Here is a 57,671-nt window from a genome sequence, read left to right as displayed (position 1 = left end):
AATATGTGATGCCATTACGATTTTACGTGATGGGGAATACGTAGGAAAGAGACTCATTCCGGAAACATCATTTGATGAAGTAGTGAGTATGATGGTGGGGCGCAGCATTGGTGAACGTTACCCAGAGCGAAATAGTCAAATTGGCGATGTCATTTTTGAGATGCGTAACGGAACGAAAAAAGGGAAGTTTGAAAATGTTTCGTTTCAAGTAAGAAAAGGTGAAATCCTTGGTGTTGCTGGTTTGATGGGAGCTGGCCGTACAGATATTATGAAAGCGATATTTGGATACGAACCTTTAGATTCTGGCCAAATTTTTATAAATGGACAAGAAGTAAAGATTGATAGTCCGATAGATGCGATTAGACAAAGAATAGCTTTTATTACAGAGGATAGAAAATCTGAAGGGTTAGTTTTAGATTTCTCAATTCGAGAAAATTTAGCTTTACCGAATTTAGAAAGTCTTTCAAAGGGAAGTGTCTTAAGTAACGAACTAGAACAACAGTTTACAGCGGATATGATGAAACTTCTTAATGTGAAAGCAGCTAGTGGAGAGCAAGCGGTGAAATCTCTTTCTGGTGGAAATCAGCAAAAGGTTGTTATTGCAAAATGGCTAGGTATCCACCCGCAGTTACTCATTTTAGATGAGCCAACACGAGGTGTAGATGTTGGAGCGAAAAAAGAAATTTACTCTATTATGAATAAGCTTACTGAGCAAGGCGATGCCGTTATTATGGTATCATCTGAGCTTCCAGAAGTTTTAGGAATGAGTGATCGTGTTCTTGTTATTCATGAAGGAAAAGTCGGCGGCATTTTAGAGAAAGATGAGGCATCACAAGAGTCTATTATGGCACTAGCTACAGGGGGAGAGTAAGGATGGCTAAGAAGGGGAATGTATTACAACAACTCGGTTCTTTAATCGGTTTAGTATTAATTATCGTCGTAATTACAGCTTTAAATCCGGCATTTATTGAGATTCCAAATTTATTTAATATACTGCGTCAAGTATCGATTAATGCGCTTATTGCATTCGGAATGACCTTTGTAATTTTAACAGGGGGTATTGACTTATCGGTAGGTTCTATTTTAGCATTATCAAGTGCACTTGTTGCTGGAATGATGGCAAGTGGCATGGACCCGTTCCTTGCGATGGCAGTTGGATTATTAGCTGGTCTTGTAATGGGAATTGTAAACGGTATCATCATAGCGAAGGGAAAAGTAGCTCCATTTATTGCAACTTTAGCAACAATGACTATTTTTCGTGGGTTGACGCTTGTTTATATGGACGGACGTCCGATCACTGGTCTTGGTGATCATTTAATGTTCCAAATGTTTGGTCGCGGTTATTTTCTAGGTATTCCGGTACCAGCTGTTACAATGATGATCGCTTTCGCAGTACTGTACTTCATTTTGAAGAAAACGACATTTGGTCGCCGTACATTTGCAATTGGTGGAAATGAAGAAGCAGCAGCACTATCAGGTATAAATGTTACGAGAATTAAAGTAATGATTTACGGTCTTTCCGGAATTTTGGCAGCGCTTGCAGGTATTGTCTTAACATCACGACTAGATTCTGCACAGCCAACTGCAGGTACTTCTTATGAATTAGATGCAATTGCAGCAGTTGTATTAGGTGGAACAAGTCTTTCTGGGGGAAGAGGATGGATTATTGGTACATTCATCGGTGTACTTATTATCGGTGTACTAAATAACGGTTTAAATTTATTAGGTGTATCTTCTTTCTTCCAACAAGTTGTAAAAGGACTTGTAATCTTACTAGCTGTATTAATTGATCGCCGAAAAGAAGCGTAATGGAGGGATAGTTCATGAAGAAATGGTTACTTATACTCGTTGCATGTATTATGGTCATTACTGCTGGTTGTTCAATGGAACCACCAGAATGGGCAAAGGATTCTAGCGATAAAGGTCGAAATAAAACTATTAAAGTTGGATTCTCTGTTTCAACTTTAAACAATCCATTTTTTGTGACTTTGAAAAAAGGAGCAGAAAAGCAAGCGAAAGCAAGCGGCATTGAATTGATTGCTGTTGATGCACAAAATGATGCAGCAAAGCAAACGAACGATGTTGAGGATTTAATTCAAAAAGGTGTCGATGTAGTTGTTATTAATCCGACCGATTCAGATGCTGTTGCTTCAGCAGTAAGTGCGGCAAATGCTGCAAATGTTCCTGTTATTACAGTAGACCGCGTTGCAAATTCGGGTAAGGTTGTTTCTCACATTGCATCTAATAATATCGAAGGTGGTCAAATGGCTAGTGATTACATTCGTGAATTAGTTGGCGGGGGAGCAAACGTTGCTGAGTTAGAAGGAATCCCTGGATCTTCTGCTGCTCGTGAGCGTGGGAAAGGATTCCATAACGTAGCTGATAAGTCTTTAAAAGTAGTTGCAAAACAAGCGGCTGATTTTGATAGAGCTAAAGGATTATCTGTTATGGAAAACATTTTACAAGCGAATGGTGATATTAAAGCCGTGTTTGCGCATAACGATGAAATGGCATTAGGGGCACTTGAAGCATTGAAGTCTTCTGGAAAAACAGATGTAGTCGTTGTTGGTTTTGATGCAACAGAAGATGCTGTAAAAGCGGTTAACGATGGGCGTATGGCTGCAACAGTTGCTCAAAAACCGGAATTAATCGGGGAGAAGGCGATGCAAACAGCAAAAGAGATAACACAAGGTAAAAAAGTGGACAAATCTATTCCGATTGAATTAGAGCTTATTAAGAAAAACAAATAAATATAAAATGAAAATCAGGAAGGAAGAATAACAAATGAAATTTTTTATTGATACAGCAAACATTAACGAAATTAAAGAGGCAAATGCATTAGGAGTATTAGCTGGAGTAACGACAAATCCATCACTTGTAGCAAAAGAAGGCGTAGATTTCCACGAGCGTATTCGTGAAATTTGCAACGTTGTAGAAGGACCTGTAAGTGCAGAAGTAATTAGCTTAGAAGCTGATAAAATGATCGAAGAAGGAAAAGAGTTAGCGAAAATTGCTCCAAACGTTGTTGTAAAAGTTCCAATGACAACAGAAGGTTTAAAAGCAGTAAAAGCATTCTCTGACTTAGGAATTCGTACAAACGTTACATTAGTATTCTCAGCAGTTCAAGCATTACTTGCAGCTCGTGCTGGTGCAACATACGTTTCACCATTCTTAGGTCGCTTAGACGATATCGGTCATAACGGTATGGACCTAATCCGTCAAATCGCAGAAATCTTTGCAATTCACGGTATTGAAACAGAAATCATTGCAGCATCTGTACGTCACAGTGTTCACGTAACAGAAGCAGCATTAAACGGTTCACATATTGCAACAATCCCAGCAAACGTAATTGCTTCATTAGTGAAGCACCCATTAACAGATCAAGGAATTGAGAAGTTCTTAGCTGATTGGGAAAAAACACAAGAGAAATAATAGAAAATCGAGAATCCTAGTTTAATTGACTAGGGTTCTTTTTTTATTTAAAAGAATTTTCATGCAATTTTGCATATTGTCTTTTAAATTTGTTATATAAGCTATTTAATATATATCAAATCACTTTTTATTTTTCATATTTCGACATAAAAAGGTAGAGGTTCTGACCAGAAAACTGGAGGGGCATGATTCTATAACAGAAAGCTTAACGTTTATAGAATTATGCCTTTTTATATAGGGAGGGCAGAAAATAGGGATTTCGATTTAAATGCACTCATTTATCTGAATTTTAAGTTTTATAAAAGGAGAGAAATAGAATGAGAAGAAAAACGCCATTTAAAGTGTTGTCATCATTAGCAATTGCGGCAATTATCGGATGCACATCTGTAATGAGTACTCCGCTAGCATACGCAGAAACGCCAGCAAAAGAGAAAGAAAATGTATCTACAACACCAATTGATTACAATTTAATTCAAGAGGATCGTTTAGCGGAAGCGTTGAAAGAAAGAGGAACAATTAATCCAGCATCTTCTAAAGAAGAAACGAAAAAAGCTGTAGAAAAGTATATTGAAAAGAAACAAGGCGATCAGGCAAATAAAGAAATTCTTCCAGCGGATACTGCTAAAGAGGCATCTGATTTCGTGAAAAAAGTAAAAGAGAAGAAAATGGAAGAAAAGGAGAAAGTAAAGAAACCTGAAAAAAATGTTAGTCCTGAGCAAAAACCAGAACCAAATAAAAAACAATTGAATGGACAAGTCCCAACTTCTAAAGCAAAGCAAGCGCCATATAAAGGGTCAGTTCGAAATGATAAAGTATTAGTATTACTCGTTGAATTTAGTGATTATAAACATAATAATATTGATCAAACACCAGGGTATATGTATTCGAATGACTTTAGTAGAGAGCATTATCAAAAAATGTTATTTGGTAATGAACCGTACACATTATTTGATGGTTCAAAAGTAAAAACGTTTAAACAATATTATGAAGAGCAGTCTGGTGGAAGTTATACGACAGATGGATATGTAACGGAATGGCTAACTGTTCCAGGAAAAGCGTCTGACTACGGTGCTGATGGTAGTAGTGGTCACGATAATAAAGGACCAAAAGGCGCACGTGATTTAGTGAAAGAAGCTTTACATGCAGCTGCTGAGAAAGGGCTAGATTTATCTCAATTTGATCAATTTGATAGATATGATACAAATGGTGATGGAAATCAAAATGAACCTGATGGTGTAATTGATCATTTAATGGTAATCCATGCTGGCGTTGGTCAAGAAGCTGGTGGCGGTAAATTAGGTGATGATGCAATTTGGTCACATCGTTCAAAATTAGCAATAGATCCAGTAGCGGTTGAAGGTACAAAATCAAAGGTAGATTACTTTGGTGGAAAAGTAGCGGCGCATGATTATACAATTGAACCAGAAGATGGAGCAGTAGGTGTATTTGCGCATGAATTTGGACATGATCTTGGTTTACCAGATGAATATGACACGAAATATACTGGAACTGGTTCACCTGTCGAAGCGTGGTCATTAATGAGTGGAGGTAGTTGGACAGGGAAAATTGCAGGAACAGAGCCAACTAGTTTCTCACCACAAAATAAAGACTTCTTACAAAAGAATATGGGTGGCAACTGGGCAAAAATTTTAGAAGTAGATTACGATAAAATTAAGCGTGGAGTAGGAGTTCCTACATATATTGATCAAAGTGTTACAAAATCCAATCGTCCAGGCGTTGTACGTGTTAACTTACCAGGTAAAAGTGTTGAAACGATTAAACCGGAGTTTGGAAAGCATGCATATTATAGTACAAGAGGAGATGATATGCATACAACACTAGAGACACCATTCTTTGATTTAACAAAAGGAACAAATGCAAAATTCGATTATAAAGCAAATTATGAGTTAGAAGCAGAGTGCGATTTTGTCGAAGTGCATGCAGTAACAGAAGATGGAACGAAAACGTTAATTGATAGACTTGGAGAAAAAGTAGTCCAAGAAGATAAAGATACAACAGATGGAAAATGGATGGATAAATCATATGATTTAAGTCAATTTAAAGGGAAAAAAGTGAAACTGCAATTCGATTATATTACAGATCCGGCTGTAACATATAAAGGTTTCGCGATGGATAATGTAAATGTAACTGTTGATGGACAAGTTGTATTTTCTGATGATACAGAAGGACAGGCTAAAATGAATTTAAATGGTTTTGTTGTTTCTGATGGGACAGAAAAGAAAGCTCATTATTACTACTTAGAGTGGAGAAACTATGCGGGATCAGATAATGGATTAAAAGCAGGAAAAGGTCCAGTGTATAATACAGGTCTTGTCGTTTGGTATGCAGATGATAGCTTCAAAGATAACTGGGTTGGGGTGCATCCAGGTGAAGGATTCCTTGGTGTTGTGGATTCGCATCCAGAGGCATTTGTTGGGAATTTAAACGGAAGGCCAACTTACGGTAATACAGGTATGCAAATTGCAGATGCTGCATTTTCATTTGATCAAACACCAGCATGGAGTGCAAATTCATTAACACGTGGACAGTTTAACTATTCTGGATTACAAGGTGTTACAACATTTGATGATTCAAAAGTATATAGTAACAAACAAATTGCAGATGCAGGAAGAAAAGTTCCAAATCTTGGACTTAAATTCCAAGTTGTTGGACAGGCAGAGGATAAATCGGCAGGCGCTGTTTGGATTAAACGTTAATAACATAAAAGCACATTCTTCATATGAAGAGTGTGCTTTTCAATTTGTACAGTAAGTTATTATTTTAGCTTGTGTAATACAAGTGTCTGTTCATATGTAGTGTATCAAATTATGTGGGGAAAGGAAATATTTCCGAGGAAATTGTCGAAGTATCGTTGGTATTTATACACTTTTTTTGTCAAAGAAGAAACGTAGTGTTGCCTTTACAGTTTAATTTATTTACATTGTTACTTGGCTATACACAAAAGTAATATATTCGGCAAAAAAAAGACAATGATGGAATTAACCCATCATTGTCTTTTTTATTTTGCTGTTTGCTTTACTTTTTATTTTGCTTCTTACATAAATCATTCCAGCGAATGTTAATAAGAATGCAGTTCCGATAACGAAGCTGACGCTAGGGGATGCCCCGATTGCACCAACTGTAAAGGATCCAGCAACAACTCCTAATGAGAAGAAAGCATAAAACAATCCGAATGCTTTTCCGCGCTTATCATCTGTCGTATTTTCAACAAGTAATGCATTTATCGATGGGAAAAGGATAGCGAATCCAATGCCATAAATCATCATAACGATAAAGAGCATACCTTTTGTTGCGAATAATCCGAGTAAAGATAACGCAAATGCCATTACTGCAATACCAATTAGCATGAGTTTTGAACGATTAAATCGATCATAAATACGGTTTGTTGGCAGCAAGAAGAAGAGGATAGCGGTAATGCCGAATACACTTAACATCATGCCTGTTGTAGATGCTTTAAGTGCTAATGCCTCAACTTTCACTGGTAGCATATAAGTGACAATGCCTTGTGAAAACATTAGCGTAAAAGCACCAATATATGCTTGCAATAACGGTTCTGATTTCAATAGTTCAATCATATCTTCTTTGTTCATCATTTGTGTTCTTGAAGTATCTTTTCTTGATACGTTATTTGGTAAGAAGAATAGAGATACGATTGTACCAAGGACCATTAAAATAGAAATGGTAATGAACACCCACTCTATACCAGCAGTTGCTTTCATAATTCCACTGAAAGCCGGTCCTACAATTGCCGCTGTTCCAACAGCAGCACCAGATAGGGCCATTGCCTTACCTTGTCTTGCTGAATTTGTTTGTTTTGATAAAAACGTAAAGGCAGCAGGAATTAAAAATCCGTCACTAAAGCCGTGCATAAAGCGCACAACTAATAGTTGTTCACCACTTTGAACAACGGTGTATAACAAGACTATGAAACTCGTAAGTCCCATGCTTATATAAAGTATTTTTTTTGCACCAAATTTATCGACAGCAGCGCCAGCAATAATATTACCGATCATATTAGCGAATGAGTACATACCGACAACTAGCCCAATAATAAGAGGAGATCCTCCAAGACTTTGAGCGAACGTACTCATAATAGGTAATTGTGAAAATGTATCTAGAAACGCTACGATAACAATAAAGTAAATAAAATATTTCAAGCGATATTCACCTCTCCTATGCTATTATGGCATAATGCTAATTTCAACCGCAATGAAATTAGCATTAACAGATGTGGAAAAAAGTACAAAGTGACAAAATATTGAACGTTATTTGTTAAAATTTAGTGGGAATGAGATTGTTTTTTTGAAATATATGGATAGAAGTATTATAATAGATTTGTAAACTTCACCAGGTTAAGTATATACGTAGAGAGGGATGTATAAAATGAAAGCATTACTTTGGCATAATCAACGTGATGTACGAGTAGAAGAAGTACCAGAACCAACTGTAAGACCAGGAGCAGTTAAGATTAAAGTGAAATGGTGTGGTATCTGCGGAACAGACTTGCATGAATATTTAGCAGGACCTATTTTTATTCCAACAGAAGAGCACCCATTAACACACGTAAAAGCACCGGTTATTTTAGGTCATGAGTTTAGTGGTGAGGTAGTTGAAATCGGTGAAGGCGTTACTTCTCATAAAGTGGGAGATCGCGTCGTTGTAGAACCAATTTATTCTTGTGGTAAATGTGAAGCTTGTAAACATGGACATTACAATGTTTGTGAACAACTTGTTTTCCACGGTCTTGGCGGAGACGGCGGCGGTTTCTCTGAATATACAGTAGTACCAGAAGATATGGTCCACCATATTCCTGATGAAATGACGTATGAACAAGGTGCACTTGTAGAACCAGCAGCGGTAGCAGTTCATGCAGTACGTCAAAGTAAATTAAAAGAAGGGGAAGCTGTAGCAGTATTTGGTTGTGGTCCAATTGGACTTCTTGTCATTCAAGCAGCTAAAGCAGCAGGAGCAACTCCTGTTATTGCAGTAGAACTTTCTAAAGAACGTCAAGAGTTAGCAAAATTAGCAGGTGCGGATTATGTATTAAATCCAGCTACTCAAGATGTACTAGCAGAAATTCGTAACTTAACAAATGGTTTAGGTGTAAATGTGAGCTTTGAAGTAACAGGTGTCGAAGTAGTACTTCGTCAAGCGATTGAAAGTACAAGCTTTGAAGGACAAACTGTAATTGTTAGTGTGTGGGAAAAAGATGCGACAATTACGCCAAACAACCTTGTACTAAAAGAAAAAGAAGTTATCGGTATTCTTGGATACCGTCATATCTTCCCAGCTGTTATTAAATTAATTAGCTCTGGCCAAATTCAAGCAGAGAAATTAATTACGAAAAAAATCACAGTGGATCAAGTTGTTGAAGAAGGATTTGAAGCACTTGTAAAAGATAAAACACAAGTGAAAATTCTTGTTTCACCTAAATAATAGAGAATAGTAAAAAGTAGCTCTTTTCTAGAAATAGAAGAGGGCTACTTTTTTTCTATACAGAAAGGTGATAGACTTTCCTTTAACTACAGGTATTTTGTTTGGAAGGGAAAGTCTAATGCTTTCATTTATGTTGACATTGAAACGAATGCTAAAAGCTTGTTTACGAGCGTGGAAAGATAAAGAATTTCAAGTGTTATTCGTATTAACATTTTTAACATTAACATCTGGTACGATTTTTTATAGTACAGTTGAAGGATTACGTCCTCTTGACGCTTTATATTTTAGTGTGGTCACGTTGACGACTGTCGGTGATGGGAATTTTAGTCCGCAAACTGATTTCGGAAAGATATTTACAATCTTATACATATTTATTGGGATTGGATTAGTGTTTGGATTTATTCATAAGTTGGCAGTTAATGTACAACTACCAAGTATATTATCGAATAGAAAAAAAGAGTAAAGCATGTGGATGCTTTACTCTTTTTTTACATTAGTTTAGACAATCATTCGTAGTAGCTTAACAATACTTTACTACAATATAAGTGCATTCATTCATTATATTCACTATGTATAAAGTTATAATGATATGAACATTTGCATATTTTAATTTATTGATAGAAATTTCATGAAAGGTGGGATATTCTAGTCATAGGTTAACCGGACGATATCATAGGATCCTAACAAAAAGTTTACAATAATTCAATTATAAAATGGAGGATTTCAGATGAAAAAGAAAGTACTTGCTTTAGCAGCAGCTATTACATTAGTAGCGCCGTTACAAAGTGTTGCATTTGCTCATGAAAACGATGGGGGAAGTAAAATAAAAATAGTTCATCGCTGGTCTGCTGAAGATAAACATAAAGAAGGCGTAAACTCTCATTTATGGATTGTAAACCGCGCTATTGATATTATGTCTCGCAATACAACACTTGTAAAACAAGATCGAGTTGCACAATTAAATGAATGGCGTACGGAATTAGAAAATGGTATTTATGCTGCTGACTATGAAAATCCTTATTATGATAATAGCACATTTGCTTCACATTTCTATGATCCAGACAATGGAAAAACATATATTCCATTTGCAAAGCAGGCAAAAGAAACTGGCGCTAAATATTTTAAATTAGCTGGTGAATCATATAAAAATAAAGATATGAAACAAGCATTCTTCTATTTAGGATTATCTCTTCATTATTTAGGAGATGTAAACCAACCGATGCATGCGGCAAACTTTACAAATCTTTCGTACCCACAAGGATTCCATTCTAAATATGAAAACTTTGTAGATACGATAAAAGATAATTATAAAGTAACGGATGGAAATGGATATTGGAACTGGAAAGGTACAAATCCAGAAGAGTGGATTCACGGAGCGGCAGTAGCAGCGAAACAAGATTACGCTGGCATTGTAAATGATAATACGAAAGATTGGTTCGTAAAAGCAGCTGTATCACAAGAATATGCAGATAAATGGCGCGCTGAAGTTACACCAATGACAGGTAAGCGATTAATGGATGCACAACGTGTTACTGCCGGATACATTCAGCTTTGGTTTGATACGTACGGAGATCGTTAAGTATTAAAAAAAAGGTCAAATCTCACAATAGAGTATTTGGCCTTTTTATAACTAATACATGGAGGTATGAAGCGTGAAAGGAAAATTACTAAAAGGTGTACTTAGCTTTGGGATTGGTTTAGGAGTTTTATACGGAGGATCTTCAGCTCAAGCAGAAACGTCTACAAATCAAAATAATACTTTGAAAGTGATGACGCATAACGTGTATATGCTATCAACAAATTTATATCCGAACTGGGGACAAAGTGAGCGTGCTGATTTAATTGGGGCGGCAGATTATATAAAGAATCAAGACGTTGTTATATTAAATGAAGTGTTTGATAATAGCGCATCAGATCGTTTGTTAGGGAATTTGAAGAAAGAATATCCAAATCAAACAGCGGTATTAGGTCGTAGTAACGGAAATGAATGGGATAAAACGTTAGGTAGCTATTCATCTTCAACTCCTGAAGATGGGGGCGTTGCAATCGTGAGTAAATGGCCGATTGTTGAAAAGATTCAATATGTATTTGCAAAAGGATGCGGGCCAGATAATTTATCGAATAAAGGATTTGTATACACAAAAATTAAGAAGAATGATCGTTTCGTTCATGTAATCGGGACGCATTTGCAGGCTGAAGATAGTATGTGCGGAAAAACTTCACCTGCATCTGTACGTACAAATCAGTTAAAAGAAATTCAAGACTTTATTAAAAATAAGAATATACCAAATGACGAGTACGTCCTATTTGGTGGTGATATGAACGTGAATAAAATAAATGCAGAGAACAATAGTGACTCAGAGTACGCATCCATGTTTAAAACATTACACGCTTCTATTCCATCTTATACGGGACATACAGCAACTTGGGATGCGACGACAAACAGTATAGCAAAATATAATTTCCCTGATAGTCCTGCCGAGTATTTAGATTATATTATTGCAAGTAAGGACCATGCGAATCCGTCATTTATAGAGAATAAAGTATTACAACCGAAATCTCCACAGTGGACTGTTACATCATGGCTTAAAAAATATACATATAATGATTACTCTGATCATTATCCAGTAGAGGCAACTATTTCTATGAAATAGTCCTAAAAAAGTTTCTTCTTAATAGGAAGAAACTTTTTTATTTTGTAGAGGAAATTTCAACTTTCTTTCCAATATGTATAAGACATATTGAAAAGAGGAGAGAAAAATGTGGATCGAGGAATTTTTAAAGAAGTTCCATTACCGTGTGCATTTTTGGATGAAGTAGCTTTAGATAAAAATATTCAATCGGTTATGGAATTAAGTGGAAACAAGAAGATTCGTATAGCGAGTAAATCGCTACGTTCTGTTCCGGTTATGCAAAAGATTTTAGCTACAAATGATCGATTTCAAGGTATTATGTGTTTTTCACCTAGAGAGGCTTTGTTTTTAATTGAACAAGGATTCAATGATTTATTGCTCGGATATCCTGCTTATGATAAAAGGGCTTTACATGAAATAAGTTTGCTAACAAAGCAAGGCCTCATTATAACTTGTATGGTGGATTGTGAAGACCACATTGTTTATTTAGAAAAAATTGCTGAGGAGTCTAAAGGGTGTTTTCGTGTTTGTTTGGATATTGATATGAGTAGTCGTTTTTTTCAATTTCATTTTGGGGTAAACAGATCACCGGTAAAAGATGTGCAAGGTGCTTTGAAAATAATAAAAAGGGTAAAAGAATCATCATTTTTAATACTAGATGGTGTAATGGGATATGAAGCTCAAATTGCTGGGGTAGGAGATCACATACCGAATCAAAGAGTGAAAAGTAAAGTAATTTCGTATTTAAAGAAGAAGTCAGTGTTAGAAGTTAAAGAAAGAAGAGGACATATCGTAAAAGAAATACAAAACCTAGGTATTGAACTAAGGTTTGTAAATGGGGGAGGCACAGGAAGTATAAAAACAACTGAGCAAGATAATTCAATTTCAGAGATTACAATAGGTTCTGCTTTTTATGCCCCGAAGCTGTTCGATTATTATAAAGAGGTGCAATTTCATCCAGCTGTCGGATTTGCTTTACCAGTTGTGCGTAAACCAGCCCCGTTTATTTACACTTGTTTAGGTGGTGGATATATTGCCTCAGGTGCAATCGGGAAAGATAAAGAACCTGAGATTTGGAGACCAAATGGTGCCAAACTATTAGCTTTAGAAGGCGCTGGCGAAGTGCAAACACCGATTTTTTATAACGGTAAGGAACGAGTAGAGATAGGAGATTCTATCTTGTTTCGCCATAGTAAAGCTGGAGAGTTATGTGAGCGTTTTCCTTTTTTATATCGTGTGAAAGAAGGAGAGATTGTTGGGGAGTATTCAACATATCGGGGGGATGGCCAATGCTTTCTATAAAGGGACAAAAATGGAGAAATTGGACAGGGAATGTAGAAGGAACGCCGCATTATACGATGTATCCAGAAAGTATACAAGATGTAGTAGAAGTTGTAGGGCTTGCTCGAAAAAAAGGGAAGAAAATTCGTGTTGTCGGTTCAGGACACTCGTTTACACCTCTTGTGCAAACGGAAGAAATTTTAGTTTCTTTAGATGAATTGAAAGGTATTTTGGATATGGATGCAGAGAAGATGGTTGCCGAAGTATGGGCAGGAACAAAGCTACATGATTTAGGGAAGTTACTTGAAGAAAAAGGTTATGCACAAGAAAATTTAGGGGATATTGATTCGCAATCGATTGCAGGAGCGATTAGTACAGGGACTCATGGAACGGGTATTACCTTTGGAAGTTTATCAACACAAGTTATAGAGATTACCGCAGTTTTATCTACAGGCGAGAGTATAGTTTGTTCGGAAACTGAGAATGTGGAATATTGGAGAGCCTTTCAGTTGTCGCTAGGAATGTTAGGTATCATTGTAAAAATAAAATTGAAGGTTATTCCAGCCTATTCACTCGTTTATAAAAGTGAAAAACAGTCATTATCTACTGTAATGAACAAGCTAGAAGAATATAAGAAGAATCGCCATTTTGAATTTTTTGTTTTTCCTTATTCAGATGAAGTACAAGTGAAATTTACAAATGAAACAACGGGTAAAAAAAGTGACTTGAAATGGCATAAACTAAAGGTAGAGTTGCTTGAAAATAAGATGTTCTCTTTGTTATCTAAAGGATGTAAATGGTTTCCTTCTATAAGTAAAGGTGTAAGTCGATTATCGGCTAAAGCTGTACCGAATACAAAAATAATTGGTCCGAGTTATGAAGTATTTGCTACATCGCGTGCGGTTCCATTTTATGAAATGGAGTATAGTGTTCCTTCAAAGTATATGCGGGCTGTTGTAGAAGATATTTCAAACCTTATTGAAAAGAAAAAGTATAAAGTGCACTTCCCAATTGAATGCCGTTATGTGAAAAGGGATGATATATGGCTCAGTCCAGCGTACGGAAGGGATTCAGCGTATATTGCCGTTCATATGTATAAAGGTATGAAGTATGCTGCTTATTTTGGTGAGGTGGAGAAAATTTTTCTAAAGTATGAAGGGCGCCCGCATTGGGGGAAAATGCATACGTTAACGTACGAAAAATTACAAAATATATATCCAGAAATGCATTCGTTTCTAAAGGCGAGAAAGTTACTAGATGAAGCAGAAATGTTTTCAAACCCTTACACAGAAAAATTATTTACGATTATGAAAAAAAGCTGACAAAGTATTACTTGTCAGCTTTTTTTAGTATAATCGCATTTCTTGTTTGACTAATGCGCTCGTAAAATAGTGACTTATCACGACTAAATACATGTAATAAAACATGAATAATAAATAGACCGTTAATTACAAATTGGAATAATAGTATAACTAGTAATACTAAAGGCTCTGTATGATTTAAGATAGAGCTACTCGAAAGAATATAATTGATTCCGCCTAAAATGAAATAGAATATCCCGTAACGAATGAATAATTCTTTTAGTGTAATACGCTCAGCTTGTCCTTTAATGTAAATCCGAAGCAACGCTTTTCCTATTGTTCTTCCATTCGTAAAGTATGGAATGATAATAAAGTAAATTAAGATTGAACATGTAATGAAAAGGAGTTCGTATACATTTGTATAAGATTGGATGTTAGCGATAAATAGTGAATTTCCTTTATTTTTAATGAAAGGTACAACGATAGATAAGAAAATCCAATCAATTTGCATAGCGATGAGACGACGAATGAATCCGACTGGTTTCGTTTCTAAATCAATATGAATATCTAATTCGCTTGTTTTCGGAAGGAAGTACGTAAAGATTGGTGCAATGATAAAACCAATTACGCCGCCTAGCGTGTTTAAAAACAGATCGTCAATATCAAATAAGCGGTATGCACAATTATAAATACCATATAATCCAGTTACTTGTGTTAATTCAAAGAATAGTGAAAGACAAAAAGAAATACACACTGTTTGTAAGAAGCTACGTCGGAAATAATAACGTAAGTACATACCGAACGGAACGGTTAGTAAAACGTTAAAAGCGACTTGTAAAAACGCAGATTCCTTTAATAAATAGAAGTACGTAGCTGGCTTCGTTAAAATCGCCGAGGTATGATTACTAATCTCTTGTATGAAATAAAATGGCGAGAGTTGCAAATGTTGCGTATTAGCCGGTTGTAGGCTACAAGTATCATACGTTTGTGGTAATGGCAAAATCACAAGAAAATAGGCATTTAATAAGTAAAGTAATAATGAATATAAAATAAATGAACGCCATTTATTTAAATAACCGTATTTACGATAATTAAATATTAAAAAAGGGATTAATAGAAACATTGCTAAAATAGGAAATAAAATAAATGCTGTTTTTATTGGAAATAAATATGCAGTCAAAATGAAGCTCCTTTCAATGAAAATTCGTTTATCATTATAACGTTAAAAGAACCTGAAAACAAAATTAAAATATTTCGAAATAGAAAAAATTTCAAATTTAAACGGGATTAAGTTATAATAAATTTAATATAAGGATATAGTGATTATTATAAGTTGAGAGAGGGTACAAGATATGCGATATGAGCTTTTTTCTGTAAGTGGGGATCATATTACAACTTTTGAAAGTGCATGGCGTTTTCAGGAGGGAGAACAGATTTTTGTTCATGATGATCAAACAAAACGAAATTTTATTATTATCCGCCTAACGCATGATGTATTTCAACAAAATAAACATGTTATTCGTTTGTATTGTCAAGAAAAGAAAGTATACGCATAAAAGGGACCCCTCTTACTGTACAGAAAGAGGGGCTTTATCATTATAAAGATATAAAAAAGCGAGTCATCCTAGTTTAATAGAATGACTCGTTTTTCGCTTTGTAAGTTTCACTTTATAAGAAAATAAGAGTAAGTACACCTACGATAATACAATAGAAAGAGAAATATTTTAAATTTCCTTTTGCCATAATGTTCATAAACCATTTTAATGAAATGTACGTCATGATAAATGTTGCGATAAACGCAACGATATATGGCACGAATAATGTGTCTAGATTTGGATCTTTTGCAATGTCTGTAATACTTAGTAATAAACCACCTAAGCTAACAGGGATATATAGTAAGAATGAGAAACGAAGTGCTGTTTCTTGCTTCATACCAAGTAACATCGCTGCGACGATTGTTGCACCTGATCGGCTTATTCCAGGAATTAATGCGCAAGCTTGTGCTAATCCGACAATAATTGCATCTTTCATAGAAAGATCGCCATCATTTTTACGTCCACGTAAGTTTCTAATAATCCAAAGGCCGACAGCAGTAATAAGAAGGGAAATCCCAACCATTTTCACACCTTTTAAGTACTGGTCGATGTAATCTTTAAATAAAACACCGATAACACCTGCTGGAATGGTCGCAATAACAAGGTAAATTATAAAGAAGAAATCTGATTTTGCGTCCTCTGCTCTTGTAAAGATATAAGATAGACCATTCTTCGTTAGACGAATTAAATCATTTCTATAAATAAGTAATACAGCTAATAATGAAGCTGAATTAACAAGTAGTTCGAAGCTGAACCCTTCTATTTTTAGTCCTAGCAAATGTTGTGCTAAAACGAGGTGACCACTTGAAGAAATCGGAATTGGTTCTGTTAGCCCTTGGAACAGACCGAGAATTAAATATTTTAAAATGTAGTGAAATTGTTCCATAATAACCTCCTTGTTTATTAGTCGAAAGAAACAACTTGTCCATTATAACAAAGATACGGATGAATATTGAGAAGAAATAAATATTCGAAATATAATAAAAATCCCTTATAAAAGTATAAGGGATTTTTATTATTAATGAGAAACTACTGTTTCTTCAAGACTTTTCGTTAATTGAACATCGACTTTCTCAGCATCATGAATGTGATTCATAATAGTAGTATTTAACTTTTGGAACATTTGTTGTGTATTAGCGAATTCACGTAATATATCATCATTACAAGATTTTTGGTTTTCGATAGCTTTAATAACATTGGTAGCACCGTTTTGTAACGTTTGAATCATAATTAAAATATTTTCGATTCTAGCGTTTGTATCGGCACTCATTTCTACACCTTCATCGACTAAATGTAAATTATCTTTTGTGTTATCGTATGCTTTTTCAATTTCTTCTTGAATTTTTTTCGTTAAGTTGCCTATGTTTTTTGTACTTTCCGCTGTACTTTCTGCTAGTTTTCTTACTTCATTAGCAACGACAGCGAATCCTTTACCGTGCTCTCCAGCACGAGCAGCTTCAATACTCGCATTTAAAGCAAGTAAATTTGTTTGTGCTGCAATGTTTTGAATGACTTCTACAATTTGCTCGATTTCTTTTGAACGTTCACTTAAATGATTCATACTGTTAGACGTACGCTGAGATTGTTCACCTAATTTGTTAATTACAATAAGTAAACGGTGAACAGATTCTTTACCTTCATTAGAACAGTCAATAATTTCTTCAATAGATTGAATTAAGCTTTGTTCTTTTTGTAACATTTCGTTATTCAATTCATTGGAATGTGTCGTGCGCGTTGAAACATTTTCGAAACATAAGTTTAATTGTTGAACTAAATTTTGAAGTGTATGGTGCTGGCTATTTACAAGTTTATGTTCTTGAACAACGCTTTGTACACGATCGTGGATAGAAGAAATAGTCTCTTGTTGTTCGATATCCTTTTGTTTTAATTCTGCTTCTAGTTCTTGTATACGACTTTCTAATTGATCAATTTTATGTTGGAGTGATTTCTTTTGAGTAAACATATATTTATTTCAACCGCCTTTAGAAGTTATATTTTCTCTATATTTGGATTTTAGCATCTTTTATAATTTTTAAATATAGGAATTGTTAAATATTTAAGAATCTATTACATTTTATGCATAATTCCCTTTTTTTTGTCATGAAAAATAAACTGTATTTAATGGTATTGTAAACAAACTGTAAAATAAATCATGTATAACTGTATAAGAAGGGAGTCGGATTATGAACTATTTTAAGCGAATCAGTAGTCTAGTATTAGCAGGAATTATAGGTCTTTCTAGTACAGTCGCTGTTAAAGCAGAGTCAAACGACGAGAAACTTAACAACATGCAACAGCAATTGCAGCAAAACGATGCAGAAATGCAAAAGAAAGAGCAAGAGAAGCAAGCTGTTAATAAAGAAATTAAAGGTATCGAAAACGAACTACATAATTTAAATAATACAATTGCAAAAAATAAAGAGGATCAAGCTGCTATTCAACGTAAAATCGATGAAACACATAAGCAAATTGAGCAAAAAAAGAATGAAATTGTCGTTTTAGAGGATAAAGTCCTTGCTCGTAAGGATATTATGAGAAAACGTATGGTTTCTGTTCAAAACAGTTCAAATACGAGTTTAGTAGTAGAAGTTGTAGTAGAGTCAAAAAACTTTGCAGATTTCTTACAACGTATGAACGCAGTTTCTACTATTCTAGAAGCTGATAAAGAAATTTTACGTCTACAAGAACAAGATCTTCGTCAAATTGAAGAAGATAAGAAAACAATTGATGAAAAAGAAGCATCTTTAGTAGTAGACAAACAAAAATTAGCAAAAGCACAAGCTGAGTTGCAAGATAACTTGAAAAAGCGTCAAGCTAACTTACAAACAGTTCAAGATAAATATAATCAGGTTGCAAGCCAACTTAATTTAGCAGCAGAAGAGAAAGCTAAAATTGAGTCAAATATGAAGGCAGTGCAAGAAACAATTGCTCGTGAGCAAGAAGCAGCAAGAATTGCAGCAGAAGAGCGTGCGAAAGCAGAAGCAGCTGCAAAGGCTGAGCAAGAAGCTTTAGCTAAGGCACAGGCGGAAGTTGCTGAAAAGAAAAAGCAAGAACAAGCTAGTAAACCAGCTAGTAAACCAGCCGAACCTGTTGCTAATAATAATTCGAAGGTAGAACCTGCACAACCTTCTAAGCCAACTGCTGGTGGAAAAGAACTTTATGTACATGCAACAGCTTATACAGCAGACCCAGCTGAAAATGGTTATGCAGCAGGTCAACAAGTATATTCTGCATGGGGAGGCTATAATTTAACTGCAAACCCAGGAATGAAATTAATTGCGGTGGATCCATCTGTTATTCCATTAGGATCTACTGTAAATGTTGAAGGCTATGGAATTGCAATTGCAGCAGATACTGGTGGCGCGATTAAAGGTCACAAAATCGATGTTTTAATGCCGGATAAAGCTTCGTCTAGTAATTGGGGCAGAAAAAATGTTAAAGTTACAATTTTAAACTAAAACGTAATCCAACTTTACAAAACGTAAAGTTGGATTTTTTGTGAAAATAATGTTAAGTTGAGTTTACATTTTGTTAAGGAAAGCATACAATGAAATTAAGAGGTGGTAAATTTGTCCATTTTAAATAGAGTGAAGGAATTAAGAGCTCGATTTAATTTTTCGCAAAGTGTATTAGCAGAAAAGGTTGGAGTAACGAGACAAACAATCGCTGCAATTGAAAAAGGTGATTATGTTCCTTCATTGTTATTAGCACTTACGATTTGTGATGTATTCGAGTTAAAGATGGAAGATGTGTTTGTTTTAAATAAGGAGGGGGAAGAGGATGAATAGACTCGTATTTTCTTATATGCTAAATGTACTTTTAATGGTATTAGCAGGTTGGGCGTTTATTGAGTTGTATTATTTTACTATTGAAGTCGCTAATTTTATTCAAACGGAGAGAGTACCATCTGAAATTTCACTGAGTTTAATGCCGCTAGTATTACTTTTAATATTTGGTATTGTATCGACTGTTCTTTATAAAATTCAAAAGAAAAAATATAAAGAGCTCTCGTATTGGATGTTTCCACTATTATTTCCTCAAGAGGATGAGCGAGAAAAGGCAATTACAGAAAAGGCTTGTCGTACTACATTTATGTCACTATGGTACGTGCTGCCTTGTGCGGTTGGTTTTTTAACTCTTTCTCCAATTGCTAATCTATATGTTCCTGCATATCCAATATATATTGCATTTAGTATTTTCTTTATTCAAATGACGATTTTTCACGTATCCTTATATCGAAATAAAATCGCTTAAAAAGAAACCTTCTTGCACGTGCGAGAAGGTTTCTTTTTAGCTTATACTTGTACATATAGCAATATTATCTTATCATTTTATATAGAGTAAGATTTTGTAAGGGAAAGGAATTGTATATGAATAAGCAAAGAATTTATAGTATAGTAGCAATCCTTCTATTTGTTGTAGGTGGTGTGTTAATCGGAAAGCCATTTTATGATGGATATCAGGCTGAAAAGAAACAGACTGAAAATGTACAGGCTGTTCAAAAAATGGATTATGAAAAACATGAGACGGAATTTGTAGATGCTTCGAAAATTGATCAACCAGACTTGGCAGAAGTAGCGACTGCATCATTAGATAAGAAACAAGTAATTGGTCGTATTTCGATCCCGAGTGTTTCATTAGAACTTCCTGTTTTAAAATCTTCTACTGAGAAAAACCTATTATCAGGTGCAGCAACAGTAAAAGAAAATCAAGTAATGGGAAAAGGGAACTATGCATTAGCAGGACATAACATGTCTAAAAAAGGTGTTTTATTTAGTGATGTAGCCTCTTTAAAAAAAGGCGACAAAATTTATTTGTATGATAATGAAAATGAATATGAATATGCGGTTACTGGTGTATCTGAAGTAACTCCTGATAAGTGGGAAGTTGTAGAGGATCATGGGAAAGATGAGATAACGCTTATTACATGTGTATCTGTGAAAGATAATTCTAAACGTTACGTTGTTGCTGGTGATTTAGTAGGAACGAAGGCGAAGAAATAAAAAAGATGAGGGGAATCCCTCATCTTTTTTTAATCCATCCATTTCACTAATCTCTTAGAAATTAGTAATAAAACACAACCTAATACAATTGCTACAGCTCCGATTACTGTAAATACTTCAGCATATCCAAGTGAAGTTGTGAAGCTTGCAAGTTGTCCGCCTAAAATGTTAGCAATTCCTGAGCTTGCTAACCATACTCCCATTAATAAAGAAGCAAGTTTTACTGGGGCAAGTGCACTAACCATTGATAGTCCAACAGGTGATAAGAATAGCTCACCTAACGTATGGAAAAGATACGTAAAGACGATAAATAGTAAGTTTGCTTTTTCTGTAATGTTATGTTCATCACTACCTGTTTTTAATGTAGCGATAACGAGAATGATATAACCGATACCAAGCAAGATCATACCAAGTCCCATTTTAGTTGGGATTTTTAAATCCCCGCGCTTGCGAGTTGCAAGTTTTGCCCATAATGCTGAAATGACTGGAGCAAGTAAAATAATAAATAATGGATTGACCGATTGGAACCAAGATGTTGGAACTTCCCATCCGAACACAGAGCGGTCTACAAATTTGTTTGTATATAATGTTAATGAGCTACCAGCTTGTTCAAAGCCAGCCCAGAAGAAGACAACGAAGCATGTTAAAATGACGATAACTGCGGTACGTTGTTTTTCTTTTTTTGTTAACGGTGTATCTCCTACTGATGGTTGTCCATCTGTTGTTTGCAAATCACGAGTTGGTTTTTTACCGATATCACCAAGGAAGCGATTTGATAATGTTGTAAATAAAATTTGTCCAATGATCATTCCAATTGAAGCGGCTAAGAAACCGTAACGGAATCCGTAATGTACAACGCCATCAACTGTTGTTTTGAATAAATTTTCTGATAAAAAACCACAAACGAGTGGAGCTAAAAATGATCCGACGTTAATACCCATATAGAAAATGGTAAATGCACTATCACGTTTTGGATCGTTCTCTTCGTATAATTCCCCAACCAGTGTAGAGATGTTCGGTTTGAAGAATCCGTTACCGATAATAATAAGCGCTAATCCGAGGTATAGGCCGGCTTGGTTTTGCATGGCAAATAGTGTAAGGTTACCAATTGCCATTGTTATACCACCAATTGTGATCGCTTTTCGTCTACCTAGGAACCGGTCTGTTAAGTATCCACCAATCATTGGTGTGAAATAACAGGCTCCAGTGTAAAATCCGTAAATGGATAGTGCCCACGCAGGACTAAACCCAAGACCACCGCTTACTAAAGCTGTCGTTAAATATAATGTTAATAATCCTCGTAATCCATAGTAACTAAATCTTTCCCACATTTCTGTAAAGAAGAGTAAGTATAAACCTGGAGGATGTTTCTTTTTTCTTTGTTGTTCTCTTTCTAGTTGTATCGCTGATTCCATGTTATTTTCCTCCTGACACAAACAAAAACAAAGTTAATAATTTTGTACATTTAATATTTTACCTTATTAACTATTATAAGTCAATAAAGGTTGATTTTTCAGAAGAAATTGGAAAAGAGGGATAGCTATAGAATGGGTGTTTCTTTTATGTTAGACTATGGACTATGTTTTCTTTGTTAGGAAGCGAATTATTGCACTTTTTTATATGTGAAATTGATTTCATAAAAGATGAAATTAAAGAAGGAGAAACAAATGAAATTGTTACAGAAAAAAGAAATTTTACTGATTAGCCTTATGTTATTCTCGATGTTCTTTGGAGCGGGGAATCTTATATTCCCACCTTTCCTTGGGTATGAAGCAGGAGAACATGTGTGGATTTCATTAATAGGATTTATTATATCAGCAACAGGTCTTCCTATATTGGGTGTTATCGCTATTGCGAAAGCGGGAAGCTTTCAAACGTTAGCGGGGAGGGTTCATTCTTCATTCGCCATTATTTTCCCATGTATCGTGTATTTATTTATTGGACCAGGTCTTGGTATACCACGTGCAGGAAGTTTAGCTTTTGAAATGGGACCAGGTCAGTTCTTCACAGAATCGGGAAGTGTAGTTTTATTATGTTACACGGTTATTTTCTTTAGTATTGTGTACTGGTTAAGTTTATCACCGTCTAAATTAATGGGGTTGTTCGGAAAAGTTTTAACACCGTTATTATTAGGGATGATTGCCCTTATTTTTATAAAGAGTATGTTTACATCAGTAGGCAGTGTGAAAGAGGCTGCTGGAAACTATGGACAAGCTCCTATGTTCCAAGGCTTTTTAGATGGATATTTAACAATGGATGCGCTAGCCGCTTTAATTTTTGGGATTGTTATTGCAAATGCTCTTCGTGCAAAAGGTGTTGAAGATGATAAAGGTTTAGCGAAATATATGAGTATTGCTGGAATTGGTGCAGGACTATTATTATCTATTATTTATGTCATACTTGGATATGTTGGTTCAATTAGCGGTTCGTTAGGTACATTTGATAATGGGGCGAACGTGTTAGCGCAAGTTATGACTACATTATTTGGACAAGGCGGAGTCGTTTTATTAGGTCTTATTTTTACGATCGCTTGTTTATGCGTTTCAATCGGGCTTGTTACATCTTGTAGTCAATTTTTCGCAAGTGCATTTCCGAAAGTAGCGTATAAAGTTTGGGCATTTATATTAAGTTTTGCTAGTATGATTTTAGCTAATTTAGGATTAACACAAATTTTAAAAGTATCAGTACCGATTCTTGGATTTATTTATCCAGTTGCATTAACACTCATTATTCTAGGGTTATTCCATAAATATATTGGAAAGTATGCATACGTATATGCAGTAGCTGTTGGGATTGTAGCGGTATTTAGTGCAATCGATATTTTCAATAAAAATGTAATGATGAATCAGTGGACGTCAATATTGAAATACATTCCGTTTTATACAGAAGGTGTTGGATGGATTGTTCCAGCTATTATAGGTGTTTGTATTGGTGTCATCGTTAGTGTTGTTCTAAATAAGAATAAATGAGTAAAAAGGTGTTTTCCTATTTCGGAAGATACCTTTCTTTTTTTAGGAAAAATAGTATTGAAAATGAATAGACTAAGAGTATGATAAAGATAATTGGTAATATATAGATTTTGAATGAATGGTGAGGGGGGAGCGTATGAAGGAGGATTTAAATAAGAAAATAGAAGCGCTCGAAACGGCAATTGAAACAATTCAAGAAGCGCTTTTTGAATTGAAAGCAAAACAAAGAGAAATAGAAGTAGAAAATGCTCAGCAACATGTTAGTAAAGAAAAGAAAGAATATATTGAAACGGTAATGGAGGAAAAGCAAAAAGAAGAAGTAGTTACAATAAAGGAGCCCGTGCAAGAACGTGAGGTAAAACAAGTAGATATATCTGCATTTAAACCAGAACCATTTAATATTATTAAGTTTTGCCAAACTTGGTTGCCACGTATATTTGTCGGCATTATGTTACTTGGAGTAATCTGGTTATTTAAAGCAGGGGTAGATGCTGGATTATTAACACCTGTAATACGAATTGTGTTTGGTATTGTCCTATCAATCGGTTTTTATTATATAGGTGATATTCAAATTAAACGAGAGCGGCAAGCGTTGGGTTTAGTATTAGCAGGAGGAAGTATTACGGGTATAGTTTTAACGACATTTGCGGCGCATTATTTATATGGATTTATTCCAGCAAGTGTTGCGTTTGTATGTAATATTGCATGGGTCATTTTAGGTATTTATGTAGCGAAGAGGTATCAATCGGAATATCTTACTATATTCGTAGCCGTAGGAGCGTTCTTCGTGCCATTCTTATTAAATAGTACGACTCCTAATCCTTATATTTTCTTTGGATATGAGACGATACTAACACTTAGCTTATTATGGTATGCGTTGAAAAATCGTTATCAGTATTTATATATGATTTCTTATGCTGTTGCTGCTATTGTCCTTTTTGTTTTCTTTGCTATTATGTCAATGTTAGTAGAGGATTTGCAAATACAGTTAACGGTTGTTTATGGTTTGATTCACTTACTATTATTTTGGCATATGTTTACGGAGAGAAGTTTTATATTAGAGCCACGCTTGGCGATATTTAGTGCGAATGCAGTTCTCTTTATATTAGCCATTTCAAAAATACCTGAATTTACAACATGGGGATTAATGATTAGTGCACTCGTGCACGCTACTATGTTTGTGTTTGAATATAGGAAGAATAGACATTCTACATTTACAAATCTTTTATTTGGTTTCGCAATGGGTGCATTTAGTTTAGCGATTTTATATGAGTATAGTTTAGTAAATGCAGCGATTGTATTATTATTGCAAGGTTTCCTCGGTATGGTGACTGCTATTAAAGTAAAACAACAGGTGAAATTGTATGTTAGTGCGACGATTTACGCGATTGGAATGATACAAACTATTTTTAGTCCGTTTGATCATTTCATTTCAGCTGGGTTTGTTGCCCATATTATTTTAATAGGTACATTTTATTACTGCATGAAACAAGCGAAAGATGTGTTAAGGAGCTTCGGAAAATATGTTTATTCTATAACGCTCTATTGGTTTATGGTTATCGTATTTATTGCAATTACTAGAGTCGGTGAAGTGCTGTCTACAGATGGAAGTATAATAAGCGTATCTGTATCGTTATTATGGATGGTATATGCATTATTTGCCGTTTGGCTTGGACGGAATAAAAATATGAATGAAATATTGTATGCCGGCTTAGTCGTGTTAGTCGTAACGATAGGGAAGCTATTCCTTCTGGACTTACCAGAAGTATCGATGATGATCAGGGCTGTGTTATTCTTAATTGTAGGAAGTATAGGTATCGTTATTTCAAGAATGTTTTTCTCGAAAGAAGAGAAGTGAGAAGAAGGCAATCCGCATGCGGATTGCCTTCTTCATTATTTCTTATCAATTATTACAGTTTCATTGTATTTCGCTGTCGTATTTTGGCGTAGACGAAGAGTTGCTTGTCCAGCAGTATTTGGATTGATTTGTACATTTACAATCTTCTCAGCAGAACCAAAGCTGTTTGTTGTGAATGAGAAGGCGCTACTATATCCGAAAGTAGATGGCCAAGTGCCGTTTGTATTTTGGACTTTTGCTACTTGTGTGCCGCCAGTCGTGAAGATACCTAAAGAATAGTTATTATAAGTTGTATTAGGTAATAAGTTGTTTACTTGAATCTTTATTTGGAACACTTCATTGTTTGGTAGAATGCTAGGGCGTGTAATCACATAATTGTTTGCTGTTACGGCGCCGTTATATCCGTAGGAACCAGGTTTAAATGTATTTGTATTAAACCATTGGTAACCAGCGTTTGGTGCACTCCAAGGTTCTGGTTGTGGCTCTGTTGATAAGCTTGGTTGTTCAAATGTTTGTAAAGCAGTAGGTGAATCAAGTTGTAAACCGTTTACTTGATCTAAGCTTGTAAATGTCTCTTGTTTCGATAGCCAATTTACGATATTTTCTAGTAAAACAGCATCGTTTTCTTCTTTATAACCATCGTAAGTTTTCTTTGTTTGGCCAGAATCTTCACGAACGTATTTTGGCGTAGCATCTTCAACAGGAGAAGAGTCACCGATAAAGGCAGCTTTTCCAAGTCCTACTTTTGCAATTGCAGCATATGGGCCCTCTGCAACGCCACCGCCGTTATAAACACCACTATCAACAGCGTTATTCCATTTTGATGGGTTTTCTGGAAGATAAACAAGTCCTTTTGCTAGTTTTGGATTTGTAATTGCTAGAGTAGAACCAGCATGCATTGCTACTGATGAAACACCTTGTGTAATTCCGAATGATTGTTCAGGCGAAACAATGTTTTTAGCTGAAACATCACCAAGTGCATTGTAACGGAAGCGAATACCAAAATTATTAGATAGCCAATCGGAACTTTCTACTCCTTGCATAGCTTGTGAGTTTGCTTCTTCGTTAGACATTCCTTTTGCGGGATTTTCCCAAGCACCGCGTCTATATCCATTAAATACTTCAGAAGAGTCCCAGCGGTTTTTATTACGATCTGCATTATAATGATCGGCAATGAAGAAGATACTGCCGCCATTTTTTACATATTGTAACATTGCATCTTGTTCAGATTTTTTGTAAGGAATATTTGCCTCTGGAACGATAAACACGTTGTAATTTTTTAAGTCTTCGTATGTAATAGGTGTTGATTTACGAAGTTCTTTTACATGATATCCATTTTGGGCAATGCCGTTTCCGAAATCAGAAAAGCCGCCATCAATAACCCAGTCAGCTGTCCCTGCAGTTTGACCGTGCGTATTATCAAATAATACTTTCTTCCCATTGTTTTGATTTACAACCTTTGCAGCAATTTCAGGAGCTGGGTCTACTGAGCTTTCGGCATAAGTAGACGGTATGAACGAACTCCCCATACTAAGTGTAATTGCTGTTGCTAAAGAAAATGTAATCCATTTTTTATTCTTCATAGAAGAATCCCCCTAATAATAAATATATGTGCTTTAATAATGTAATTTATTTTTCTGAAAAAATAAAGACAGAAAACGTAAAAAATATTAAAAAATTGTAAAAATACCGTGAATTTTGTTGAGAAATATTTATGTAGACAATAAAAAATCCCTTCCAATTAACAAGGAAGGGATAACTTGTTTAACTAATCTTTGAATTAGGTGTTTCATCAATCTTATGAAACCCTTTCATGTAATACACGATAGCTAAGCCAATAAGCCAAATTGGGCCAACGATTAATGCAATTCGTGTATCTTCTGAATACGCCATTATACATAGTACAAGTGCAAGGAAGCCAAGTGAGAAGTAAGAGCTTAATGGATGTAAAGGCATTTTATACGTTAGCTTGTCTTTTTTCTCAGTTGATAATCCTTTACGGAATTTAATTTGAGCGACTAATATAATTCCCCAGGTCCAAATTGCCCCGAAAGTTGAAATACTAGTCAGCCATGTAAACACTTTTGCGGGCACAAGATAGTTTAATATAACACCAACGAGTAAAACGATAGCTGTTGCTACAATTCCTTGACTCGGAATACCGTTTTTATTTAAACGACCAAATCTTTCAGGTGCTTTCTTTTGCTGAGCTAATGTAAATAGCATACGGCCTGTACTAAATAAACCACCATTACAAGAAGAAAGAGCTGCTGTTAATACGACAAAGTTAATAATCCCTGCTGCTTTTGCGATACCAATTTGCTGGAATGTTAATACGAATGGACTTCCTTTTTCACCAAGTTCATTCCATGGATAAATTGCCATCATAACGAATAGAGCCCCAACGTAGAACAGTAATATTCTCCAAAATACGTTATCGATTGCTTTTGCGAGTGTTTTTTTCGGATTTTGAGCTTCACCCGCTGTAACACCGATTAATTCAACGCCTAAATAAGCGAATAACACCATTTGCATGGAGAGTAGTAACCCAGAAAAACCATTTGGGAACCAGCCACCATGTGACCAAAGGTTTGAAATACCAGTAGCGATACCACCGTTTCCAAATCCGAATAAAATAATACCAGCTCCAACAATTATCATACAGATAATTGTGACAATTTTGATGAGAGCAAACCAAAATTCAAGTTCTCCAAATACCTTTACGGATAAGAAGTTGAAAGCACTCATTAATAATAGAGCGAGTAAAGCCCAAGTCCAGCGCGGGATATCTGGGAACCAGTATTGCATGTAAATGCCAGCTGCTGTAATTTCAGCCATGCAAGTAACAACCCATAAAAACCAGTAGTTCCAGCCAGTAATATAGCCAGCTAGTGGTCCAAGATAATCAGAGGCATATTTACTAAAAGAACCGGCAACAGGTTGTTCAATTGCCATTTCTCCGAGTGCTCGCATAATGAAAAAAATAACGAGTCCGGCGATCATATAACCTAGTAGAATAGAAGGGCCAGCTAGCTTAATAGCAGAAGCAGATCCTAAAAATAGTCCAACGCCAATAGCGGAGCCGAGCGACATTAAAGTAATATGTCGTTCTTTTAAACCGCGGTTTAAAGTTTCAGATTTGTTTGTGTGCTGCATAAGAAGAATCCCCCTTGTAGAGTGAACGATATTTGAATGCGTTTAATAAATATTTAACTATTTCAAATTATAAAACATTTCTATCTGTTATGCTACAAAAATAATCATGATGAACTGTACTACATCTAAACTTGTCAGACTTAAACTTAAAATTCGAACTATTAGCGAATATATTGACTCTTCTTTTTATTGATTGTTAAGATTAAGTATTATATTTTCTCACATACTAGTAAGAAAAGAATATGTGATAATAATTCAGATGTAGGAAGGGTACATAACCATGTTTCAATTACAAAAATATAACACTTCTGTGAAGCAAGAGCTTTTAGCTGGCATCACAACTTTTTTTACATTTGCGTATATTCTTGTCATCAATCCGAAAATATTATCTGATGCAGGTGTACCATTTGATCAAGCTTTTACAGCAACTATTATTGCGACGGTTGTAGGAACGCTATGTATGGCGTTTTTAGCTAACTATCCAATTGTTATTGCTCCAGCTATGGGAATGAATGCGTATTTTGCTTATTCTGTTGTTCAACAGGCAGAGGGGATTACATATGTCATTGCGTTTTCAGCAGTATTTGTAACAGGTATCATTTTTCTTTTATTATCTTTCACTTCATTTAGGCAAAAGCTAATTGTCGCAATTCCTGATAGTTTAAAACATGCAATTGCAGGTGGAATTGGACTATTTATTGCTTTTATTGGATTACGCCTTTCTGGAATTATCGTTGATCATCCATCTAATTTAGTTACGATTGGTGATTTTCATTCTCCAGCCGTTATTTTAACTTTAATTGGTTTAATATTAGCGGCGGTATTAATGGCATTACGTGTGAGCGGTGCATTATTTATTAGTATGATTGTGACAGGAGTTATCGCCTTCTTTACAGGGCAACTGAAGTTTACGGATAAAATTGTTGCGATGCCTCATTTACCAGAGGGAATTATCGTTTCAAACCCAATCAATGCCTTTTCAGATGTAATTGAATACGGATTATATGGTGTTGTATTTTCATTTTTACTTGTACTGTTATTTGATACAACAGGTGCATTACTTGGTTTAATTAAACAAGCGGGTTTAATTACAGATAATACAGAGAAACGTTTTGGTAAAGCGTTTATTGCAGATGCAATTGGTGGGACTACAGGTTCTATCTTTGGAACAAGCCCAACAGCAGCGACGATTGAATCATCAGCTGGTATTGCTGCAGGTGGTAAAACAGGATTAACGGGTATTGTAGTTGTCGGTCTAACGATTATAACGGCATTCTTCAGCCCTGTGATTGCTTCTTTATCAAGTGTAGCCGCTATTACAGCTCCTTCATTAATTATTGTAGGTAGTCTAATGGCGCAAAGTCTTCGTGATATTAATTGGAATGAATTTGAAGATGCATTACCAGCATTTTTAATTTTTATCGGTATTCCGTTAACGTCTAGCATTGCGAATGGAATTGCAATTGGATTTTTAGTGTATCCAGTCTTAAAAATTGTGAAAGGGAAAGGGATGGAAGTACATCCGTTACTATACTTATTTACAATTTTATTTGGATGTCATTTATTCTTATAATATAGATATAGAAGAGGGAGCTTCTTATGGGAGGCTCTTTTTTTGTGTATAATAAAGTAAAAATCAAACGATTTTAGTAAAATATAAATTACCTAATGGAATATATATGTTACAATAAAGGCAGAGGAGGAACATGAATGGCTGTAAGTAAAATAAAAGTCGCGCGTGTTCAGTTAGATTTAACACAGCAACAATTAGCAGAAAAAGTAGGCGTTACAAGGCAAACGATTAGTTTAATTGAGAAGGGGAAATACAACCCGTCTTTAGATTTATGTTTGAAAATTTGTTATGCGGTAGACAAAACACTGAATGATTTATTTTGGGAGGAAGAGGAGTGAGGATTGTGAAAGATGAACGTTTAATGATTGAGGGGCTAAAACATATTAGACTCGTTTTCATCTTACAAAATATCGTCATACTAGGTATCGTTTTTTATCGCTACGTTTTGCAAGGTGCAGGATATGAAAGTGTTTCGGATTTATTAATGGTATTTATGGGCGGGATCGTAGTCATTAACTTCTTAAATTTAAAACATTCTGTAGAGGCATATGAGCATACAGGTGGAGTATCACGCAGCTATTTTATGAAATTATTATTTATTCCAGTAGGTATTGTTATTGGAATTTTAGCTATTTGTATTATTGTAACACCAGATATTGCTATAAAGGAAATTAGTATGACAGGACTTATTATGTTTGCTTGTTTTTTAGTTCCTAGTTTGTTTATATACATATATATGAGAAAAATAAAAAGTGAAGATTGAAATATAAGAAAAGCTTTCTCATATTGCGGAAAGCTTTTCTTATATTCTTTTATACAGTACTTTATGAAGGCCAATCGGTTCAATTTCAAAGATTTCACCATGTTCCTGAAAGCCTAAGCGCTTGTAATAGTCAGCTACAGTAATTCGGCCATTACACCATAATATATTTGCTTTACGTTCTTGCAAGACTTGCTCCGCCTTCTGAATTAAGGAACTTCCAGCACGTTTGTTTCGAAATTCAGGTAATGTGGCCATTCCTCGTAGACGATAATGAACACCTGCTAGTAAGTCAGGGTATATCTCTTTTGAGAAGGAAGCGATACTAATTAGTTCATCGTTTATAAATGCGCCTAAGTGAAAGGTGTCTGTTTCATAGTCGGAAGAGTATTTACAATCTGCTAATGTTTGATTCGGGCGTAAAATTTTTTGACGTAATACGTAAGTTTCAGATCCCTCAATATTTTTCACGGTAATCATATTAACATCCTTTCTTATAAGGCGTTTTCTGTTAGTTGTATAAAGAAATAGGCAGGTGCGGCGAAAAGTCCGAGTATGCTAGCAATTCCGAGAAGGAGTGAAAGTAAGAGGCAAGAGTATTTTATTCCATTCGATTTTTTCCATCCGTAACTACAAATTTCAATGCTAACACCGATGAGAATAATGGCAACGAGTATTTCCGCCAATAATAAAAGAGCTAAAGTTACAATAGACATAATGTGATCCATCCTCATAATATGTGATAGTAACATTTTACCATATGGAATGGAAAAAAATGCCCCTCAATTATGTAAGGGGCATTTTTTATTCTAATATGTTTTTCAACGTATCAATATGTTCTTTTGAACCTGTGACAAGCAATGTATCACCATGTTGTAGTCTCGTATCACCATGCGGGATTAATGCTTTATTACCGCGGTAAATTTGAATGACGAGTACATCCCCTAAAAACGGAAGGCGACGTAGTGCAACACCGTTATATGTATTGCTACGTAGTTCAACTTCACGAACTGTTTCATTTGCTGTTGTAATTAAGCGAACGAGACTCGGTTTATCAATTAGTGCACGTAACAGAATACGTGTAGAGTTAATTGTTGAGAATACGGCGATATGTTCTTGCGTTGCTTTTTCTTGTAGAAGTGGATCTTCTACACTTGCAATAACATGTTCAACACCTAGATCTTTTGCGTGTTCCGCCAATAATAAGTTTTGTTCATCATCACTTGTTGCAACAACAACGCGGTCTGCGTTAAATGCTGTTTGTTCAGTTAATGAAGCGATTGTGATGTCATCTAATTTTACGATAGGGAAGTCATGTGATTTCGCTTCCTCATCATTTATTTTATTTTGACGCATCATATAAAGTGTTACGTCATAATCTTCTCGTTTTAAATCAAGTGATAACGGAAGGGTAATTCTGCTCGCACCAATAATAGAAACTTTTGGTTTTGGTGTTTCTACTTTTGGGAACATCTTTTTAAATAATATAGGTGCAAAAATACAAGTAATAACTGCGCTTAAAATAAGGGAAGCAGATAAACTCGGACTGATGATTCCTAGTTTTTCACCAATTTGTGCAGCTGCAATAACTAAAGAAAGTGTCGATGTTAATAAGATGGCACTTCCTAGTACGATATTACGTGGATACCATTTTCGTAAGACGAGTGATGGTAACAGTTTTGAGATAAAGAGTCCTACAATTAAAATTGGGATCATTAGCATGCTAGAAGGTTCTTTAAAAATAGACCAAACTTCTAGATTCACACCAACCATTACGAAGAAAATAGGGATGAAGAAACCGTAGCCGATGGAATCCAGTTTTTCAATCATATCTTCATTTGGTGATAATAACGATACGAGTACCCCTGCTAAGAAGGCACCTAAAATATTTTCAGCTCCAACAGATTCAGATAACCCAACTAATATTAAGATGAGTGCAAAAACAGCTCGTGTATCAATTTGTACACTACCAGCTTTTAAGCTATCTAAGTATGGAATGTTTTTAAAGCGTTTTGCAATGAAGTAAATAACAATACCAGCGCCGAATAGAAGAAGAAGGAGCCACATGCTTTGGCCGCTTTCGGAATTTAATCCGACGAATACAGCGAGTAAAATCATTGTAACTAAATCTGCAATAACAGCGACTAATAAAATGATTTGTCCGATTGCCGTTTTTCCTAAGTTATTTTCTTTTAATGTTGGTACAACAACACCTAAAGAAATAGTTGAAATAATTAAAGTCATAAACATTGCATTATCCACGAATCCTAGCCATACGAACAGTAATGATAGGACATAAGATAAGATGAAAATAAATAAGAAGATAATGCTTGCTGCTTGGAATGTGTTTGGTTCGTTTGTCGTATTCTTTTTCCCTTTTTGTTTAAAGATAGAAAAATCAATTTCTAAACCGCTTAAGAACATTAAGAAGATAAATCCTAGTGTCGATAAGACTTGAAGCCACATATCTGGCTCAATAATATTAAACCCACTTTTACCTACAAAGATTCCTGCGATGATTTCTGCAACAACGACAGGAAGTGCTTTTAATTTAAAGCGTTGTAACAAAAGGGGAACGAAAAACGCGATTGCAACGACAACCATAAGTGATAGAACAGAAGTATGATGTTCCATTGCGTTCTCTCCCTTCAAATAAATATAGTACCTATTTAGCCATATAATAGGTAGAAAAGCAACGCATATGGATTCGATTTCATAAAGAAAGAGTTTTCTTAAGATTTGTCATAATAAGTATATTTTTCATGATTCTGTTGTTAATTTCGTAATGTGGATGTAATAGGGGAGGGGATAAAGTGAAGGCTTTTACGGGCAGTTGATCCCCCTGGGGTCTTACTGCTCGTTAATGAGGGATAAAAAAAAGACTGCTGAGGAATCTCAGCAGTCTTTTTCATATACATTACATTGAGAAGAAGATCCATACAGTTAAACCAACTGTTGCAGTTGCAACGAAGAAACTGTATATCATTGTAAGGATTTGAACTCTTCCTTCTCCTTCTTTTAAATGCATGAACATAATTAATTGTAACAACGCTTGCGCAACAGCCATTACGATAATAGTTGTTAAGATCGTTGAAAGTGGCAAGTTTGTATAAAGTGCCACGTATAACGCTAGAAACGTTAGTGCAAGCGATAAAATAAATCCGAAAACGTGTGACCAAGGGAATCCGCTATGCGCATGCCCGTTTGCTTGGTTGTTATTTTGATCCATTTACGCCACCATCCCGTTCAAGTAAACTAGTGTGTAAATAAATACCCAAACTAGATCAAGGAAATGCCAATATAAGCTGATAATGAATACTTTACGCGCTGTAACTGGTGTTAAACCTCGTTTTAAAATTTGGATAATAACACAAGTTGCCCAAATGATACCGCCTGTTACGTGGGCACCATGTGTTCCAAGAAGAACGAAGAATGCAGATAGGAAAGCACTTGTTTGAATTGTTGCGCCTTCACCGATGTACATAATGAACTCTTCGATTTCAAAGAATAGGAAACCTGCACCTAAAAGTAATGTAAGGATGAACCATCCAAGCATTGCTTTTTGGTTGTGCTTACGCATTTCGTGAATTACGATACCACATGTGAAACTACTTGTTAAAAGTAGTAATGTTTGAATTAAAAGCGTTTTAAGTTCAAACAGTTGCGCTGGGGTTGGGCCATCTGCCGTACGACCAGCAAGTACTAGATAAGAGGCGAAAAGTGTTGCGAACAGCATAATTTCAGCCCCAAGAAAAATCCAAAATCCTAGGATATTCAATCTGCTTTGCTCGGATTGATATTCCAAAGGTAAGCTTTTATCTAAAGCCGCCATATCATTTCACCTCTCATGCTATATGTTCTGTTTCTTTAATTTCATCAACGCTTACGTAGTAGCCATCATCATAATCGAACGAACGATAGATTAAGCAAGCTAAAATACCAACGCCGCCGATTGCTGCAAGCCAGAACCAGCTAAATACTAATGCGAAACCTGCAAGACCGAAGAATAAAGACGCAATAATAGGCACACCAGAGTTACTTGGCATGTGAATTGGTTTTAAATCTTCTGCTGCTGGTGTAACTGTTTCTCCGCGTTTTTTCATGTACCAGAAAGCATCAGCTTCTTTGATTTCAGGAAGTTTCGCGAAGTTGTAATGTTGTACAGGAGATTGAGTTGCCCATTCAAGTGTACGGCCATCCCATGGATCTCCAGTTGTGTCACGTTCACCGTGACGAGCACTCCAAATTACGTTGTAACAAAGAATTAGGAAACCAATACCCATCATTACCGCACCAACAGATGCGATTTGGTTTAGCCATCCCCATCCAAGACTTTCAGAGTAAGTGTACATACGACGAGTCATACCGTCTAAACCTAAGAAGTACATTGGGAAGAAACAGATATTGAATCCGCTCATAAAGATCCAGAATGTCCATTTACCTAGGCGTTCGTTTAACATATGACCAGTCATTTTTGGATACCAGAATGTGAATCCAGCAAGCATAGCGAATACTGTACCTGCGATTAATACGTAGTGGAAGTGAGCAATTAGGAAGTAGCTGTTATGGTACTGATAATCAGCTGCTGCCATACCAAGCATAACCCCTGTAACCCCACCGACTACGAAGTTTGGAATAAATGCCAATGACCAAAGCATTGGAACTGTAAAACGAATACGTCCTTTATACAGTGTAAACAACCAGTTAAAGATCTTAACCCCGGTTGGAATCGAAATCGCCATTGTCGAAATCGAGAAGAATGAGTTAACCGCTGGACCTGCACCCATCGTGAAGAAGTGATGAAGCCATACGACGAAACTTAGTAAAGAAATTGCAACCATTGAGTATACCATCGCACTGTAACCGAATAGACGTTTACGTGAGAATGTACTAATGATTTCAGAGAAAATACCGAATGCCGGTAAAATAACGATATATACTTCAGGGTGACCCCATACCCAGAATAGGTTGGCCCATAACATTGGCATACCGCCGCTCGCCATCGTAAAGAAGTGAGCATCGAATAGACGGTCAAATGTCATTAATGCAAGAGCAACTGTTAATACTGGGAAAGCGAAAATAATGATAACTGTTGTAATTAAGATTGACCAAGTAAACATTGGCATTCTCATTAAAGTCATACCAGGTGTACGCATTTTTAAGATAGTAACAAGGAAGTTAATACCGGTCATTAGCGTACCGAGACCTGAAATCTGTAATGCAATTGCGTAGTAGTTATTTCCTACACCAGAAGTAAACTCTGTACCTGCCATTGGGAAGTAAGAAGTCCACCCAGCGTCTGGAGAACCACCGATTACGAAAGCGATGTTAAATAACATTGCTCCGACGAAGAATAACCAGAAACTTAAAGCATTTAAGAACGGATATGCAACGTCACGAGCACCAATTTGTAATGGTACTACAAGGTTCATTAATCCCATAACGAATGGCATCGCCATGAAAAGAATCATAACTGTACCGTGTGTTGTGAAGATTCCGTTATAGTGTTCAGCATTTAAATAAGTTGTTTCTGGGAATGTTAACTGTGCACGGATCATTAAACCGTCCATACCACCACGGAATAACATGATAACCGCAGAGATAATATACATGGCCCCAATCTTTTTATGGTCAACAGTTGTTAACCATTCGTCCCAAAGCCATTTCCATTTTTTATACTTTGTTAGTACGAAAATGATTGCTAATGTCACAAGAACGATAGAAGCGTCTGCACCGTAAATAATCGGGTCACCTGTGACAAAGAATTCATCAAGCTTCACTGTGTTCACTCCAATCTGTTGGAATAATAGCTATTATTTTTTGTTTTTGTAGTAGTTGTAATCACAATATTCAAGTGATTTTGGATCTACATAACTTAAGTGGTGACTAGAGAATGTCATACGACCAACTACACCAGGTTTAACAATTTCGTTGTACTTATCTTCTGTTAGTTTAGGAGCAGTTTGTTGTACTTCTTTAACCCACTTGTCATATTTCTCTTTAGTTTTTGCTTCAACTTCGAACTCCATATGTGTGAATCCTTCACCAGAGAAGTTCGCACTACGGCCTAGGTAAGAACCAGGCTTATCAGCTTGTAAATAAAGATCCATAATCATGCCATCCATAGTGTACTTCATACCACCAAGTTCTGGTACCCAGAAAGCATTCATTGGACCGACAGAAGTCAGTTTGAATTGAATTGGTACACCAGCTGGGATGTTTAAATAGTTAACGGTTTCAATTTTTTCCTCTGGGTAACTGAATAACCATTTCCAGTTTGCAGATGTAACATAAATCTCAACTGGTTTAATATGTTTGGACTCTGCCGGAACCTCTTCCGAAGCATACGTTGCTTTTACTGTTGGAATCGATAATGCGATAACGATAATAACAGGAACAAGCGTCCAAATAATTTCTAATAATGTGTTACCGTGTTGTTCAGGTGGCTCGTAGTCCATATTCTCTGGTTTTTCACGATAACGAATCAAGATGACTGTAAACAAGATGAATACAATTGCGATAATTAATGACATAAGCAAGAATGACCAAACAATTAAATCATACTGTGCTTTTGCAACAGGTCCTTGCGGATTTAATACTGCGAGTTTCTTATCACAGCCGCCGAGGAACAGAAGTAATGATAACGGAAGAAGCGAAGCCAGCTTCCAAAACGTTTTCTTTAGTTGCACGATTGAAAATCTCCTTTCTCCTTGGATTGAAACTATGCCAATAAAACAATATAAACCTATTAATTTATAGATGGCAATAGTTTTTGTGATATTGTTAAAAAATAGACACAAATGCACACTTTTTAAGGTGAATATCATTTGTAACTTGATAACATTGTAAACTATTTTCCAGTGAAAAACGTGATTGTGGAAATTTTAAGATAAATAAAGTTATACCAAGATATCCAAGAAATAGAAAAAAGCTATCTTATGATAAGAAAGATAGCTGAATATTTTGTATATTTAGTTTACTTCTTTTTTTAGATTTATTTGTTGTTCAAATGTGACAACTTTTTTATATTTTAATTGGTATAAAATGTAACAAAAAATCATAAATGGAATACCACAATAAAGAGCAATTCTCTGATCTGGAATGAAAGCTAAACTAACAAATGTAATGAAATTGAGGGAGAATGCTACGATTGGAACGATTGGATAAAGCGGTGTGCGATATTTTAAATCATTAATGTCCCCGCCGTTTTTTAAGAAATTTCTACGGAAGAAAAACTGTGAAGCTGCGATTGACATCCAAACTACGACAGCGGCCATAGCTGCAATAGATGTTAAAACTAAAAAGACAGTATCTGCCGCAAATATACTTGTTAATAGAGACAAACTTGCAAAAATTAGACTGAAAATTAATGCGTTTAGTGGCACTCCTTTTTTAGTTAACTTCGTAAAAGCTGGACTTGCCATTCCTTGTTTTGCCATCGCCCAAAGCATACGAGAATTTGCGTATAGACCAGAGTTGGCTACGGATAATACTGCTGTAATAATAACAAAGTTCATAATGTCAGCTGCATATGGAACACCAGCCACATCAAATATAAGTACAAATGGACTTTCGACTAGATTAGCCTCTTGCCATGGGAGTAAACCTACAACAACTGATATTGCTAGGACGAAGAAGAAGAGAGTTCGCCAAATGGTATTTTTAATCGCTTTTGGAATTGTTTTCTCAGGGTTTTCACTTTCTCCTGAAGCAATTCCGATTAATTCTGTTCCTTGGAAGGAGTAATTTACTGTAATCATCGTAAGAAGAACAGCTAATGCACCGTTTGGAAATAATCCGCCATTTTCAGTGAAATTGTGAAGCATTGGCGCTGGTTTTCCATTAAAGTCTAGTAGACCGAACATAACTGCACCACCGAGTACGATGAAAATAACAATGGTTGCGACTTTTACACTTGCGAACCAAAATTCTGCTTCTGCATATGCTTTTGCTGATAATGCGTTTACAAGAAAGAGTGCTGCTGCAAATGTAACACACCAAATCCACGAAGAAACGTCTGGAAACCAACGTTTCATTAAAATACTTACAGTTGTTAACTCTACCCCAACTGTAACAGCCCAATTTAACCAATACATCCAACCGACAACAAATCCAAAACCAGGTGAAATAAATTTGCTTGCATAGCTTTGGAATGAACCTGCTTCTGGCATAGCAACTGATAATTCACCAAGACATAACATCGTTAAATACATAACAAATCCACCGACTAAAAATGCAAGAATAGCACCACCAGGACCGGCATTATGGACGATTTGACCAGATCCCATAAATAGGCCAGTTCCGATAACACCACCAAGTGCAATCATAAATAGGTGTCTACTTTTCATTGTTCGTTTTAAATCTGTTTGTTCTACTTGTTGATTCATATGCCCCTCACCCCGTTATTTTCTTGTATGTATGAATTGATTTTCATTCCGAGTTTTTAATCATTAGTGGGGGATGTGACACATACTCGGCTTATTTATTATGAAATGAATGGAGTATGTAAAATGCGAACTATGACTAAATACTCTAAGAATGTTTTTATTAACAAGGTGATATCTTCACTATGTTAATTATTTTGATTTTAGCAAAAATATTCAGAAAAGTATATTGTTTTTTCTTTTTATTAAAAATAATTAGAATTTTATAACGATGTAAGTGTGAACAATAATTCATAGAATCTTTCTAGCAAACTAGTAAGAAGAAAGGTACAATGATAAGAGGTATGTCTGTAAAATAATAATTAATGGAGTTTTGTTTAAAATGAAAAAGTTAAAATATCTTTTTGTTTTTGGAATTATATTTGCTGCCGCGTTTTTTATAGGGAAAGATAAAATTATACAAAAGGCGCAAGTGTTCCGTTTAGAGTTTTTATCTGAAATGAAAGAAGCGACTATGATTGAAAATGTTCCGTTTATAAAGCAGTTACCAGAATTACCTCGTGGATGTGAAGTTACAAGTTTGGCTATGTTGCTACAATACAAAGGTATACAAGTAGATAAGATGCAACTTGCTAGCGAAATTCATCGTGTTCCATTTGAACAAAATGGTTTACGTGGAAATCCTTATGAGGGGTTCGTTGGAAATATTTATACGAAGACAGAGCCAGGATATGGTGTATATAATCAACCCATTTTTAATTTAGCAGAAAAATATGCTCCTGAAAAAGTAGTTAATTTAACAGGTAGAGACGTGCAAGATATGTATAAAGTAGTTAGTTCCGGTTCGCCAGTATGGGTCATTATTAATACAACGTTTAAGCCACTAGCCGAGAGTAGTTTTGAAACATGGAATACAAGCTCTGGCGAAGTGAAAATTACATATTATGAACATAGTGTAGTAATAGTTGGGTATGATCAAAACTTTGTATATGTAAATGATCCACTTAAAAATAATCCGCGTTTTGCTGTTCCGCGAGCAGAGTTTGAGAAAGCTTGGGAGCAAATGGGGAAACAAGCGATTACTATTTTATAATACTGAAAAAGTCATCTTTTTGATGGCTTTTTATTTTTAAGTTATTATAACTGAGAATTCAGAAGATTCTTTTAAAAGTTAATGATTCACGCTATAATAACATTTAACTTGGTGAAGAAGGGGCGAAGAGAAATGGATGTTGCAAAGGAACTGGTTTTATCGAAAAATCAATTAATTGAGTGGAGAAGGCATTTTCATAAGTATCCAGAGTTATCTTTTCAAGAAGAAAAAACATCACAGTTTGTATTCGATATACTTCAAAAAATCCCATATTTAGAAGTGTCAAGACCTACTAAATATAGTGTAATGGCAAGGTTAATTGGTAAGCAACCTGGTAAAACCATCGCGGTTCGTGCTGACATGGACGCGCTTCCTATTCATGAAGAAAATGAGTTTGATTTTATTTCTACATATCCAGGTGTGATGCATGCATGTGGCCATGATGGACATATAGCGATATTACTTGGGGTCGTACATAAGTTAGTAGAAGAAAGAGAGAAGATTAAAGGAGAGATTCGTTTTCTCTTCCAACATGCAGAAGAAAACTTTCCTGGCGGTGCAGAGGAAATGGTTGCAGCGGGTGTAATGGAATGTGTGGATTATATTATTGGTGCTCACCTTTGGGCATCGTTAGAGGTTGGTAAAATAGGTGTAATTTATGGTCCTGCAATGGCAGCCCCAGATGTTTTTAAAATTACGATAGAAGGAAAAGGTGGACATGCTGGAATCCCTCATGAAACGGTTGATAGCATTGCAATCGGTACACAAGTTGTTTCGCAACTTCAGCACATTGTATCTCGCCTCACGAATCCATTAGATCCCCTTGTAGTATCTGTTACGCAATTTCATGCTGGGACAACCCATAATGTGATCCCAGAACAAGCGGAGATTGAAGGGACAGTGCGGAGTTTAAGACATGAGTTGCGAGAAGAAACAGAGAAAAGGATTGAACGAATTGTGAAGCATGTGACGGAATCTTACGGGGCGAAATATACATTTTCTTATGAATATGGATATCGACCAGTAGTAAATGATTATGAAGTTACAGAGATTATTGAGCAAACAGCATTACAGCTTTATGGAAGAGAGCAAGTTACTCGTTTACAGCCGACGATGGCTGGAGAAGATTTTTCAGCGTTTTTACAAAAGGCGCCAGGTACATTCTTTTTTATCGGAGCGGGAAATAACGAGAAAGGAATTATATATCCTCACCATCATCCTCGTTTTACGATTGATGAAGATGCATTACCGATTGGCGTGGAAGTCTTTGTATCATCCATTATGAATTTTATAAGTAAAGGAGAATGAGATGAAGAAAATACACGTATTAGCGCTTATTCCAGTTTTTTGTTTAGTTATTGGACCTGTATTTGCTAATTCAGTTACTCCTTACGTATTAGGGATGCCATTTTTATTGTTTTGGGTATTATTATCGGTGCTCATTACGTCTCTTTGTATGGGACTTGTGTACGTATTTGATCCTGCTAATAAGGGGGATGTAAAATGATCGCATTACTTATCATTATATTATTTTTGTTTCTTGCACTATTTTTAGGAATTCGGGCACAACATGGAAAAGATATGAATTTAGAGCAATGGTCAGTTGGTGGAAGAGGATTTGGCACTATTTTTGTTTTTCTTCTTATGGCAGGTGAAATTTATACGACGTTTACATTTTTAGGCGGAAGTGGATGGGCGTATAGTAAAGGAGCACCTACTTTCTATATTTTAGGTTATGGTGCACTAGCTTATATTTTATCTTACTTTTTATTGCCGCCAGTTTGGAAGTATGCGAAAGAGCATAATCTTGTTTCGCAGCCAGATTTTTTTGTGAAGAAATATAAGAGTCAGACACTTGGCATTATCGTTTCTGTCATTGGGGTTATTTCGATTATTCCATACCTTGTTTTACAGTTAAAAGGATTAGGAATTATCGTTTCGGAAGCATCTTACGGAAGGGTATCACCGGTTATTGCAGTGTGGATTGGTGCAATTGTTATAACGATATATGTAATGGTTTCAGGTATACACGGCTCTGCTTGGACAGCAGCTTTGAAGGATATTATGATACTGTTTATCGTTATGTTTTTAGGTATATATTTACCGTACCATTATTACGGGGGATTTCAGCCGATGTTTGAAGCGGTAGAAGCAGCGAAACCAGGATTTTTATCTTTACCTGATGAAGGGATGAGCATTTCTTGGTTTGTTTCTACTATTGTATTAACAGCTCTCGGTTTCTATATGTGGCCCCATACATTTGCTTCTGCTTTCTCTGCAAAAAATGAAAAAGTATTTAGGAAAAATGCGGCGATCATGCCCCTTTATTCTTTAGTATTGCTTTTCGTATTCTTTGCAGGTTTTGCTGCTATACTGCAAGTTCCAGGGTTAAAGGGAGGGGATGTAGACCTTTCGTTATTCCGTCTCGCTCTTCAAACATTTGATCCATGGTTTATTGGGATTATTGGTAGTGCAGGAGTATTAACAGCATTAGTTCCGGGTTCCATGCTTGTTATGGCGGCGTCTACTTTATTAGCAAAAAACATTTACCGAACAATGGTCCCATCTGCTTCAGATAGACAAGTTGCTAAAGTGGCAAAATTATTTGTGCCTGTAGTAACGCTTGTAGCTGTTTTGTTCACTTTTAAAGGTGGAGAAACAATAGGTGCACTTCTTTTAATGGGATATAGTATAGTGACACAACTTTTCCCTGCACTTGTATGTAGTTTGTTTCCACGTCAAGTTATTACGAAGCAAGGGGCAATTGCAGGGATGGGGATTGGGTTGTTAGTGGTCGCATATATTACTTTATCTGGTTCAACTATAGCTACGATGTTTCCAGCTTTCCCTCAATATATAAAAGATTTAAATGTAGGTATAGTCGCATTGTTAATGAATATGATTGTGATGTTTATCGTTAGCGGGTTCACGAGAAATGTGTCTATAAAGACAGACAATATAATAGTAGAAAAGTAATCCGTGTGCTAGAGCTATCTTTGAAAAGAGATAGCTCTTTTTTGTATATATTTTCTTCTATTAGCGGAATCTAACTAAAAACTTGTTGAAAAGGAAGTTAGGTGGGGGAATTGTTAGAGTTAAAAGGTAACTTATTTGAAGTTATGAAAGAAATTAGGGATGAGTTAGGTTCGCCTAATGATTTAACAATTAGGGAAGTTGCCCTTGCTGGTAGTTTTACACGCTGTGCGGTTATTTTTTTATGTGGGTTAACAGATAAGGATAATGTTTATAAATATGTAGTTCGTACACTTCAATATGAAGAAGTACAAAAAGAAGAAGCTGTTGTTCAAACGTTATTGGATCGCTTTATTTCTATTGCGGAAGTTGGTAAGAAGACAACGTTTCCGGATATTATAAATGCGATTTTAGCGGGAGATACAGTTATATTAATTGATAATATTCAAACCGCTATCGTGATTAATAGTAGAGCGTGGGAAAAAAGAAGTTTAGAACCGCCGGTAACAGAAGATTTAATACGTGGACCGAGGATTGGGTTAAATGAAGATATTAACGTGAATAAAATGTTAATTCGCCGTACTTTACGTGACCCGAAGCTGAGGTTTCAATCTTATATTATGGGGAAGAGATCCCAAAAAGAAGTGACGTTAGTATATATAGAAGACATTATTAACCCTTACATTGTAAAAGAGTTAGATCGGCGTCTTCAATCAATAGAGACAGATGTCGTTTTTGAGACGGGTACGATTGAGCAATTAATTCAAGATAATAATTTGTCACCGTTCCCGCAGTTTTTGAATACGGAAAGGCCTGATAATATTGTGGCCTCATTAGCGAAAGGAAAGGCTGCTATTTTGGTGGATGGATCACCGTTTGCCCTTATAGCTCCGTTAGTATTCGTTGATATTTTTCAATCTGTGGAAGATCACTATGAGCGTTGGGTAATTGGGACTTTATTAAGAATTTTGCGGATGGGTTCTGGCATAGTTGCAGTTTTAATGCCAGCGATGTATGTAGCTCTCGTATCATATCACCAAGGACTTATCCCTTCTAAACTGGCTTATTCAATCGCTGGAGCCAGGGAAGGTGTTCCGTTTCCAGCTTATATAGAAACGTTAATGATGGCATTAACGATGGAGTTAATACGAGAAGCGGGAATTAGGTTGCCGAAACCGATGGGGCAAACAATTGGGATTGTAGGTGGTCTTGTAATCGGAGAAGCAGCGGTGAACGCAGGAATTGTAAATCCGTTTTTAGTTATCATTATTGCGGTTACAGCTATTGCTACATTTTCACTGCCTGTATATAGTATTACGATTACGTTTCGGATTTTACTTTTTGTCTTTGTTTTAGCGGCGACTGCTTTTGGTTTGTATGGAATTATTTTAGCTCTTATTGCACTTGCGGTTCATATTACGAATTTGAAGAGTGTCGGGGTGCCGTATACAACGCCTATCGCTCCTGCATTTTATAAAGATTGGAAAGAAGAACTTATTCGTATGCCAAAATCGATGTTGAAAGAGAGACCGGAATATTTACAAACGAAAGACGCTACATTACGTCCAAAGGAGCGAGAGTAATTGAAACCATTTGAGTATGGCGATGAAGAGATTGGATCTCGGGAAATTGGGTTTGCGGTATCTTCAACAATTATTGGTATAGGAGCATTGTCTATGCCAAGAGATATCGCTAACCAAACTTTATTTTCAGACGGTTGGATTATTTTGCTTCTGGGTGGATTGATATGTGCAGTTTTAGGTTGGTTTGTAACGAGGATAGCTATTTTATTCCCGAAACAAAACTTTGTTCAATATACGAGTACGCATTTGACAAAGCCTGTTGCATACACAATTAGTAGCATTTTAGTAGTAACGTTTGCTGCTTTGACAGCATATGAGTCACGAATGATTGCAATTATTTCACAAACATATTTATTTAGTGATACACCAATACAGCTACTCTCTTTCTTCTTCTTATTAGTTGTTATTTATGGAGTAGCAGGATCGAGAGCGGCTTTAGTAAGGTTAAATGTTCTATTCTTACCTATCGTGCTCATTGCGATAGTGTTGCTTTCTTTATTGAATATAAATTTAATGGAAATAAACAATTTACTACCAGCTTTTCAAACGAACGCAAGTCAATATGCTGTAGGAGTTAAAAACTCTATTTTCACATTTATCGGATTTGAGGTAGCTCTGTTTTATGCTGTGATGTTGAACGATAAGACAGCGAAAAAAGCGCCAATGGCAGTTGCAAAAGCAGTGATGGTAAATGTGCTGTCATACATTTTAATTTATGTAACTTGTATTAGCGTTTTTTCGTATATGACAATCCGTGGATTGACGTATCCAACAATTGAATTGGGTAAAGAAATTGAAATTGGTGGAGGTTTTTTAGAAAGATTTGATGCCATTTTTTTTACTACTTGGATTATTACTGTTTATAACACTACAGCAATGTATTATGACGTCGCATCTTTATTGTTTTGTGCTATGTTTCCGAAAGTGAAGAAACATATTTTTATTTTCGTAAGTGCTCCTATTATTTTTATGATGAATATGATACCGAGTAATTTAGATTCATTATCACATTACGGAACTTATTTAGCTTGGATAGATATGGGATTTGTTGTGTTAGCGCCTTTGCTCGTTTTAATTGTATATAAAATAAAAAGAAGGAATGGTGGAAATGAAACACCTTCTTAAAATCATAATGGTTATGGTTTTAGCTGGATCTATTAGTGGGTGCTCTGAGCTAGAAGAAATAGAAGAAAGGGGATTTGTAGTAGGTGCAGCCTATGATATTGTGAAAAAAAAGAAATCAAATCCAATTATGAAAGGGACGTATCAGATGGTACTTCCCAGTAAGTTAGCGCAGCAAGGTGGCCAAAGCGGTCGAGATAGTGAGAATTATATTAATGTTAGTGCGAAAGCAGATAGTGTCTTTGAGCAAATACGAATTATCTCTAAAAAAATTAGTCGCTCATTATTCTTTCCGCACATACAAGTGATAATTTTTTCTAAAGATTTATTAGCGAATCCATATGTTTTACAAAATACGTTAGATGTATATATTCGTGATCACGAGATGAGAAGAAATATTCGTTTGTTCGTTTCTAAGAAAAATGCAGAAGCTATTTTAAAGCAGAGTGCCAAGCCTGAGAACTTACCGGCGCAGTATATTGATATGTTAGCTGAGCATCCTCCGAAAAATGCCCAAATGATTGAAGCTGCAAGAATTGGTGAGGTACAGCAAAAAATGATTGCTAACCGAAGTTTCGTATTACCTATTCTAGAACTAACAAAGCAGGGGGTACAAATGAACGGGGCAGCGTTGTTTCGTGGAAAAGATAATAAGTGTGTAGGCAGTTTGAATGGAGAAGAAACATTAGGAATGAATTATGTAATAGGTAAAAAAATTGGAGGGTTCTTTACTATCCGTAAACAAGGTCAGCTTGTTACATACGAAATTCATAAGATGCGCCGAAAGATTAAAGTATCTACGGAAAATGCTACAAAACCGAAGTTTGATATCCATTTATCTTTGGAAGGGACTTTAGCAGAGTTACATTTTAGTGATCATAAACAAATTATGAATGAAAAGGGATTAAAGAAAACCATTGCGGAAGAAATGGAGAAGCGTATCCAAAAATCGATTAAGCTTGTTCAAAAAAAATATAAGGTAGATGTATTAGCGTTAGGAGAAGTATATAAGCGGCATAATTATAAAGAATGGAAGAAGATAGATAAGAATTGGGATCAAGGTGAAAATTACTTTAGTAATGCGGAGGTTACTGTTCATGTTCACCCGACAATTGAGCATTCAGGTTCCGCCTTACCGAAAAGAGTGAAATAAGGTGATGTAAGTTGTTTACTGGATTAGGGATTAGTTGCACGATATTAATGGCAGTTCTTCCGGGAGCCATATACTTTATTCATAAGAAACTCACAACGTATGGAGCACAGCCTTGGAATACTGATGCACAAAAAAAGAAACCTGAATGATTTCAGGTTTCTTTCGCGCAAAGCAAATGTGAAGGGGGATACCTTCTATGTATGCTTTGCTTATAAAAGCCCTAACCAATGTACCAATTGTGTAGAGAGGAATGTCACAACAATGGCGATAACGGTAGGGATTGCAAACGATAAGAATGTCCATTTTGCACTTTTTGTTTCTTTATATATGTTAACCAGTGTTGTTCCACATGGGAAATGAAGAAGTGAGAACAACATTGTGTTTAACGCTGTTAACCAAGTCCAGCCATTTTCTAAGAATAGATTTTTAATTTGGTTAAAATCATCTATTTCAGTTAAAGCTCCGGTTGATAAGTAAGACATTAATAAAATCGGGATAACAATTTCATTCGCTGGTAGTCCAAGAATGAACGCAGCTAAAATGAATCCATCAAGTCCTAACATTTTAGCGAATGGATCTAGGAAGTTTACAAAATACATAAGTAAGCTTGTGTCACCGATGAAAATATTAGCTAGTAACCAAGTTAATGCAGCCGCAGGGGCAGCTACAACGATAGCTCGTTTTAAAACATAAATTGATTTATCGAGTGTTGCACGTACAATTGTATTCCAAACTTTTGGCTTACGGTACGGTGGTAACTCAAGAGTGTAGTGAGTTGGCACACCTTTTAAAGCTGTTTTTGATAGTACCCAAGAAACAGTTAATGTCATAATAACACCAATTACAACCATTCCAACTACAACGCCAGCAGTAACTAATGTTTGCATACTACCTGTATAACCAGCAGCCATAAATAATGAAGCCATTAAAATTAACATAGGCCAGCGACCGTTACAAGGAACGAAGTTGTTTGTTAAGATTGCAAGCATACGTTCACGTGGTGATTCAATAATACGCGTTGACATAATAGCGGCTGCATTACAACCAAATCCCATTGCCATTGTTAAAGATTGTTTGCCATGTGCACCGGAACGTTTAAATAAGCGATCCATATTAAAAGCGACACGTGGTAAATATCCGTAGTTTTCTAATAGTGCGAACATAGGGAAAAAGATTGCCATAGGTGGCAACATAACGCTAATAACAGCACCGATACCACGGAATAAACCAAGTATTAAAATGCCATGTAGCCATTCGGGTGCATGTGCTGCCTGGAACCAAGATGTTAAATATCCTTCGGCCCATCCGAAAAACTCAGCAATCATATCAGATGGTACGTTAGCACCTGCAATTGTAAGATAAAAAATAATAGATAAAATACCGAGCATAATTGGAAATCCCCAGATTGGAGATGTGAAAATTTTATCTAGTTTTTCAGAACGATACAATTTATCAGTATTTGTATATTGAACAGACTCTTTACATATGCTTGCAGATGTTCGATAAATATCTCCGACAATATCATCTCGTATATCTTCTTTTGAGAGTGCTTGTGCATGTTGAATAATATAGTCTAATGGAAGAGCTTTACTGGCTGAGTGAGATTCCATTCATTACGACCTCCCTTACAAGTGGTTCATTATGGTGTTTTTGAAGTGTAGTTAAGAAATTTTTATCTCCATCTAATATACGTAACGCAATCCAACGTGCTGGATACGTATCACCGAACACTTTATAAATTTGTGGTTCTAATTCCTGAATCATATTTTCGATTTTTTCACTGTAAGAAATTTTAATTGGTGTTGGAATTAATTTTTTATTTGCTACTTTAGCGATAACACTTAGCAAATGCCCAATACCTACTCGGTTACGAGCAGAAATCTTAACTACAGGTACACCGAGCGATTTTGCTAATTTCTTTTCATCAATAACGATGCCTTTTTTCTCCGCTTCATCAATTAAATTAATACAAATGACTACATTGCTTGTCATTTCCATCACTTGGAGGGCTAAATTTAAATTTCTTTCCATTGCAGTTGCATCTATAACAACTACAGTTACTTCTGGTTTTTCAAATATAATATAATCTCTTGCTACTTCTTCATCCGCAGAATTTGAATATAGTGAGTAAGTTCCAGGTAAATCTATTAATGTATATTTACTTCCGTTATGTTCATATTCCCCTTCAGCTTTTAAAACAGTTTTTCCCGTCCAGTTTCCAGTGTGTTGTTTTAAGCCTGTTAAAGTGTTAAATAATGTACTTTTCCCGGTGTTCGGGTTGCCAGCTAAAGCAATACGATGTTTGCTCATCTGAAATCATCTCCTATTAATACCCCGAAAATAAGGGAACTTTCTTCCTTACGTAGTGCGATAGTTGTATTGCTTACTTGATAAGCGACCGGATCTCCAAGCGGACTGCGCTGTAATACTTTAATTGTTGCCCCAGGGATAAATCCTAAGTCTAATAAACGTCGTTTCATAGTTCCTTCTAATTGTATCTTCTCAATTTGTACAAACTCTCCTGTCTTAAACTCGGAAAGTGGTTTTGTATTAGCCGATACCATAAAAGTTACCTCATCTCTATATTGTTTGTTTAAGTTTAAAAAGTTTCCTTAGGTAAACTTTTTGTTAATAATATAGTAGACTACATTGGATGATGCTGTCAATTGGTACTTTAAAAATATTCATTTATTTTTAGAATTGTTCCAATTTATTTAGTTGTACTAAAAAATATTACTGAAATTCTGTTGAATGTAAATAAAGTAAGAGTGTAAAAGTTAAAAGATACAATGTATTTGTAAATGTATTTTTAATTAAAAGGGGAAAAGAGCGAAAAACATTTACATTGAATTTACATTGTTAAGAATAAATTTACATTACTGCTTAATTAGTGTGGATTTTGTTGGGTTCTTTAACTATAAATGTTGGGATTCCTAGCTTTTAAGGGCTATTATCGTCATTTACTTAAAATTAAAAATTGCTTAACACTCACATAATATTGTTGTCCTACAATGAATTTGTGTTCGAAAGAAAATGAATTCGAAAAGTGAGAATCCAAATGGGGGTACAAGACATGGTTATGAAAAAAGGTATTAAATTTTCTTTAGCGGCTTTAGTGGTAGCAGGAGCGTTAGTTGGATGTGGGAAAGCAGATGATACAGCTAGTAAAGAAACTGCTAAAGGAAGCGATAATACAAAACAAGAATTATCAGGTACGATTGCAGCAGCTGGTTCTACAGCTCTTCTACCTCTTGCGGAGGAAGCTGGAAAGAAATTCATGGAGAAAAATTCAAAAGTTTCTATTCAAGTGCAAGGCGGCGGTAGTGGAACTGGGATTAACCAAGTAGCATCGGGTGCAGTACAAATTGGTAATTCAGATGTTCCATCAGGGGATAAAATAAAAGATGCTGAAAAAGCGAAAGAATTAGTAGATAACAAGGTTGCGGGTATTGCATTCGCGCTTGTCGTAAATAATGATGTAAAAGTTGATAACTTAACAGTGCAACAAGTACAAGATATCTTCACTGGGAAAGTAACAAACTGGAAAGAGGTAGGCGGGAAAGATGAAAAAATCAACGTAATTAACCGTCCAGCTTCATCTGGTACACGTGCTACATTTGAAAAGACAGTTATGAAAGAAGCGAAAATTAACGATGGAACTGGTACAACACAAGATTCTAACGGTGCAGTAGAGCAAGCGATCAATTCTACTCCAGGTTCAGTAAGTTATTTAGCAATGTCTTACATGGTTGGCGATAAAAAAGGTGCGCTACAAACAGTGAAAATTGATGGTTCTGAACCAAAAGTTGAAAACATTTCGTCTGGTAAATATCCATTCTGGTCTTACGAGTACATGGTAACAAAAGGTGAAGCGAAAGAAGCAACGAAAGCTTACATTGATTATGTAAAAGGCAAAGACTTTGAAAAGCAAGTAGAAGATATGGGTTACATCCCAATGTCTAAATTAAATAAGTAATAAATTTTTATGGGGCTGGCTGCAAGGCCAGTCCTGTTCATTTCAATCTATGAAGTGGGGTCTGACCTGTGATGAAGGGGAAAAAACAAATTAATTACGTAAAAAGTGAATATATAGGAAGATCGCTTGTTACGTTTTGTGGTATTTTTATTGTTTTAATTACATTAGCTATTATTGCTTTTATTTGCGGTAAAGGTATTCAATCTTTTACACAAAGTGGTATCTCATTTACTGAGATGTTAACATCGACAAAATGGAATCCAAATGCTGACGAAGGAACCTTCGGGGCTTTGATTTTTATTGTAGGTTCAACGGTGGTTTCGTTAGGTGCGGTTATTATTAGTGCGCCAATTGCTATAGCTCTTGCTATATTCATGAATTTAATTTCGCCAAAGTTTGGAAATAAAGTATTGAAGCCCGTTTTAGAATTATTAGTTGGTATTCCTTCGGTTGTATACGGATTATTAGGGGTTACGATTTTAGTGCCACTATTACGTGATTCGTTCGGGGGAGTGGGATTTAGTCTAATTGCGGGTATTGTTGTATTAAGTATTATGATTTTACCTACTATTGCTAGTATCGCTTCTGATGCAATACGCTCTGTTCCATTTGATTATTTAGAAGCTTCTTATGGTCTAGGATCGACGAAATGGCAAGCGGTTAGCCGAGTGATTGTTCCTGCTGCGAAAAAAGGGATTTTAACAGGTGTTGTTTTAGGTTTAGCGCGTGCTTTTGGTGAAGCATTAGCGGTTCAAATGGTAATCGGGAACACAATTAAATTACCAGAAGGAATATATAGCCCGACAGCGACGTTAACTGGTATTTTGACAATGGACATGACAAATACATTAAACGGAACTGCTTGGAATAATGCGCTATGGACTTTAGCGATGATTTTACTTGTTATTTCATTCCTGTTTATTTTAGTAATTCGAGCGATTGGGCAAAGAGGTGAGCGATAATAATGAATGCAAGAACGGTAAATAAAATTTGGACAGGTATCTTTTATGCAGTTGCAGCTTTAGTTGTAGCTCTGCTAGTATTCTTAGTGTTTGAAATTCTGCAAAAGGGATGGGGATTTTGGGATCCTGATTTCTTGTTTGGAGAACCAAGTAATACAAGAGCTGGTGGTGGGATTGGTCCACAGTTATTCAATTCCTTCTACATGCTTGTTATAACGCTTGTTATATCTATTCCTCTTGGGTTAGGGGCTGGAATATATTTAGCAGAGTACGCAAAACAAGGGCGCTTTTTAAATTTTGTTCGTTTATGTATTGAGACAATGGCGTCGTTACCTTCGATTGTTGTTGGTTTATTCGGTTTGTTAGTGTTCGTTACCATGACAGGTTGGGGATACACAGTAATGGGCGGTGCTCTTGCTTTAACTATTTTAAACTTACCAGGTTTAACACGTGTTTGTGAAAATGCGATTTCAGAAGTGCCTCATAATGTAAAAGAGGCAAGTCTTGGATTAGGTGCAACGAAATGGCAAACAATTGCTCGTATCATTATTCCGTCGTCATTACCGCAAATTATTACAGGTATTATTTTAGCGGCAGGTCGTATATTTGGTGAAGCGGCAGCGTTAATTTACACAGCGGGTTTAACATCCCCGATTTTAAATTCAGCAGCGGACTTCTCAAGTCCTGCCCATCCTCTAAATCCATTTAGACCAGCTGAAACGTTAGCGGTTCACATTTGGAAGTTAAATTCTGAAGGAGTTATTCCGGATGCAAAGTTGATTGCGACAAAATCTGCAGCTGTATTAATTATTATGGTATTACTATTCAATGTTATTTCGCGCTTGGTAGCATCTATATTGCATAAGCGTTTTACAGGAACGAAAAGAAAAAGTAAAACGACGAAGAAGGTAAAAGCAGCATAAAATACAAAAAGAACTCTCTACTTATAAGTAGAGAGTTCTTTTTGTATTTTAATATAGAAGGAATGGATGTAATGATTGTTGAATTTGTAATTGATTATATAGATGAATAGGTACAGATGAGAGGAGAAGTTAATTTGTTTTTTCTACAAATGTCAGGTTTTCCTGGATCGGGAAAATCGACAGTTTCTAAGTATATAGCGAAGTTAACAGGTGCTGTAATTGTAGATCATGACGTTTTGAAATCGGCATTGTTACAATCATTAGAAATGAAAGGGGTTGAATCGACAATTGTTGGAGGAGTATCATACGATATTGAATGGGCATTGATTGATTCTTATTTAGAACAAGGGCATAGTGTTATATTGGATAGTCCGTGTCTATATGAAGGGATGGTTGAAAAAGGAATAAAATTGTCTAATAAACATGGTGTAAAATATAAATATATCGAATGTTACCTTAATGATATGGAAGAGATTAATCATAGGCTGCAAACACGTAAACGTATGGCCAGTCAGATTGGAAAAGTGGATTCGGAAGTAGCTTTTAAAAAGTGGTTAGATGGTAATAAGAGACCTTCGAATACTGAATATCTTATTGTAGATTCTGATAAACCTCTAGAGCGATATGCTCAAAAAATGATGGATTATATGAGTAGGTAGAGAAAAGCGTTATCTTCATTCATGAAGATAACGCTTTTCTTTTAAATATCAGGTGTTTCTGTGGAAGCGCTTATTTTTCTACGAGAGCGTCTTTTTCTCCCGATTTTATCTAATAGTTCATACATAACTGGAACGACTACTAATGTAAGAACGGTTGAGACTGCTAAACCACCGATGACAACGACGGCAAGACTTTTTGATACCATGCTTCCTGCTTGCGATTGACCAAATAGGAGAGGGAGCATAGCGACGATTGTTGTTATAGCTGTCATAATGATTGGACGTAATCTAGTGGATCCCGCTTCTAGTAAGGCATCTCTTGTTTCCATTCCGTGTTCCCGATTTTGTTGCACTCTTTCTATTAATACAATCGCGTTTGTAACGACAATCCCGATTAACATTAATGCGCCGATCAAGGAATTTACATCAACGGGTGTTCCTGAAATGATTAATCCTAAAATACCGCCAACAGCAGCTAATGGTAAGGAGAACAAAATTGCAAAAGGAGCGCGCGCCTGTCCGAAGGTGATAACCATAATTAAATATACAATCCCGATTGCAATCCCCATAATTTTGAATAAATCTGTGAAGTTCTCTTGCATAGATTCAGTTGCACCTGCAATAGTTACTTTTGCGCCGCTAGGTAAGTCTAAGTTAGCTATCGTTTCGTTTACTTCTGCGCTTACTTTACTTAAATCTTCATTTGAGGCCTCGGCAGTAATTTGAATCGTTTCTTTTCCGTCTTTATGGAAGACTTCTGTTTGAAGTTTCTTTTCTGAAATAGTTGCAATGTCTTTTAAAGGAATTGGTCCATTGATAGGTGATAGTATGTTTGTGTTTAAAATGTCTTCTTGTTTAGTGATGTTTTCTTTTTTGTGTTCTATTATAATAGTTGTTTTTTCATTATTGATTGAAACTTCACCAATAGGTGATTTCTTCATAAGGAATGCTACTTGTTGTGCTGCTAATTCTGGTGTTAAGCCTAGTTGTTCGGCCTTTGTTTGATCAACATGGATTTGCCATTCTTTCTTAGAGTCTTCTAAATTTGTTTTTACTTTAGAGAGAGCAGCCATATCTTTTAGTTTTGTTTCGACGATAGTAGCAGCCTCTTTTAAATTCGTTTCGTTAGTTGCTGTTACGTTAAATTGCAAATTGTTGCCACCACCAGAGCTTGAATAACTCGTTTTTATATAATCTAGTTCAGCAGGCTCAAAAGCTTTATGTTCTTTCTTTAACTCTTTAATATATTGATCAATATCAGAGCCTTTTTTGAAGACTACAAATATACTGGCAAGATTATTTTTTGTCGTTTGCCCCCATTGTGCATCTTCTGCGCTAGATCCCATTCGTAAAATAACATCTGTTACATCCGAATTAGAAAGTAATTTCTTTTCGAAATCGAAGGCTTTTTGTTTTTGTGTTTCAGGAGCGTAATCAGCTGGGAAAGTCATATTAATAGATAACATTGTGTCGTCTTCAGATTTTATGTTCGCTTTCGGTAGTAATACATAGGCTGCAATCGATCCTGCGAATAATAAAAAAGCAGTAAGTAAAATAATGAATTTATGCGAAAGAGCCCACTTTAATGTAGCAACATATCGTGGTGAAGAACTTGGCTTTTTGTGCTTTGTTTTTTTGAGTAGTAAAAAAGCCATAAGTGGAACAACTGTTAGTGCAACGATTAAGGATGATAGTATAGAATATACAACTGCTAATACCATAGGTAACATTAATTTTCCGATTACTCCTGATACGAGGCCGATAGGTAAGAAAACAGCGACTGTTGTTAAAGTAGAAGAAGTAATTGCGACGGCGACCTCTTTCGTTGCATCGAGAATAATATCTTTAGAGAAAGATTCTTTTTGTAAACGACGGAAAATATTCTCGATGACAACGATACTATCATCAACGAGACGTCCAACTGCAACTGCTAAACCACCGAGCGTTAAGGTGTTAAGTGTGATGTTAGATTGGTGTAGTAAAAAGAGTGTTAATAAAATAGATAATGGAATACTGACAACGGCGATGAGTGTCGTTCGGAAGTTACGCAAAAAGATTAAGATAATTAGAGTTGCAGCAATTGCTCCAAGAATTACTTCTTTGCCCATACTAGTAACAGCATTTTCAACTTGCTCATGAGTTGAGGCTAAAAGTTTAATAGAAAATTGATCTTTATATTGTTTACTTATATCTTTGATTTTCTTATCGATTTCCTTTCCGATTGCAACTGCATTTTTACTTGGCTCTTTCATGATGATTAATCCGGTTCCTTCTTCTCCGTTTATATGCGAGATTGTATCGTAGTGTTGTTTAAGTTCGATTTGAGCAACATCTTGCAATTTTACTTGAGGTGCAACGGTTATGTTTTTAATATCATCTACATTTTTTATATCCCCAATGACACGAAGGTTATATTCTTCTTTATTAACGGTAATTGCTCCAGCTGGAGTAGAAGTTTCTTTTCCTTGTAAAACTTTTAATATTTGTTCTGTTGTTACGTTTTTATCTTTTAATTGGTTTGGGTCTAGTATGATAGATAATTCAGAGGCTGATTTTCCGAAAAACATAACGTTGGCAACACCATCAATGCTTTCGAGTTGTGGTACGATTTCTTTTTCGATTTGTTTTTCATCTGCTTTTGAAAATCCGTTTTGCTTCTGGATAGCAATTTGAGCGAGTGGAATCATAGAAGTATTTAATTGGCTAACTATGGGTTTAGTTGCATCCTTAGGTAATTTAATTGTGTTAATGGCCTTTTCAACTTCGCGTGCTGCGTCTTTCATGTTTGCTTTGGATGTATACGCGATATCGATACGTGATAACCCCTCGTGCGTAGAAGAGGTGATGCTGTCGATGTGTTCTAAATTGCGAAATTGTTTTTCGAGGGGATCAGTTACTTCTTTTGTCATCGCTTCAGCGTCGAGTCCTTGAGATAAGGTTGTGACAGTGACTGCTGGATTATCGATGCTTGGTAAAAATTCCATAGGTAATTTAGATCCGGAATAAACGCCAAGTACGGAAATGAGAAAAACCATGATGATAACAGCGGCGCGGTTTTTTAATGAAAACTTTGTTAACCTATCCATAAAGTAATTCCTCCATTGGTTTATTTATAGTTGAGTACGTCCTTCCTTACTATATAACAAAAAATGGATATTTTTCATTAATTAAATGTAAAAAAATTCTAACAATAATCTTAAGTTAATGTTTTTGTTGGAATTTCGTTATTTATTCCGCTATTCGCCGAGCGATAAGACTATTACCTAATCGAGCTGTCTGTAAACAACCGATTCGTTCAATTAATAGTTTGTGTGGAGGAACAAAACTAAAAATCGGCATGTTTGCTTTATGTAGGAAGTGGTGAATCTGTTTTTTTAGTTTGGATTGATTTGTTTTTTATATTGTTAGTCTATAGAGAAGTAAATGATCAGGGCTTTAATATAGAAGCGAATGAAAATCTAGGAAGGGGTTATGAAATACAGTTTGGTTAACTAGAGTGTATTGGTATACAATTTAAATAGCTGTTTTCCATAGATGGGAGGAGGTGTCTCTATATAGAAGAAAGTAGGATGGATATTTTTTTGTGTTTTTTTAAAAAAACACTTGTTATTTAAAAATCATGATGGTATATTAATAAACGTCGCTGACGCGGAAACGCAGAAAACGACAAAAAAGAAATTTTAAAACGTAGTTGACATCGAAAAATGAAGATGTTAATATGATGAAGTCGCTTCTGAAGTGGCAGACAAGTTCTTTGAAAACTGAACGAAACAAACAACGTGAAACGTCAATTTTTATTTTTAGATGCTAGACAAACTAACTTTA

Annotated in this window: 52 protein-coding genes (1 of these 52 running past the window's edge); 33 read left to right on the top strand and 19 right to left on the bottom strand. The window is 35.7% G+C overall.

Features of this window, described 5'->3' with window-relative positions; genetic code table 11:
• From rbsA to inhA2, 5 genes are all read left to right on the top strand, one after another.
• Positions 1-871, top strand: partial view of a ribose ABC transporter ATP-binding protein RbsA gene (gene rbsA, locus RBB48_RS21525; protein ID WP_046953796.1) — the 3' portion only. The gene continues 614 nt to the left of window position 1, outside the view; only the last 871 of its 1,485 coding nucleotides appear in the window; its start codon lies off the left edge, out of view; the stop codon is at positions 869-871.
• Positions 872-873: 2 nt separating this feature from the next.
• A complete protein-coding gene (locus RBB48_RS21520; protein ID WP_088061893.1) occupies positions 874-1,809 on the top strand; it encodes an ABC transporter permease subunit in 936 nt (311 codons plus the stop codon).
• Positions 1,810-1,823: 14 nt separating this feature from the next.
• Complete coding sequence (gene rbsB, locus RBB48_RS21515; RefSeq protein ID WP_088061895.1) at positions 1,824-2,750, top strand: ribose ABC transporter substrate-binding protein RbsB; 927 nt, start codon at positions 1,824-1,826, stop codon at positions 2,748-2,750.
• A 34-nt stretch (positions 2,751-2,784) separates the two neighbouring features.
• The gene (gene fsa, locus RBB48_RS21510; protein WP_000667662.1) at positions 2,785-3,432 is read left to right on the top strand and encodes a fructose-6-phosphate aldolase; all 648 of its coding nucleotides are present in this window, start codon (positions 2,785-2,787) and stop codon (positions 3,430-3,432) included.
• A gap of 317 nt (positions 3,433-3,749) precedes the next feature.
• Complete coding sequence (inhA2, locus tag RBB48_RS21505) at positions 3,750-6,149, top strand: M6 family metalloprotease immune inhibitor InhA2 (RefSeq protein WP_097890008.1); 2,400 nt, start codon at positions 3,750-3,752, stop codon at positions 6,147-6,149.
• Between the two features lie 282 nt (positions 6,150-6,431).
• Here the strand turns inward: inhA2 and RBB48_RS21500 are convergent, their stop codons facing one another.
• The gene (locus RBB48_RS21500; protein WP_306008053.1) at positions 6,432-7,610 is read right to left on the bottom strand and encodes an MFS transporter; all 1,179 of its coding nucleotides are present in this window, start codon (positions 7,608-7,610) and stop codon (positions 6,432-6,434) included.
• A 226-nt stretch (positions 7,611-7,836) separates the two neighbouring features.
• Between RBB48_RS21500 and bdhA the strand changes: the two genes are divergently transcribed.
• The 6 genes from bdhA (at position 7,837) to RBB48_RS21470 (ending at position 14,125) form a co-directional block, all read left to right on the top strand.
• Positions 7,837-8,889, top strand: coding sequence for a (R,R)-butanediol dehydrogenase (bdhA, locus tag RBB48_RS21495; protein WP_000645832.1), 1,053 nt, complete (start codon positions 7,837-7,839; stop codon positions 8,887-8,889).
• A 118-nt stretch (positions 8,890-9,007) separates the two neighbouring features.
• Positions 9,008-9,352 carry a potassium channel family protein gene (locus tag RBB48_RS21490; protein ID WP_000948236.1) on the top strand — a complete coding sequence of 115 codons (345 nt, stop codon included), beginning with the start codon at positions 9,008-9,010 and terminating at the stop codon, positions 9,350-9,352.
• Between the two features lie 264 nt (positions 9,353-9,616).
• Entirely contained in the window at positions 9,617-10,468 is an 852-nt protein-coding gene (cerA, locus tag RBB48_RS21485; RefSeq protein WP_000731008.1) for a phospholipase CerA, read from the top strand.
• Between the two features lie 73 nt (positions 10,469-10,541).
• Entirely contained in the window at positions 10,542-11,543 is a 1,002-nt protein-coding gene (gene sph / locus RBB48_RS21480; protein ID WP_000676775.1) for a sphingomyelinase C, read from the top strand.
• A gap of 108 nt (positions 11,544-11,651) precedes the next feature.
• Positions 11,652-12,824: an amino acid deaminase/aldolase gene (locus RBB48_RS21475; protein ID WP_088061901.1), complete on the top strand. Its 1,173-nt coding sequence runs from the start codon at positions 11,652-11,654 to the stop codon at positions 12,822-12,824.
• Positions 12,812-14,125, top strand: a complete 1,314-nt coding sequence (locus tag RBB48_RS21470) for a D-arabinono-1,4-lactone oxidase (protein ID WP_088061903.1) — start codon at positions 12,812-12,814, stop codon at positions 14,123-14,125. Before RBB48_RS21475 ends, RBB48_RS21470 begins: the two co-directional genes overlap by 13 nt.
• Before the next feature lie 7 nt (positions 14,126-14,132).
• On the opposite strand, the gene RBB48_RS21465 is transcribed toward RBB48_RS21470, so the two are convergent.
• Positions 14,133-15,284, bottom strand: coding sequence for a VanZ family protein (locus tag RBB48_RS21465; protein WP_306008052.1), 1,152 nt, complete (start codon positions 15,282-15,284; stop codon positions 14,133-14,135).
• A 172-nt stretch (positions 15,285-15,456) separates the two neighbouring features.
• Here RBB48_RS21465 and RBB48_RS21460 point away from each other — a divergent pair, with 172 nt between their 5' ends.
• On the top strand, positions 15,457-15,660 hold the full coding sequence (locus tag RBB48_RS21460) for a hypothetical protein (RefSeq protein ID WP_001268332.1): 204 nt from the start codon (positions 15,457-15,459) through the stop codon (positions 15,658-15,660).
• Positions 15,661-15,772: 112 nt separating this feature from the next.
• Here RBB48_RS21460 and RBB48_RS21455 read toward each other — a convergent pair whose 3' ends face one another.
• Together RBB48_RS21455 and RBB48_RS21450 are read right to left on the bottom strand one after the other, a co-directional pair.
• Positions 15,773-16,585, bottom strand: a complete 813-nt coding sequence (locus tag RBB48_RS21455; RefSeq protein WP_044791332.1) for an undecaprenyl-diphosphate phosphatase — start codon at positions 16,583-16,585, stop codon at positions 15,773-15,775.
• A gap of 132 nt (positions 16,586-16,717) precedes the next feature.
• Positions 16,718-17,398 carry a methyl-accepting chemotaxis protein gene (locus RBB48_RS21450; RefSeq protein ID WP_370174618.1) on the bottom strand — a complete coding sequence of 227 codons (681 nt, stop codon included), beginning with the start codon at positions 17,396-17,398 and terminating at the stop codon, positions 16,718-16,720.
• Between the two features lie 484 nt (positions 17,399-17,882).
• On the opposite strand from RBB48_RS21450, the gene RBB48_RS21445 reads away from it, so the two are divergent.
• The 4 genes from RBB48_RS21445 (at position 17,883) to RBB48_RS21430 (ending at position 20,702) form a co-directional block, all read left to right on the top strand.
• Positions 17,883-19,157, top strand: a complete 1,275-nt coding sequence (locus tag RBB48_RS21445) for a 3D domain-containing protein (RefSeq protein WP_088608988.1) — start codon at positions 17,883-17,885, stop codon at positions 19,155-19,157.
• Between the two features lie 111 nt (positions 19,158-19,268).
• Positions 19,269-19,487 carry a helix-turn-helix transcriptional regulator gene (locus tag RBB48_RS21440; RefSeq protein WP_141542835.1) on the top strand — a complete coding sequence of 73 codons (219 nt, stop codon included), beginning with the start codon at positions 19,269-19,271 and terminating at the stop codon, positions 19,485-19,487.
• Positions 19,480-19,953 carry a DUF2178 domain-containing protein gene (locus RBB48_RS21435; RefSeq protein WP_088061909.1) on the top strand — a complete coding sequence of 158 codons (474 nt, stop codon included), beginning with the start codon at positions 19,480-19,482 and terminating at the stop codon, positions 19,951-19,953. The genes RBB48_RS21440 and RBB48_RS21435 overlap by 8 nt, the downstream gene beginning before the upstream one ends.
• Positions 19,954-20,069: 116 nt before the next feature.
• On the top strand, positions 20,070-20,702 hold the full coding sequence (locus RBB48_RS21430) for a class A sortase (protein WP_088061911.1): 633 nt from the start codon (positions 20,070-20,072) through the stop codon (positions 20,700-20,702).
• Between the two features lie 29 nt (positions 20,703-20,731).
• Here the strand turns inward: RBB48_RS21430 and RBB48_RS21425 are convergent, their stop codons facing one another.
• The gene (locus tag RBB48_RS21425) at positions 20,732-22,117 is read right to left on the bottom strand and encodes a peptide MFS transporter (protein ID WP_088061913.1); all 1,386 of its coding nucleotides are present in this window, start codon (positions 22,115-22,117) and stop codon (positions 20,732-20,734) included.
• 252 nt (positions 22,118-22,369) lie between these two features.
• On the opposite strand from RBB48_RS21425, the gene brnQ1 reads away from it, so the two are divergent.
• Complete coding sequence (gene brnQ1 / locus RBB48_RS21420; protein ID WP_088608989.1) at positions 22,370-23,671, top strand: branched-chain amino acid transport system II carrier protein BrnQ1; 1,302 nt, start codon at positions 22,370-22,372, stop codon at positions 23,669-23,671.
• A gap of 136 nt (positions 23,672-23,807) precedes the next feature.
• Positions 23,808-25,529 (top strand): DUF2339 domain-containing protein, encoded by a 1,722-nt coding sequence (locus RBB48_RS21415; RefSeq protein WP_088061917.1) that lies wholly within the window; start codon positions 23,808-23,810, stop codon positions 25,527-25,529.
• Positions 25,530-25,564: 35 nt separating this feature from the next.
• Here RBB48_RS21415 and RBB48_RS21410 read toward each other — a convergent pair whose 3' ends face one another.
• The gene (locus RBB48_RS21410) at positions 25,565-27,112 is read right to left on the bottom strand and encodes a DNA-binding protein (RefSeq protein WP_306008051.1); all 1,548 of its coding nucleotides are present in this window, start codon (positions 27,110-27,112) and stop codon (positions 25,565-25,567) included.
• Positions 27,113-27,293: 181 nt separating this feature from the next.
• Positions 27,294-28,685, bottom strand: a complete 1,392-nt coding sequence (locus RBB48_RS21405) for an amino acid permease (RefSeq protein ID WP_098857723.1) — start codon at positions 28,683-28,685, stop codon at positions 27,294-27,296.
• A gap of 280 nt (positions 28,686-28,965) precedes the next feature.
• On the opposite strand from RBB48_RS21405, the gene RBB48_RS21400 reads away from it, so the two are divergent.
• From RBB48_RS21400 to RBB48_RS21390, 3 genes are all read left to right on the top strand, one after another.
• Positions 28,966-30,258 (top strand): NCS2 family permease, encoded by a 1,293-nt coding sequence (locus tag RBB48_RS21400; protein ID WP_087983292.1) that lies wholly within the window; start codon positions 28,966-28,968, stop codon positions 30,256-30,258.
• Positions 30,259-30,395: 137 nt separating this feature from the next.
• A complete protein-coding gene (locus RBB48_RS21395; protein ID WP_000301181.1) occupies positions 30,396-30,596 on the top strand; it encodes a helix-turn-helix transcriptional regulator in 201 nt (66 codons plus the stop codon).
• Positions 30,593-31,021 (top strand): hypothetical protein, encoded by a 429-nt coding sequence (locus tag RBB48_RS21390; RefSeq protein ID WP_088608991.1) that lies wholly within the window; start codon positions 30,593-30,595, stop codon positions 31,019-31,021. The genes RBB48_RS21395 and RBB48_RS21390 overlap by 4 nt, the downstream gene beginning before the upstream one ends.
• A gap of 39 nt (positions 31,022-31,060) precedes the next feature.
• On the opposite strand, the gene RBB48_RS21385 is transcribed toward RBB48_RS21390, so the two are convergent.
• The 8 genes from RBB48_RS21385 to RBB48_RS21350 form a co-directional block, all read right to left on the bottom strand.
• Positions 31,061-31,498 (bottom strand): GNAT family N-acetyltransferase, encoded by a 438-nt coding sequence (locus RBB48_RS21385; RefSeq protein ID WP_000633772.1) that lies wholly within the window; start codon positions 31,496-31,498, stop codon positions 31,061-31,063.
• 14 nt (positions 31,499-31,512) lie between these two features.
• The gene (locus RBB48_RS21380) at positions 31,513-31,770 is read right to left on the bottom strand and encodes a DUF4022 family protein (protein WP_141542836.1); all 258 of its coding nucleotides are present in this window, start codon (positions 31,768-31,770) and stop codon (positions 31,513-31,515) included.
• A 52-nt stretch (positions 31,771-31,822) separates the two neighbouring features.
• Positions 31,823-33,652 carry a monovalent cation:proton antiporter family protein gene (locus RBB48_RS21375; RefSeq protein WP_306008050.1) on the bottom strand — a complete coding sequence of 610 codons (1,830 nt, stop codon included), beginning with the start codon at positions 33,650-33,652 and terminating at the stop codon, positions 31,823-31,825.
• Positions 33,653-33,935: 283 nt separating this feature from the next.
• The gene (gene qoxD / locus RBB48_RS21370) at positions 33,936-34,247 is read right to left on the bottom strand and encodes a cytochrome aa3 quinol oxidase subunit IV (protein WP_000372611.1); all 312 of its coding nucleotides are present in this window, start codon (positions 34,245-34,247) and stop codon (positions 33,936-33,938) included.
• The gene (gene qoxC / locus RBB48_RS21365) at positions 34,248-34,850 is read right to left on the bottom strand and encodes a cytochrome aa3 quinol oxidase subunit III (protein ID WP_000729314.1); all 603 of its coding nucleotides are present in this window, start codon (positions 34,848-34,850) and stop codon (positions 34,248-34,250) included.
• A 13-nt stretch (positions 34,851-34,863) separates the two neighbouring features.
• Complete coding sequence (qoxB, locus tag RBB48_RS21360; RefSeq protein WP_048562936.1) at positions 34,864-36,798, bottom strand: cytochrome aa3 quinol oxidase subunit I; 1,935 nt, start codon at positions 36,796-36,798, stop codon at positions 34,864-34,866.
• Positions 36,799-36,831: 33 nt separating this feature from the next.
• On the bottom strand, positions 36,832-37,707 hold the full coding sequence (locus RBB48_RS21355; RefSeq protein WP_046957295.1) for a cytochrome aa3 quinol oxidase subunit II: 876 nt from the start codon (positions 37,705-37,707) through the stop codon (positions 36,832-36,834).
• 282 nt (positions 37,708-37,989) lie between these two features.
• A complete protein-coding gene (locus tag RBB48_RS21350) occupies positions 37,990-39,405 on the bottom strand; it encodes an amino acid permease (RefSeq protein ID WP_088061927.1) in 1,416 nt (471 codons plus the stop codon).
• 379 nt (positions 39,406-39,784) lie between these two features.
• On the opposite strand from RBB48_RS21350, the gene RBB48_RS21345 reads away from it, so the two are divergent.
• The 8 genes from RBB48_RS21345 to RBB48_RS21310 all read left to right on the top strand — a co-directional run bounded on the left by RBB48_RS21345 (position 39,785) and on the right by RBB48_RS21310 (position 47,475).
• Positions 39,785-40,495 carry a C39 family peptidase gene (locus tag RBB48_RS21345; protein WP_088061929.1) on the top strand — a complete coding sequence of 237 codons (711 nt, stop codon included), beginning with the start codon at positions 39,785-39,787 and terminating at the stop codon, positions 40,493-40,495.
• Between the two features lie 132 nt (positions 40,496-40,627).
• Complete coding sequence (locus RBB48_RS21340) at positions 40,628-41,803, top strand: amidohydrolase (protein ID WP_088061931.1); 1,176 nt, start codon at positions 40,628-40,630, stop codon at positions 41,801-41,803.
• A gap of 1 nt (position 41,804) precedes the next feature.
• Positions 41,805-42,002, top strand: a complete 198-nt coding sequence (locus RBB48_RS21335; RefSeq protein ID WP_087983279.1) for a DUF3311 domain-containing protein — start codon at positions 41,805-41,807, stop codon at positions 42,000-42,002.
• On the top strand, positions 41,999-43,471 hold the full coding sequence (locus RBB48_RS21330; RefSeq protein ID WP_088061933.1) for a sodium:solute symporter family protein: 1,473 nt from the start codon (positions 41,999-42,001) through the stop codon (positions 43,469-43,471). The genes RBB48_RS21335 and RBB48_RS21330 overlap by 4 nt, the downstream gene beginning before the upstream one ends.
• A gap of 101 nt (positions 43,472-43,572) precedes the next feature.
• On the top strand, positions 43,573-45,051 hold the full coding sequence (gerLA, locus tag RBB48_RS21325; protein WP_097890002.1) for a spore germination protein GerLA: 1,479 nt from the start codon (positions 43,573-43,575) through the stop codon (positions 45,049-45,051).
• Positions 45,052-46,176, top strand: coding sequence for a spore germination protein GerLB (gene gerLB, locus RBB48_RS21320; protein WP_306008049.1), 1,125 nt, complete (start codon positions 45,052-45,054; stop codon positions 46,174-46,176).
• Positions 46,160-47,326: a Ger(x)C family spore germination protein gene (locus RBB48_RS21315; RefSeq protein ID WP_199695361.1), complete on the top strand. Its 1,167-nt coding sequence runs from the start codon at positions 46,160-46,162 to the stop codon at positions 47,324-47,326. Before gerLB ends, RBB48_RS21315 begins: the two co-directional genes overlap by 17 nt.
• Before the next feature lie 11 nt (positions 47,327-47,337).
• Positions 47,338-47,475: a hypothetical protein gene (locus RBB48_RS21310; RefSeq protein WP_000493989.1), complete on the top strand. Its 138-nt coding sequence runs from the start codon at positions 47,338-47,340 to the stop codon at positions 47,473-47,475.
• Positions 47,476-47,535: 60 nt separating this feature from the next.
• Here the strand turns inward: RBB48_RS21310 and RBB48_RS21305 are convergent, their stop codons facing one another.
• The 3 genes from RBB48_RS21305 to RBB48_RS21295 are packed head-to-tail and all read right to left on the bottom strand — an operon-like array spanning position 47,536 to position 49,890.
• Positions 47,536-48,936, bottom strand: coding sequence for a nucleoside recognition domain-containing protein (locus tag RBB48_RS21305; RefSeq protein ID WP_088061939.1), 1,401 nt, complete (start codon positions 48,934-48,936; stop codon positions 47,536-47,538).
• The gene (locus RBB48_RS21300) at positions 48,914-49,636 is read right to left on the bottom strand and encodes a FeoB small GTPase domain-containing protein (protein ID WP_046953769.1); all 723 of its coding nucleotides are present in this window, start codon (positions 49,634-49,636) and stop codon (positions 48,914-48,916) included. The genes RBB48_RS21305 and RBB48_RS21300 overlap by 23 nt, the downstream gene beginning before the upstream one ends.
• Positions 49,633-49,890, bottom strand: a complete 258-nt coding sequence (locus RBB48_RS21295; RefSeq protein ID WP_000252989.1) for a FeoA family protein — start codon at positions 49,888-49,890, stop codon at positions 49,633-49,635. Before RBB48_RS21295 ends, RBB48_RS21300 begins: the two co-directional genes overlap by 4 nt.
• 509 nt (positions 49,891-50,399) lie before the next feature.
• Between RBB48_RS21295 and RBB48_RS21290 the strand changes: the two genes are divergently transcribed.
• The 4 genes from RBB48_RS21290 to RBB48_RS21275 all read left to right on the top strand — a co-directional run bounded on the left by RBB48_RS21290 (position 50,400) and on the right by RBB48_RS21275 (position 53,846).
• Positions 50,400-51,302 (top strand): phosphate ABC transporter substrate-binding protein PstS family protein, encoded by a 903-nt coding sequence (locus tag RBB48_RS21290; protein ID WP_306008048.1) that lies wholly within the window; start codon positions 50,400-50,402, stop codon positions 51,300-51,302.
• A 71-nt stretch (positions 51,303-51,373) separates the two neighbouring features.
• Positions 51,374-52,264: a phosphate ABC transporter permease subunit PstC gene (gene pstC, locus RBB48_RS21285; protein ID WP_000676675.1), complete on the top strand. Its 891-nt coding sequence runs from the start codon at positions 51,374-51,376 to the stop codon at positions 52,262-52,264.
• A 2-nt stretch (positions 52,265-52,266) separates the two neighbouring features.
• Entirely contained in the window at positions 52,267-53,187 is a 921-nt protein-coding gene (pstA, locus tag RBB48_RS21280; RefSeq protein WP_048562942.1) for a phosphate ABC transporter permease PstA, read from the top strand.
• 134 nt (positions 53,188-53,321) lie between these two features.
• Positions 53,322-53,846: a P-loop nucleotide/nucleoside kinase family protein gene (locus RBB48_RS21275; protein WP_306008047.1), complete on the top strand. Its 525-nt coding sequence runs from the start codon at positions 53,322-53,324 to the stop codon at positions 53,844-53,846.
• Between the two features lie 41 nt (positions 53,847-53,887).
• Here RBB48_RS21275 and RBB48_RS21270 read toward each other — a convergent pair whose 3' ends face one another.
• Positions 53,888-56,932, bottom strand: a complete 3,045-nt coding sequence (locus RBB48_RS21270; RefSeq protein WP_306008046.1) for an efflux RND transporter permease subunit — start codon at positions 56,930-56,932, stop codon at positions 53,888-53,890.
• Positions 56,933-57,671 lie beyond the last annotated feature (739 nt).

The sequence above is a fragment of the Bacillus sp. MMSF_3353 genome (genome assembly GCF_030733445.1).
Lineage (GTDB): Bacteria > Bacillota > Bacilli > Bacillales > Bacillaceae_G > Bacillus_A > Bacillus_A wiedmannii.
The sequence above is the reverse complement of the archived record's forward strand: the minus strand, read 5'-3'. Positions and strand labels throughout refer to the sequence as shown.

Bases quoted from the DNA above. Each gene is read 5' to 3' on its own strand.
- cerA (WP_000731008.1), top strand. From the start codon at position 9,617: ATGAAAAAGAAAGTACTTGCTTTAGCAGCAGCTATTACATTAGTAGCG.
- RBB48_RS21295 (WP_000252989.1), bottom strand. From the start codon at position 49,890: ATGGTATCGGCTAATACAAAACCACTTTCCGAGTTTAAGACAGGAGAG.
- RBB48_RS21430 (WP_088061911.1), top strand. From the start codon at position 20,070: ATGAATAAGCAAAGAATTTATAGTATAGTAGCAATCCTTCTATTTGTT.
- rbsB (WP_088061895.1), top strand. From the start codon at position 1,824: ATGAAGAAATGGTTACTTATACTCGTTGCATGTATTATGGTCATTACT.
- RBB48_RS21490 (WP_000948236.1), top strand. From the start codon at position 9,008: ATGCTTTCATTTATGTTGACATTGAAACGAATGCTAAAAGCTTGTTTA.
- RBB48_RS21330 (WP_088061933.1), top strand. From the start codon at position 41,999: ATGATCGCATTACTTATCATTATATTATTTTTGTTTCTTGCACTATTT.
- RBB48_RS21300 (WP_046953769.1), bottom strand. From the start codon at position 49,636: ATGAGCAAACATCGTATTGCTTTAGCTGGCAACCCGAACACCGGGAAA.
- RBB48_RS21290 (WP_306008048.1), top strand. From the start codon at position 50,400: ATGGTTATGAAAAAAGGTATTAAATTTTCTTTAGCGGCTTTAGTGGTA.
- RBB48_RS21340 (WP_088061931.1), top strand. From the start codon at position 40,628: ATGGATGTTGCAAAGGAACTGGTTTTATCGAAAAATCAATTAATTGAG.
- RBB48_RS21455 (WP_044791332.1), bottom strand. From the start codon at position 16,585: ATGGAACAATTTCACTACATTTTAAAATATTTAATTCTCGGTCTGTTC.
- brnQ1 (WP_088608989.1), top strand. From the start codon at position 22,370: ATGAAATTGTTACAGAAAAAAGAAATTTTACTGATTAGCCTTATGTTA.
- bdhA (WP_000645832.1), top strand. From the start codon at position 7,837: ATGAAAGCATTACTTTGGCATAATCAACGTGATGTACGAGTAGAAGAA.
- fsa (WP_000667662.1), top strand. From the start codon at position 2,785: ATGAAATTTTTTATTGATACAGCAAACATTAACGAAATTAAAGAGGCA.
- RBB48_RS21415 (WP_088061917.1), top strand. From the start codon at position 23,808: ATGAAGGAGGATTTAAATAAGAAAATAGAAGCGCTCGAAACGGCAATT.
- pstA (WP_048562942.1), top strand. From the start codon at position 52,267: ATGAATGCAAGAACGGTAAATAAAATTTGGACAGGTATCTTTTATGCA.
- RBB48_RS21410 (WP_306008051.1), bottom strand. From the start codon at position 27,112: ATGAAGAATAAAAAATGGATTACATTTTCTTTAGCAACAGCAATTACA.
- RBB48_RS21460 (WP_001268332.1), top strand. From the start codon at position 15,457: ATGCGATATGAGCTTTTTTCTGTAAGTGGGGATCATATTACAACTTTT.
- RBB48_RS21335 (WP_087983279.1), top strand. From the start codon at position 41,805: ATGAAGAAAATACACGTATTAGCGCTTATTCCAGTTTTTTGTTTAGTT.
- inhA2 (WP_097890008.1), top strand. From the start codon at position 3,750: ATGAGAAGAAAAACGCCATTTAAAGTGTTGTCATCATTAGCAATTGCG.
- RBB48_RS21400 (WP_087983292.1), top strand. From the start codon at position 28,966: ATGTTTCAATTACAAAAATATAACACTTCTGTGAAGCAAGAGCTTTTA.
- RBB48_RS21435 (WP_088061909.1), top strand. From the start codon at position 19,480: ATGAATAGACTCGTATTTTCTTATATGCTAAATGTACTTTTAATGGTA.
- RBB48_RS21520 (WP_088061893.1), top strand. From the start codon at position 874: ATGGCTAAGAAGGGGAATGTATTACAACAACTCGGTTCTTTAATCGGT.
- RBB48_RS21385 (WP_000633772.1), bottom strand. From the start codon at position 31,498: ATGATTACCGTGAAAAATATTGAGGGATCTGAAACTTACGTATTACGT.
- RBB48_RS21470 (WP_088061903.1), top strand. From the start codon at position 12,812: ATGCTTTCTATAAAGGGACAAAAATGGAGAAATTGGACAGGGAATGTA.
- RBB48_RS21375 (WP_306008050.1), bottom strand. From the start codon at position 33,652: ATGGAACATCATACTTCTGTTCTATCACTTATGGTTGTCGTTGCAATC.
- RBB48_RS21445 (WP_088608988.1), top strand. From the start codon at position 17,883: ATGAACTATTTTAAGCGAATCAGTAGTCTAGTATTAGCAGGAATTATA.
- RBB48_RS21450 (WP_370174618.1), bottom strand. From the start codon at position 17,398: ATGTTACAAAAAGAACAAAGCTTAATTCAATCTATTGAAGAAATTATT.
- RBB48_RS21315 (WP_199695361.1), top strand. From the start codon at position 46,160: ATGAAACACCTTCTTAAAATCATAATGGTTATGGTTTTAGCTGGATCT.
- RBB48_RS21405 (WP_098857723.1), bottom strand. From the start codon at position 28,685: ATGCAGCACACAAACAAATCTGAAACTTTAAACCGCGGTTTAAAAGAA.
- RBB48_RS21350 (WP_088061927.1), bottom strand. From the start codon at position 39,405: ATGAATCAACAAGTAGAACAAACAGATTTAAAACGAACAATGAAAAGT.
- RBB48_RS21345 (WP_088061929.1), top strand. From the start codon at position 39,785: ATGAAAAAGTTAAAATATCTTTTTGTTTTTGGAATTATATTTGCTGCC.
- RBB48_RS21305 (WP_088061939.1), bottom strand. From the start codon at position 48,936: ATGGAATCTCACTCAGCCAGTAAAGCTCTTCCATTAGACTATATTATT.
- RBB48_RS21395 (WP_000301181.1), top strand. From the start codon at position 30,396: ATGGCTGTAAGTAAAATAAAAGTCGCGCGTGTTCAGTTAGATTTAACA.
- RBB48_RS21270 (WP_306008046.1), bottom strand. From the start codon at position 56,932: ATGGATAGGTTAACAAAGTTTTCATTAAAAAACCGCGCCGCTGTTATC.
- qoxC (WP_000729314.1), bottom strand. From the start codon at position 34,850: ATGGCGGCTTTAGATAAAAGCTTACCTTTGGAATATCAATCCGAGCAA.
- RBB48_RS21380 (WP_141542836.1), bottom strand. From the start codon at position 31,770: ATGTTACTATCACATATTATGAGGATGGATCACATTATGTCTATTGTA.
- qoxD (WP_000372611.1), bottom strand. From the start codon at position 34,247: ATGGATCAAAATAACAACCAAGCAAACGGGCATGCGCATAGCGGATTC.
- pstC (WP_000676675.1), top strand. From the start codon at position 51,374: ATGAAGGGGAAAAAACAAATTAATTACGTAAAAAGTGAATATATAGGA.
- RBB48_RS21425 (WP_088061913.1), bottom strand. From the start codon at position 22,117: ATGGAATCAGCGATACAACTAGAAAGAGAACAACAAAGAAAAAAGAAA.